General features: G+C 36.3%; 47 protein-coding genes and 1 other RNA gene (1 of these 48 running past the window's edge). 30 read left to right on the forward strand and 18 right to left on the reverse strand.

The features are described from left to right. Positions 1 to 239 precede the first annotated feature (239 nt). Positions 240 to 803 carry a dicarboxylate/amino acid:cation symporter gene (locus ES765_RS15165; protein WP_317131431.1) on the forward strand — a complete coding sequence of 188 codons (564 nt, stop codon included), beginning with the start codon at positions 240 to 242 and terminating at the stop codon, positions 801 to 803. Positions 804 to 993: 190 nt separating this feature from the next. Beyond that, a complete protein-coding gene (locus tag ES765_RS15170; RefSeq protein ID WP_138115159.1) occupies positions 994 to 1,833 on the forward strand; it encodes a sterol desaturase family protein in 840 nt (279 codons plus the stop codon). A 3-nt stretch (positions 1,834 to 1,836) separates the two neighbouring features. Here the strand turns inward: ES765_RS15170 and ES765_RS15175 are convergent, their stop codons facing one another. Further along, positions 1,837 to 3,072, reverse strand: a complete 1,236-nt coding sequence (locus ES765_RS15175; protein WP_138115207.1) for an exo-beta-N-acetylmuramidase NamZ domain-containing protein — start codon at positions 3,070 to 3,072, stop codon at positions 1,837 to 1,839. Between the two features lie 3 nt (positions 3,073 to 3,075). Here ES765_RS15175 and ES765_RS15180 point away from each other — a divergent pair, with 3 nt between their 5' ends. The 8 genes from ES765_RS15180 to ES765_RS15215 all read left to right on the forward strand — a co-directional run bounded on the left by ES765_RS15180 (position 3,076) and on the right by ES765_RS15215 (position 11,129). Beyond that, positions 3,076 to 4,317: an ABC transporter permease gene (locus tag ES765_RS15180; protein WP_138115160.1), complete on the forward strand. Its 1,242-nt coding sequence runs from the start codon at positions 3,076 to 3,078 to the stop codon at positions 4,315 to 4,317. Between the two features lie 76 nt (positions 4,318 to 4,393). Then, positions 4,394 to 5,689: a M20/M25/M40 family metallo-hydrolase gene (locus tag ES765_RS15185; RefSeq protein ID WP_138115161.1), complete on the forward strand. Its 1,296-nt coding sequence runs from the start codon at positions 4,394 to 4,396 to the stop codon at positions 5,687 to 5,689. Beyond that, positions 5,682 to 6,467, forward strand: a complete 786-nt coding sequence (locus ES765_RS15190) for an aldose 1-epimerase (protein ID WP_138115162.1) — start codon at positions 5,682 to 5,684, stop codon at positions 6,465 to 6,467. Before ES765_RS15185 ends, ES765_RS15190 begins: the two co-directional genes overlap by 8 nt. 29 nt (positions 6,468 to 6,496) lie before the next feature. Continuing rightward, positions 6,497 to 7,264 carry an SOS response-associated peptidase gene (locus ES765_RS15195; protein ID WP_138115163.1) on the forward strand — a complete coding sequence of 256 codons (768 nt, stop codon included), beginning with the start codon at positions 6,497 to 6,499 and terminating at the stop codon, positions 7,262 to 7,264. Then, positions 7,265 to 7,567, forward strand: coding sequence for a TfoX/Sxy family protein (locus ES765_RS15200; RefSeq protein ID WP_138115164.1), 303 nt, complete (start codon positions 7,265 to 7,267; stop codon positions 7,565 to 7,567). Between the two features lie 88 nt (positions 7,568 to 7,655). Further along, positions 7,656 to 9,392 carry a SulP family inorganic anion transporter gene (locus tag ES765_RS15205; RefSeq protein ID WP_138115165.1) on the forward strand — a complete coding sequence of 579 codons (1,737 nt, stop codon included), beginning with the start codon at positions 7,656 to 7,658 and terminating at the stop codon, positions 9,390 to 9,392. A gap of 63 nt (positions 9,393 to 9,455) precedes the next feature. After that, positions 9,456 to 10,865, forward strand: coding sequence for an MBL fold metallo-hydrolase (locus ES765_RS15210; protein WP_138115166.1), 1,410 nt, complete (start codon positions 9,456 to 9,458; stop codon positions 10,863 to 10,865). A gap of 81 nt (positions 10,866 to 10,946) precedes the next feature. Further along, positions 10,947 to 11,129 (forward strand): hypothetical protein, encoded by a 183-nt coding sequence (locus ES765_RS15215; protein WP_138115167.1) that lies wholly within the window; start codon positions 10,947 to 10,949, stop codon positions 11,127 to 11,129. 106 nt (positions 11,130 to 11,235) lie between these two features. Here the strand turns inward: ES765_RS15215 and ES765_RS15220 are convergent, their stop codons facing one another. Then, on the reverse strand, positions 11,236 to 12,600 hold the full coding sequence (locus tag ES765_RS15220; RefSeq protein ID WP_138115168.1) for an exonuclease domain-containing protein: 1,365 nt from the start codon (positions 12,598 to 12,600) through the stop codon (positions 11,236 to 11,238). A 420-nt stretch (positions 12,601 to 13,020) separates the two neighbouring features. After that, a complete protein-coding gene (locus tag ES765_RS15225) occupies positions 13,021 to 13,239 on the reverse strand; it encodes a hypothetical protein (RefSeq protein ID WP_138115169.1) in 219 nt (72 codons plus the stop codon). Between the two features lie 405 nt (positions 13,240 to 13,644). On the opposite strand from ES765_RS15225, the gene ES765_RS15230 reads away from it, so the two are divergent. After that, entirely contained in the window at positions 13,645 to 14,736 is a 1,092-nt protein-coding gene (locus tag ES765_RS15230; RefSeq protein ID WP_138115170.1) for an LTA synthase family protein, read from the forward strand. Between the two features lie 180 nt (positions 14,737 to 14,916). On the opposite strand, the gene ES765_RS15235 is transcribed toward ES765_RS15230, so the two are convergent. Then, the gene (locus tag ES765_RS15235; protein ID WP_138115171.1) at positions 14,917 to 15,147 is read right to left on the reverse strand and encodes a hypothetical protein; all 231 of its coding nucleotides are present in this window, start codon (positions 15,145 to 15,147) and stop codon (positions 14,917 to 14,919) included. Between the two features lie 247 nt (positions 15,148 to 15,394). Between ES765_RS15235 and ES765_RS15240 the strand changes: the two genes are divergently transcribed. The 4 genes from ES765_RS15240 to ES765_RS15255 all read left to right on the forward strand — a co-directional run bounded on the left by ES765_RS15240 (position 15,395) and on the right by ES765_RS15255 (position 23,393). Beyond that, positions 15,395 to 17,176: an alkaline phosphatase gene (locus ES765_RS15240; RefSeq protein WP_249356497.1), complete on the forward strand. Its 1,782-nt coding sequence runs from the start codon at positions 15,395 to 15,397 to the stop codon at positions 17,174 to 17,176. A gap of 300 nt (positions 17,177 to 17,476) precedes the next feature. Further along, on the forward strand, positions 17,477 to 20,467 hold the full coding sequence (locus ES765_RS15245; protein WP_138115172.1) for a SusC/RagA family TonB-linked outer membrane protein: 2,991 nt from the start codon (positions 17,477 to 17,479) through the stop codon (positions 20,465 to 20,467). Positions 20,468 to 20,511: 44 nt separating this feature from the next. Then, entirely contained in the window at positions 20,512 to 22,257 is a 1,746-nt protein-coding gene (locus ES765_RS15250) for a RagB/SusD family nutrient uptake outer membrane protein (RefSeq protein WP_138115173.1), read from the forward strand. 722 nt (positions 22,258 to 22,979) lie between these two features. Continuing rightward, positions 22,980 to 23,393: a two-component system response regulator gene (locus ES765_RS15255; RefSeq protein WP_138115174.1), complete on the forward strand. Its 414-nt coding sequence runs from the start codon at positions 22,980 to 22,982 to the stop codon at positions 23,391 to 23,393. A gap of 629 nt (positions 23,394 to 24,022) precedes the next feature. On the opposite strand, the gene ES765_RS15260 is transcribed toward ES765_RS15255, so the two are convergent. The 5 genes from ES765_RS15260 to ssrA form a co-directional block, all read right to left on the reverse strand. Next, entirely contained in the window at positions 24,023 to 24,967 is a 945-nt protein-coding gene (locus tag ES765_RS15260; RefSeq protein ID WP_138115175.1) for a HipA domain-containing protein, read from the reverse strand. Beyond that, on the reverse strand, positions 24,957 to 25,292 hold the full coding sequence (locus tag ES765_RS15265; RefSeq protein WP_138115176.1) for a HipA N-terminal domain-containing protein: 336 nt from the start codon (positions 25,290 to 25,292) through the stop codon (positions 24,957 to 24,959). The genes ES765_RS15260 and ES765_RS15265 overlap by 11 nt, the downstream gene beginning before the upstream one ends. Further along, a complete protein-coding gene (locus tag ES765_RS15270; RefSeq protein WP_138115177.1) occupies positions 25,289 to 25,516 on the reverse strand; it encodes a helix-turn-helix domain-containing protein in 228 nt (75 codons plus the stop codon). Before ES765_RS15270 ends, ES765_RS15265 begins: the two co-directional genes overlap by 4 nt. 1,136 nt (positions 25,517 to 26,652) lie before the next feature. After that, positions 26,653 to 27,894 carry a site-specific integrase gene (locus ES765_RS15275; RefSeq protein WP_138115178.1) on the reverse strand — a complete coding sequence of 414 codons (1,242 nt, stop codon included), beginning with the start codon at positions 27,892 to 27,894 and terminating at the stop codon, positions 26,653 to 26,655. Between the two features lie 238 nt (positions 27,895 to 28,132). Further along, positions 28,133 to 28,534, reverse strand: a transfer-messenger RNA (tmRNA) gene (gene ssrA / locus ES765_RS15280). A gap of 365 nt (positions 28,535 to 28,899) precedes the next feature. Here ssrA and ES765_RS15285 point away from each other — a divergent pair. Further along, positions 28,900 to 30,105, forward strand: a complete 1,206-nt coding sequence (locus ES765_RS15285) for an NAD(P)-dependent oxidoreductase (RefSeq protein WP_138115179.1) — start codon at positions 28,900 to 28,902, stop codon at positions 30,103 to 30,105. A 299-nt stretch (positions 30,106 to 30,404) separates the two neighbouring features. Here the strand turns inward: ES765_RS15285 and ES765_RS15290 are convergent, their stop codons facing one another. Then, the gene (locus tag ES765_RS15290; RefSeq protein WP_138115180.1) at positions 30,405 to 31,520 is read right to left on the reverse strand and encodes an Sb-PDE family phosphodiesterase; all 1,116 of its coding nucleotides are present in this window, start codon (positions 31,518 to 31,520) and stop codon (positions 30,405 to 30,407) included. A 79-nt stretch (positions 31,521 to 31,599) separates the two neighbouring features. Beyond that, positions 31,600 to 32,505: a phospholipase A gene (locus ES765_RS15295; RefSeq protein WP_138115181.1), complete on the reverse strand. Its 906-nt coding sequence runs from the start codon at positions 32,503 to 32,505 to the stop codon at positions 31,600 to 31,602. Between the two features lie 93 nt (positions 32,506 to 32,598). Here ES765_RS15295 and ES765_RS15300 point away from each other — a divergent pair, with 93 nt between their 5' ends. Then, complete coding sequence (locus tag ES765_RS15300) at positions 32,599 to 32,979, forward strand: DUF1801 domain-containing protein (RefSeq protein ID WP_138115182.1); 381 nt, start codon at positions 32,599 to 32,601, stop codon at positions 32,977 to 32,979. Here the strand turns inward: ES765_RS15300 and kdsA are convergent. Continuing rightward, positions 32,976 to 33,794 (reverse strand): 3-deoxy-8-phosphooctulonate synthase, encoded by an 819-nt coding sequence (gene kdsA / locus ES765_RS15305; protein WP_138115183.1) that lies wholly within the window; start codon positions 33,792 to 33,794, stop codon positions 32,976 to 32,978. The two genes, ES765_RS15300 and kdsA, sit on opposite strands and share 4 nt — an antisense overlap. A gap of 86 nt (positions 33,795 to 33,880) precedes the next feature. Between kdsA and ES765_RS15310 the strand changes: the two genes are divergently transcribed. The 6 genes from ES765_RS15310 (at position 33,881) to ES765_RS15335 (ending at position 39,786) form a co-directional block, all read left to right on the forward strand. Further along, positions 33,881 to 34,447, forward strand: coding sequence for a hypothetical protein (locus ES765_RS15310; protein ID WP_138115184.1), 567 nt, complete (start codon positions 33,881 to 33,883; stop codon positions 34,445 to 34,447). Between the two features lie 215 nt (positions 34,448 to 34,662). Further along, on the forward strand, positions 34,663 to 35,244 hold the full coding sequence (locus ES765_RS15315) for a hypothetical protein (protein ID WP_138115185.1): 582 nt from the start codon (positions 34,663 to 34,665) through the stop codon (positions 35,242 to 35,244). A 70-nt stretch (positions 35,245 to 35,314) separates the two neighbouring features. Continuing rightward, the gene (locus ES765_RS15320; RefSeq protein WP_138115186.1) at positions 35,315 to 35,842 is read left to right on the forward strand and encodes a hypothetical protein; all 528 of its coding nucleotides are present in this window, start codon (positions 35,315 to 35,317) and stop codon (positions 35,840 to 35,842) included. Between the two features lie 106 nt (positions 35,843 to 35,948). Then, the gene (gene typA, locus ES765_RS15325) at positions 35,949 to 37,748 is read left to right on the forward strand and encodes a translational GTPase TypA (RefSeq protein ID WP_138115187.1); all 1,800 of its coding nucleotides are present in this window, start codon (positions 35,949 to 35,951) and stop codon (positions 37,746 to 37,748) included. Between the two features lie 307 nt (positions 37,749 to 38,055). After that, entirely contained in the window at positions 38,056 to 38,844 is a 789-nt protein-coding gene (locus tag ES765_RS15330; protein ID WP_138115188.1) for an SDR family NAD(P)-dependent oxidoreductase, read from the forward strand. Between the two features lie 36 nt (positions 38,845 to 38,880). Then, complete coding sequence (locus tag ES765_RS15335) at positions 38,881 to 39,786, forward strand: hypothetical protein (protein ID WP_138115189.1); 906 nt, start codon at positions 38,881 to 38,883, stop codon at positions 39,784 to 39,786. Between the two features lie 75 nt (positions 39,787 to 39,861). On the opposite strand, the gene ppgK is transcribed toward ES765_RS15335, so the two are convergent. Together ppgK and ES765_RS15345 are read right to left on the reverse strand one after the other, a co-directional pair. Next, complete coding sequence (gene ppgK, locus ES765_RS15340; RefSeq protein ID WP_138115190.1) at positions 39,862 to 40,611, reverse strand: polyphosphate--glucose phosphotransferase; 750 nt, start codon at positions 40,609 to 40,611, stop codon at positions 39,862 to 39,864. Positions 40,612 to 40,747: 136 nt separating this feature from the next. Further along, positions 40,748 to 41,056, reverse strand: a complete 309-nt coding sequence (locus ES765_RS15345) for a hypothetical protein (RefSeq protein ID WP_138115191.1) — start codon at positions 41,054 to 41,056, stop codon at positions 40,748 to 40,750. 252 nt (positions 41,057 to 41,308) lie between these two features. On the opposite strand from ES765_RS15345, the gene ES765_RS15350 reads away from it, so the two are divergent. The 6 genes from ES765_RS15350 (at position 41,309) to ES765_RS15375 (ending at position 48,551) form a co-directional block, all read left to right on the forward strand. After that, the gene (locus tag ES765_RS15350) at positions 41,309 to 44,245 is read left to right on the forward strand and encodes a PEP/pyruvate-binding domain-containing protein (protein ID WP_138115192.1); all 2,937 of its coding nucleotides are present in this window, start codon (positions 41,309 to 41,311) and stop codon (positions 44,243 to 44,245) included. Next, positions 44,245 to 45,507 carry a serine hydrolase gene (locus ES765_RS15355; RefSeq protein WP_138115193.1) on the forward strand — a complete coding sequence of 421 codons (1,263 nt, stop codon included), beginning with the start codon at positions 44,245 to 44,247 and terminating at the stop codon, positions 45,505 to 45,507. The genes ES765_RS15350 and ES765_RS15355 overlap by 1 nt, the downstream gene beginning before the upstream one ends. A 357-nt stretch (positions 45,508 to 45,864) precedes the next feature. Beyond that, on the forward strand, positions 45,865 to 46,260 hold the full coding sequence (locus ES765_RS15360) for a hypothetical protein (protein WP_138115194.1): 396 nt from the start codon (positions 45,865 to 45,867) through the stop codon (positions 46,258 to 46,260). Between the two features lie 254 nt (positions 46,261 to 46,514). Then, positions 46,515 to 47,078 carry a TetR/AcrR family transcriptional regulator gene (locus ES765_RS15365; protein ID WP_138115195.1) on the forward strand — a complete coding sequence of 188 codons (564 nt, stop codon included), beginning with the start codon at positions 46,515 to 46,517 and terminating at the stop codon, positions 47,076 to 47,078. Positions 47,079 to 47,145: 67 nt separating this feature from the next. After that, on the forward strand, positions 47,146 to 47,712 hold the full coding sequence (locus ES765_RS15370) for a carboxymuconolactone decarboxylase family protein (protein ID WP_138115196.1): 567 nt from the start codon (positions 47,146 to 47,148) through the stop codon (positions 47,710 to 47,712). 86 nt (positions 47,713 to 47,798) lie between these two features. Beyond that, entirely contained in the window at positions 47,799 to 48,551 is a 753-nt protein-coding gene (locus ES765_RS15375) for a haloacid dehalogenase type II (RefSeq protein ID WP_138115197.1), read from the forward strand. Between the two features lie 93 nt (positions 48,552 to 48,644). On the opposite strand, the gene ES765_RS15380 is transcribed toward ES765_RS15375, so the two are convergent. Next, positions 48,645 to 49,991, reverse strand: coding sequence for a Gfo/Idh/MocA family protein (locus ES765_RS15380; protein WP_138115198.1), 1,347 nt, complete (start codon positions 49,989 to 49,991; stop codon positions 48,645 to 48,647). A 26-nt stretch (positions 49,992 to 50,017) separates the two neighbouring features. Beyond that, positions 50,018 to 50,992: a formylglycine-generating enzyme family protein gene (locus ES765_RS15385; protein ID WP_138115199.1), complete on the reverse strand. Its 975-nt coding sequence runs from the start codon at positions 50,990 to 50,992 to the stop codon at positions 50,018 to 50,020. Between the two features lie 407 nt (positions 50,993 to 51,399). Between ES765_RS15385 and ES765_RS15390 the strand changes: the two genes are divergently transcribed. After that, entirely contained in the window at positions 51,400 to 54,027 is a 2,628-nt protein-coding gene (locus ES765_RS15390; RefSeq protein WP_138115200.1) for an MGH1-like glycoside hydrolase domain-containing protein, read from the forward strand. Between the two features lie 188 nt (positions 54,028 to 54,215). Here ES765_RS15390 and ES765_RS15395 read toward each other — a convergent pair whose 3' ends face one another. Both ES765_RS15395 and ES765_RS15400 read right to left on the reverse strand, forming a co-directional pair. Then, on the reverse strand, positions 54,216 to 54,908 hold the full coding sequence (locus tag ES765_RS15395) for a hypothetical protein (RefSeq protein WP_138115201.1): 693 nt from the start codon (positions 54,906 to 54,908) through the stop codon (positions 54,216 to 54,218). Between the two features lie 112 nt (positions 54,909 to 55,020). After that, positions 55,021 to 57,671, reverse strand: partial view of an Npt1/Npt2 family nucleotide transporter gene (locus ES765_RS15400; RefSeq protein ID WP_138115202.1) — the 3' portion only. Its footprint extends 166 nt past the window's final position; only the last 2,651 of its 2,817 coding nucleotides appear in the window; its start codon lies off the right edge, out of view; it ends in the stop codon at positions 55,021 to 55,023.

The following is a 57,671-nucleotide window of genomic DNA, read 5'->3' on the forward strand; positions in this document are numbered from 1 at the left end:
ACTGAAAGCTATGGCAAAATACAAATGGTACTTATCAAATCTGGTCGCTTTTATAAGACTCAACCTTTTTGTTAAGGTAGACCTCCAAAAATGGCTCGACCACCCTTTTCAAGACCATCCGCCGCCTAAACAAAATATCGTACAGGGGGTTCTATTCTGAAAAAAACCAAAACGGTAGCTTTAGGTCAATGAAAACAGTAAAGTTATTCATTCTTGAAAACGTTTAGGACAGGATTGGCTTGCTTCTATTAATGATATTTTATTTGTCACTGGTATTCCTTGTTGTAAAGAAAAATCCACTAAACTTTTTACAAGCTATACGAGAACCTCAATTATTAGCATTTTCAACCGCCAGTTCAGCTGCTGTTATGCCTATTTCGATGAAAACAGCCGATGAAAAATTGGGAGTATCCTCTAATATTAGTGACTTTGTAATTCCTGTTGGAGCCACTATTAATATGGACGGAACTGCATTGTTTCAATGTGTAACCACTATTTTTATGGCACAAGCATACGGCATTGAATTGTCCCTTATTAATTTAGTATTAATCACTTTTACGGTGGTAGCTGCTTCCATAGGAACACCTGCCATTCCAGGCGGTGGCGTTATTATTCTTGCATCTGTATTACAGAGTGCAGGAATTCCTATTGATGGACTAATCGTTATTATAGGGATAGACCGTATTTTGGGAATGTTTAGAACAGCAGTTAATGTAACTGGAGATTTAACGGCCTGTATGATTTTCAATACGTTTTATGGTGATGTTTCAAACGTAAAAACCAAAGTCGAACGTACCCTATAATTAATTTCGGGCGTATTTTTCCTTCTAAAAATCTATGCTTATTTCGTTTTTGACTCTAAAATCTTGCGTATTTCCAGTGCCTCAACCTATCATAGTTTAAAAGTTATCTAAAAGCTTGACATAAAGAAGTGACTATTTCAGTAAAGCCCAAACAACCATCAACGAACAATGATTTTAGTATATTTAGAACATGGAACAACTCATAGCCTATTTTGAAACGATACCGGCTGCCCATCGGTCTTTAATTTTGGTAGGCGGAATCACTTTCTTTTGGATATTAGAAGGGATTGTTCCTTTGTTTAATGGGAGTTACAATAAATGGAAGCACTCCTTACCTAACTTCTTTTTTACACTAACCACAATCGTGATTAATTTTCCGTTAGCATTTTTATTGTTGAAAACATCCGATTGGGCTGTAGCGAATGATTTTGGTATTATCAATTGGTTGCCGGCAATGCCATTATGGGCGTATGTTTTTTTAGGGGTAGCCTTGTTAGATTTAATTGGTGCCTACTTGGCGCATTGGGTAGAGCATAAAGTAAAACCGCTGTGGATGGTGCATTTGGTGCATCATACAGATCATAATGTTGATACGACTACTGCAAACAGACATCATCCATTAGAAAGTTTGATTCGTTATGTTTTTACTTTAGTTGGTGTTTTTGTGGTCGGAGCACCCATCGGAATTATAATGTTGTATCAAAGTGTATCGGTGGTACTTTCTCAGTTTAATCATGCCAATATAAAATTACCAAAAGGGGTGGATAAAGCATTGAGTTATGTGTTGATATCACCAGATATGCATAAAGTGCACCATCATTATATGCTGCCGTATACCGATAGTAATTATGGGAATATATTCTCGTGGTGGGACCGGATATTCGGTACGCATATGCATTTAGATAGAGAAGCAATTGTCTATGGAGTAGATACGTTTCCTGATGCTATTGAAAATAGAAAAATCAGTTCATTGTTGAAATACCCTTTTGTGAACTATCGTAAGCCTACTGCAGCTGAGGTTGTTGAATAAAATTTAATATCGTACGTACTTCGCACGTATCTTTTTGAATTTCTCCAAATCTGCTTGCCAAGATTCTTTTATTTCGGCATTCGAAAGTCCCGCTTCAATTTGTTGTTGCAATTTTTTGGTTCCTGCATGTTTTGTAAAACCACTTGTGAGGAATACGTTGCTTTTATCTTTTGAATTATGATACCCATCAATGACATATTTCATAGTGACTTCGTTCCTCCGCTGGGTTTTAGAGAGGTCTTTCCCGTAACATAATTTACCTTCCTCTTTTGGATGTTTCGAACCAAAATTTGGTTCGGGCGTATAGGTGAACGTATACGCTGTACTGTCTAAAAATGAAGCGCCATAGCGCTGAAATTGAAATTCCGTTCCACGACCTGCATTAATATTGGTTCCTTCAAAAAGGCCAAGACTCGGATAAAGCGTAATGGAAACATCATTAGGCAGGTTAGGAGAGGGGCGAATGGGCAAGCTGTAAAAACTATCATGTGTCCATTTTTCTAATGGAATGACGGTCAAATCTGTTTTTTTACCATTTTCCATCCATCCTTCATCATTAATCATAGTTGCATATTCGCCAATGGTCATGCCATAGACTAAGGGAATTTTTGTCATCCCTAAGAAAGAAGTATGGTCTGCCTCCATGGTTGGTCCGTCTACATAATGTCCGTTTGGGTTTGGTCTATCTAACACTAGTACTGGAATGCCCTTTTCTGCACAGGCTTCCATGACCAACTGCAATGTGGCTATATACGTGTAAAAACGAACCCCTACATCTTGTATGTCAAAAAGTACCATATCTAAACCCTCCAATTGTTCTTGACTCGGTTTTCTGTTTTTGCCGTATAAAGAAATTAGAGGTAAACCAGTTTTCGTATCTGTACTATTTTTCACATGCTCCCCGGCATCGGCTTGGCCTCTAAATCCATGTTCAGGGGCAAAAACTTTTTTGATGTTAATTTCCAGCGAAAGCAATGAATCTACCAAATGCGTATGGCCTTCCGTTTTGAATACAACACTGGTCTGGTTGGCGACTACCCCTATACGCTTTCCTTGTAGAATGGGAATATACGCATCGGTTCTATTAGCGGCAACAACCACGTCTTTTACTGATTTTTCGGTTTGGTTGGCAACGCTTGAACTGGTCGTAGCAGCCTTTTTGTCTGTTTCGTTTCCGCAGGTGGCTAATACTAAAAACCATAATAAAACTGTACTTTTGAAATTGGATAAAAATAACATCATTTGAATCTAGAATATTTTATCGCCAAACGGCTTATAAAGGGTAAGGAGCATAAAATTAGTATATCTGCACCAATAATAAAAATAGCGATTGCTGCAATTGCTATTGGTGTAATAATGATGTTAATTGCCATAGCAACAGGGCTGGGGTTAAAGGAGAAAATTCGTGAAAAAGTGACCGCATTTAATGGTCATGTTCAAATCTACAATTACGATAATAATAATTCTGAAGTTTCTGTTGTGCCTGTAAGCACGGAACAGGAGTTTTATCCCGATTTTAAGACGGTAGATGGCATTGTCCATATTCAAGCAGTTGCCACAAAAGCGGGAATTATTAGAACGGAAGAAACCTTTGAGGGTATTATTGCCAAAGGTGTTGGTAAGGATTATAATTGGTCTGCATTAGAAGAATATTTAGTGGATGGAGTTTTACCTGAGTATAACGGTGATTTGAATTCTGATGTAATAATATCCCGAATCATGGCGAACCGTTTGAACCTTAATGTAGGGGATTCTTTCTTTACATTTTTTCTAAGGGATGATACAGTCGACAGAATACCTAACCAACGAAAATTTAATATCACCGGAATTTACGATAGCGGATTTGAAGAAATTGACGGACTTTATATTTTTATCGATATCCGCCATATTCAACATATGAATAAATGGACCGATACCGAGGTTGGTAACTTTGAGGTATTTCTGAACAGTTTTGATGATATCGATGAAAAAAGCAATGAGATATACGGACAAACAGTTTCTAGCTTAGATACCAGGACCATCAAAGATAAATACTATAAGATTTTTGAATGGATAGGCTTGTTCGATTTTAATATCGCCTTGATCATTGGGATTATGATAATAGTAGGGGGTATCAATATGATAACTGCCTTGTTGGTTTTAATTCTAGAACGAACACCAATGATTGGAATTCTAAAAGCGTTAGGCACTACGAACTGGAGCATTCGTAAAGTGTTTTTATACAATGCCGCCTACCTAATTGGAGTTGGGCTTTTTTGGGGGAACCTTATCGGACTCGGAATTATTTTTCTACAAGAGAAATTTAGGATATTAAAGTTTCCCAACCCGAAGGAGTACTATATTGAATATATTCCAGTAAGCATCGATGTGTCGACAATCGTACTTTTAAATGTAGGGGTGTTGCTACTTTGTCTTTTAATGTTATTGATACCTTCGTACATTATTACTAGAATAACTCCGGTGAAGGCAATTCGATTTGAATAGGAATAGTGTGAAAGCAAAATTTATTTTTATCTTTTTTTCTTTCTCTTTTTGGTAAATTTGATGTAAAACATACTACATGCGTCAAAAGATATTTCTTACCGTTATTACTGCTTTTTTCTTAGTTGGAGTAAATGCTCAAAAGCTATCAAAAACAGAAAAGAAGATAATTAAAAACATAGAACAGAATAATGCCGAGGCAATTTCCTTTTTAGAAAAGGTCGTTAATATCAATAGCGGCACATTGAATTTGAAAGGAGTAGAAAAAGTAGGTCAAGAATTCGCAAGTGCCTTTGAAGACATAGGATTTGAAAGTACGTGGATACCCATGCCGGAGGAAATGAATAGGGGCGGACATTTATTTGCGGAAATTAAAGGGTCTAAAGGAAAGAAGCTACTACTAATAGGACATTTAGATACGGTTTTTGAAGAGGATAGTCCGTTTCAAACTTTTGAAATGGTCAATGATTCTATAGCCCATGCCCCTGGCGGTAATGATATGAAAGGTGGTGATATAATTGTACTCTATGCATTAAAAGCTTTAAGAGAAAACGGGTTGTTGAACGATGCTCAGATTATTGTTGCCTTTACAGGCGATGAAGAAAGTGCTGGAGATCCACTTGAAGAGAGTCGAAAAGATTTGATTGAAGCAGCTAAAAGAAGTGATATAGCCTTAGGTTTTGAAACTTCTACAGGTTTTAACTACGCAACTGTAGCGCGTAGAGGTTCATCAGATTGGAAGGTCGAAGTAGAAGGTAAGCGAGCACATTCTTCAGGGATATTTAATGAAGATACCGGGGCAGGAGCCATTTTTGAAATGTCACGGATTTTAAATGGATTTTATACGGATGTAAAAGGTGAAGACTTATTGACCTTCAATCCGGGTACGTTACTTGGTGGTACATTTGTTGAGTTTGACGACATGACGAGTAAGGGAACTGTTTTTGGGAAAACCAATGTTGTTGCTCAGAAAGCCGAAGTTCGTGGCGGACTCCGTTTTATATCCGAAGAACAAAAAGAGCGTACACGAGATAAAATGCGAGAAATAGTGGCGAATAATCTACCACAGACTACCGCTAATATAAGTTTTAACGATAGTTACCCTGCCATGCAACCTACCCCAGGTAACGAAGCTTTATTAGTGAAATTGAACGAAGTAAGTTTAGATTTACAGCAAGGTGAGGTTTTAGCTTATGACCCAGGTAAGCGCGGCGCTGCAGATACATCGTTTGTTGCTAAATATGTTGATTGCTTAGATGGTTTAGGCACTATGGGAAATGCAGCCCATACACCCGAAGAAACGGTCAACCTAAATACGATTGAAGCACTTACAAAAAGAACGGCACTATTAATATATAGATTAATCCATGAGTAATACTACAGAACTTCAAGTTGGTAATCAAAAGGTTAAAATTGTAGCCGGGGAATTGGTAGGGTATCAAGTTTCTGGTCACGAATTTATGCATCAAAAGGGAAATCCTGGTTGGCGTAATGTTGATACGGAAATGTTTCCTGTTATTGGGCCAACGAACGAGGCAGATTTTAAGGTCACTACGGCGAAGGGTGATGCCATACAAGACCAGCATGGTCTACTTAGGGAGATGAGCTATTCTTTAACTGAAAAGTCTGACAATAAAGCAGTTTTCACAAAGAAGTATACCGCAAATAAGGAAGTGTTAAATTCAAAATATCCGAATAAATCTACTGAGGCAAAATTGAGTTGGCCGTACAATTTTGAATTTGAAAAGTCCTATGAATTGAAGGAGGACGAATTAGTACTCACCTTTACGATTACTGGGGAAGAAGGAATGCCTTTTATGTTGGGGTATCATCCTGCATTTATGCTACATTCAGAAAATGCAGTGATTTCTACCGATACGAATGATTTTTCTATAGCTGAGGTTATGGAAGTGGGTAGTAGGGCCTTGCACGTGCCAGATGCCAATGTGATACGATTGAAAGATGACCGCAAACTGCAAATTACAACTGAAGGCTTTAAACATTTTATGTTGTGGACAGAAGTGCCAAATATGGTTTGTATAGAACCCATTACTTTTTACCCATATGCAGTTGCACAGGAAAATATAGCAGACGGATTTATAGTTTTAAAAAATAAACCCATGCACTTTAAAGTAGCGATAAAGCCCATGTAGTTTTATAGTTTACACCTAAATTTGGTAGTATGTGTTACGATATAAAAACTAGTTTAGGGGCCCAATTAAAACGAGCGACAAGAAATCTGGATTTAAAAGCAATAGAGGAAATAAGTGAAAAGTTAGCTCCGCTAACCGATTTGCCGCTCTACCACGCTTCTGGATTTTCACATCCAAAGGTGCTAATTTATACAAATGAAGATTCTTTTTACCCAACTGTAGCTACTTGGGGTCTAATACCACATTGGGTTAAGAATCTCGAGCAACAACAGAAAATTTGGAACAGTACTTTAAATGCTAGGGTAGAAACCATTTTTGAAAAACCTGCATTTAGGGATGCTGCAAATGAAAAACGATGCATCGTATATGTTGATGGTTTTTACGAGCATTACCATTATAATAATGAGGTGTACCCATTCTTTATTAAACAGAAAAATAAAGAACCATTAGCACTTGCCGCACTTTGGTCTGAATGGATAAACCCGCAGCATGGAGGTGCAATTAAATCATTTTCAATCGTGACCACCATTGGGAACGAAATTATGGGAAAAATTCATAATAATCCAAAATTGAATGAACCACGAATGCCATTGATACTTGCAGAAGATATGGAATCGCAATGGTTGGCAGTAAATGATACTATTGAAAACGAGCTAAAATTACTAGTCAAAAATCACTCATCAGTAGTGTTAAAAGCACATACCGTAAGTAAATTACGAGGTAAAAGTTACTCCGGTAATGTTTCAGAAATATCCGATTACGTAAAATACAAGGAACTTGCATTAATAGTTGATTAGGTGGCGTACAGTGAACATTTGGCAAATCGTCTTCGGCAACGATTAAAGGGCAATGGGGCTATTGAGGAGAAAAAGATGATGGGCGGTCTCACATTTGTGGTCAGTGGTAAAATGTTTATAGGTATTCTAAAGGATAAAAAAAGGCAGGAAGATAGACTGATGGTTTGCGTACGTAAATTGAATTATAAAGAACTGCTTCAAAAATCAGAGAGTAAATCTATGGACTTTACAGGCAAGCCGCTTCGAGGTTTTTTATTTATAGAGCCTAATGGTTTTGAGAGTGAAGATGATTTGGATTATTAAAGCACTGGAGTTCAACAAACTTCTTACCCAATGAGGCTATAGTTTTAAATGGTTATTCTAAGCCCTATTAAATGATTAAATTTACCTTGTGAGGAATGTATTGCCTTTTTTGGATTGGGTGTCTACCTATAAAAAATCCTATTTTATTAAAGATTTGCTGGCAGGCTTAACCGTAGGCATTGTTTTGGTACCTCAGGGTATGGCCTACGCAATGATAGCAGGGTTACCTCCAGTACACGGACTTTATGCGTCTTTGTTTCCTGTTTTTACGTATGCGCTTTTAGGAACTTCAAGAAAAATAGCTGTTGGCCCGGTGGCTATGGACTCATTATTGGTCGCTGTAGGCTTGGGGACTTTAGCGATAACTGGCGTTGAAAATTATATAAAAATGGTCGTTGTTTTAGCACTAATGGTAGGTGCTATACAATTGGTGTTAGGGGTGCTCAGAATGGGTTTTTTGGTCAACTTCCTTTCCAAGCCAGTTATTAGTGGTTTTACTTCTGCTGCTGCAATTATCATTGTTTCGAGTCAGTTGAAACATCTATTAGGAATATCAGTAGAGGGTAGTACTAAAATCTATCAGACCGTGCCTAACATATTCTTTAAATTAGGTGAAATTAATTGGTTTGATTTTGGTATTGGTCTGGTAGGAATAGGGGTGTTGATAGGTTTTAAAAAATGGAATAAAAAAATCCCGGGTATTTTGATAATCGTAGTTGTGGGAATCTTGGCAGCATACCTTTTTCAAATGGAAAACTATGGAATTAAGTTGGTAGGTGACGTGCCTAAGGGTTTGCCAACCATGGTTATCCCTACTTTAAATTTAAATGATGTTCAGCAGTTATGGCCTATTGCAGTTGCTCTAGCGCTGGTAGGTTATTTGGAGGCGATTTCAATAGGGAAAGCTTTAGAAGATAAAAGTGGAGAGGAAACCATTAAGCCGAATCAAGAATTAATTGCCTTGGGGGCCTCGAATATAGTCGGTTCGCTTTTTCAAGGGTATCCGGTAACTGCTAGCTTTTCAAGATCGGCTATAAGTTATGATGCTGGAACAAAGACCAATTTGTCTGCTATATTTAGTGTTCTATTAGTGGTACTTACTTTGTTATTTTTAACGCCGCTGTTTCAATACCTGCCTATTACAGTTTTGGCCAGTATTATTATGGTTTCGGTAGTTAAACTTATAGATGTAGATTATTGCAAAAACCTATGGATCAACAGAAAAGATGAATTTGTTGTGCTATTAATTACCTTTTTTATAACGTTGTTTATTGGTATTACAGAAGGTATTTTAATCGGTGTTTTATGTTCATTATTACTCATGGTATACAGAACATCTAAACCACATTTTGTGGAGATAGGTAATATTGGTAATTCAGATTACTACAAGAATGTAATTCGATTTGCCGATGAGGTTGTTGTGCGTAATGAGTTGTTGATTGTACGGTTTGATTCACAATTATATTTTGGTAATTCTGGCTTTTTTAAAAAGGAGTTATTAAAACATATGAGGGCAAAAGGTCCTAATTTGAAGGGTATTATTTTAAATGCGGAATCTATAAATTATATTGATGCATCCGCTGCAGATATGTTAACTAAGCTAATTCATGATATTCGTGAAAGCGGCAAACAATTTTATATTGCTGGGGCTATTGGGCCAACGCGCGATATTATTTTTAATACAGGCATTATTAAAGAACTACAGCGCGAATTTCTGTTTGTAAAAACGAAGGAAGCGGTAGATTTTTTTGATAACCCTAATGAAGTATCGTTATTGGCAGCCAAAGTAGCGTATGAGAATAGTAGAATGGCAAAGTTAAAATGATGCATTAGTATTTGTGTTTTTAGGGCTATAAAAAGATTAGTTAATAGATTACAATAGTAAAAGATGAACATAGAACAGATATATACAGGTTGTTTGGCTCAAGGAGCTTACTATATAGAAAGTGAAGGAGAGGTAGCTATCATAGACCCCTTACGTGAAGTTGCACCCTATATGGAACGGGCAAAAAACGACAATGCTAAAATCAAGTATATTTTTGAAACACATTTTCATGCTGATTTTGTGAGTGGTCATGTTACGTTGTCCAAAGAAACGGGAGCACCAATTATTTACGGGCCTACTGCAAAGACCTCTTTTGAAGCTATTATTGCTGAGGACGGTCAAGAGTTTAAATTAGGGAAACTAACGTTTAAGGTTTTGCATACTCCAGGGCATACAATGGAAAGTACCACCTATTTGCTAAAGGATGAAAAAGGTAAAGACATAGCTATTTTTTCTGGGGATACTTTGTTTTTGGGAGATGTTGGGAGACCTGATTTAGCTCAAAAATCAGCTGATATGACACAAGAGCAATTGGCAGGAACTTTATTCGATAGCTTACGGATTAAAATCATGCCTTTGGCAGATGATGTAATCGTATATCCTGCACATGGTGCCGGATCTGCTTGTGGTAAGAATATGATGAAAGAAACGGTCGATACCTTAGGGAACCAAAAGAAAATGAACTACGCATTAAGGGCCGATATGACCAAGGCGGAATTTGTAAAAGAAGTTACCGATGGTTTATTGCCGCCTCCAAAATATTTCCCTCTAAATGTTAAGATGAACAAGGAAGGATATGAAGATATAGAAAAGGTACTGAATCGCGGTACACGTGAGCTTTCGCCGAATGAGTTTGAACGCGTAGCGAATGAGACAGAAGCTTTGGTGTTAGATGTAAGACACCAAGACGAATATGTAAAAGGGCATATACCTAGGTCTATATTTATCGGTCTAAATGGAGATTTTGCCCCTTGGGTCGGAGCCTTAATTGCCGATACAAAACAGCCTTTACTTTTGGTAAGTCCAGAAGGGATGGAACAAGAGGCGATTACAAGATTGTCTAGAGTAGGATTTGATGCCTCTATCGGATTTTTAAAGGGGGGTATTGATGCATGGAAATTAGCAGGAAAAGAAACGGATCATATTGTGTCGATTACGGCAAATGAGGCAAAAAATAAAATTGAGGAGAAAAATAGTAAGGTCTTTGATGTGCGTAAGATAGGTGAATTTCAAAGTGAACATGTTCTGAATGCGGAAAGCACACCTTTGAGCGAATTGAATATCCATTTAACGGAATTTCCTAAAAACAGAAATTTCTTAGTTCATTGTGCTGGAGGATATCGATCTGTAATTGCATCCTCTATTTTGAAGAGTCGTGGTATTCATAATCTAATAGATGTAAAAGGTGGATTTGGAGCGCTTAAAAAAGTAGGAGTAAAGACAACAGATTTTATTTGTCCGACAACATTATAAATGGGACGATAAATTTTGTCGTAATTTTTTAAAAAAAGTACATATTAATTGATATATTTAAGTGGGATTTGAATTAAAGCTATGTTTAAAAATTTTGTAGACCGTATTGGGGTAATGAATATCATTATGATATTGGTAGTAATATCTATAATTATAGTTTCGGAAATTCTTTTCTTATCAGGAAAAAAATTGGATGCTATATTCATCGCATTTTGGGCACCTACCATTCTTGGTTTTATGAATTACCTAAAGTATAAGAAATAGTGGAGTTTGTATTCATATATTCGACTTTTGTATCCATAGTTTTTATGGCGTGGTTGCTCTTTGTAATTAGAATGTATAAGAAAATGAAAGATTAACTTTTTGATACTTATAAGGAATAAATCGCATTTGGATTTTTCCTCAAATAACTTTCAACTATTCTTTGTGTTTCTAGTGTATTTTTCTGTGGAATTATAAACAATTCTAAATCTTCTATATGTTCAATAGCGGTTTCCTTTGGTGCGAAACCATATCCGGCATAACTATTCTCTCGTATAATAACAAAGGCATTTTCATCGGTATTTCGTCCTTTTGTTTTTATGACCAAATCTGATTGTATTTGTTTTAAACTATCAAGCGCCTCTTGTACACGTTGATTATAAGGTAGTGCAAGGTCAAGGTTAGAACATATGCCAATGCATGGTTTAATCTTATAGTGAGAGCAAACGGTAACATTCTCTTGCAAGTGGCAGTACTTCGGACAAAGCTCAAACATGCTACATAAAGCTTCTATATACTGTCGCGCTTCGGTAGGACTGTAGCATATAGCTAATGGATTAGGAGTCATTTTTATTTTATTAAAGGCCAAATGAATAACCCCATTACGGTCCTCGTAGCTAAAAATGCCATACTGTTGAATTGACCTTTTTTGTGCACTATTATATTTAGGATAATGGTGCTTGATTTCTGCAGATTCTTTTAATAAAGCAATTAGCTCATTTCCTGTTTCTTCAAAGTCTAAAGATGCAGTTTCTGAGCATAGCGTAATCTCTTTTGTCTTTTTGTTATAAAAATGACCTAACACCCTTTTTTTAATATTAAGGGCTTTTCCAACATAAATTATTTTCCCTTTTACATCTTTAAAGTAATAAATACCGGGGGTGATTGGAAGTTTTTCATATTCCTCCCTTGGTAGACCAGGAGGTAATGTAGCTTCCTGTGATTTTGAATTTAGGAATAATTTGAAAACATTTTCGGCATCTTTAGTCCTTAAAAGTTTATGGAATAATAACACCGTTGCATGGGCATCGCCCCTGGCTCTGTGCCTATCTGTTAATGGTATGTCTAAAGCTGCTGTTAATTTACCCAAACTATACGAATGGTACCCTGGCAGTAATTTTCTTGATAAACGAACTGTACAGAGTTTTTTTCTAGCGAAATCATGTCCGAGTAGCTTGAACTCATTTTTGATAACATTGTAATCGAAATTAACACTATGGGCTACAAAGATTGTGTCCTTGGTAATTGCTTCGATTTCTGGGATAATCTCCTCCAAAAGGGGTGCATTACGCACCATATTATTGTCTATTCCAGTGAGTCCGGTGATGAACGAGGATATTTCACATTGCGGATTTACCAATGAGGTGTATTCATCTACAACGTGATGACCATCATATTTGAAAATGGAAATCTCGGTTATCTTATTGCCTTTAACACCGTTTCCGGTAGTTTCTATGTCAATGATAGTGTACAAAAAATGAATCTAATTTAGATGCGTAAAGTTAGGGGATTTTTATAGATGTTATTTATTTGATACGCAGTTTGAGTAACTTGTACAGCGTAATTTACATGTTGAAACTGGCGGTGGTTTCATTTTCGTTCTTTGTATGTTTCTAACTAGGTGTCAATAGTAGAACACCGCCATCAGTTACAGGGTGAGTACCACTGGGTTTTTATCGTTTTTTGAAGATCCTAAAATTGTAGGAGGCCAAGAAAAACCGGTTACCGAATCTGTGCCCGTTATATATTGGTCATCGTATTTTTTTTAGAAATACGAACTACTTTAAAGCTTGAGCTGAAAAGTAATAGTGCAGGCTAGTTTTTTAATACTGGTTTAGAATTTTGGGTAGAATCGAGTTAGGTGATTCGTTCTTTGTCCTTACGTGGAAAAAGTTTATTGCTTTTTTTCTACCGTATCTGAAGTGATGTTATTTATCACAGCTACATCAACAGGGCTTTTAACAAGGTTGTTAGTTGAAAGTAATTTGGTAGTGGTATCACGAACAACATATTCTGAGACAAGGTCGTAATCCTTTCCGCAAGAGGTTAAACTTAAACTTGATACGATAACGACTAAAGGGACGAAAAAGGTTTTGGAAAAATGCAACTTCATGTAATGTTAATAAATTTTATTAAGCTTGGATATTAACCCATATCGAAAATATTTAAACTATCTCTAATAACGACGAAAAGTTCATTTTATTCGACGAAATGCATTAATAAAGTTATTATATTAAATTGTTGATAACATTATAAGATTTTCGTTTCGCATATTTGTTTTAGCAAAAAAGCCGGTGTACCACCTTTTTGAAATTAAATGAAGTACTTCGTTTTAATTGCATTACATATTAATTAGCCTACAAAAATTACGGTAAATAATTCCTTGGAACAGTCAAATGAAATTTAACTTCATAATCACACCTTCAGAAAGTGGTATCTCTTTTTCAAGTCCTATATTTATCAAAACCTTTTACGGATTGATTGTAAAAACCTGCACAGTCCTTTAAACAAACATGAAATGAAAAATAAATTAATCATTGTATTCCTTTTTATACAAATGGGTATGCTAGGTATCCAAGCCCAGAATGATAACACCAAAATAATTTTGATAACCTTAGATGGTTTACGTTGGCAAGAACTATTTACCGGTGCAGACCCGCTATTGGTAACTAACGAAAACTATGTGCATGATACAAAAGGGTTGAAGAAAAAGTTCTGGCGTGAAACTGAGAATGAGCGTCGAGAGGCGTTGCTACCATTTGTTTGGTCTCAAATTGTACAGCAAGGTCAAATTCATGGCAATAGAACATTAGGTAGTAAGGTAGACCTCACCAACAAAATGTGGTTTAGTTATCCTGGGTATAATGAGATATTAACGGGTAGGGCAGATGATACCCGTATCACTAGTAATGACAAAATTAATAATCCGAATACCACTGTTTTAGAAATTGCTAACCGTGATGAACGGTTTAAAGGGAGAGTTGCGGCTTTTGGTAGTTGGGATGTCTTTCCGTTTATTATTAATGAAGAGCGATCTGTAGTTCCTGTTAATGCAGGTTTTGAATTGGCAAAAGGCCATAATCTAACGGATCGTGAAAAATTTCTGAATAAGTTGCAACCCACCATTCCTAGTCCTTGGGGGTCTGTCCGTCTCGATGCATTTACACATCATTATGCTATTGAAGAGATGAAGAAAAATCATCCAGAGTTATTGTATATCGCCTATGGGGAAACCGATGATTTTGCACATGACGGCGATTATGAAGCCTATTTAAATTCTGCATACACAACCGACGGATTTATTGAAGATATGTGGAAATTTACACAGCAAGATTCTTTTTATAAAAATCAGACTTTGTTTATTATCACAACAGATCATGGTCGAGGAACAGATCCATTGGAGACTTGGAAAGGTCATGGCGAAGGAGTATCTGGAGCTGGCGGTGTGTGGATGATGTTATTTGGTAAAGGAGTTTCCATAAAAGGAGAAGTTGCAAAATCAGAGCAACTATATAGCAATCAGATTGCCCCAACTATTTTAAAAGAATTAGGTATAAAAATACCACCGAATGATATGCCAGGTAAAATATTGAATTTAAAGTTACCTTAATGTTTACTTAAACTTAAAACTAATAAATGTGCGCATCTTCGCAGCAAGTTTGAATTAGTTTGAGTAAGTTGAATAACCGGTGCATAGTTCTTGATGCGTCGGTTATTTTTTTTGGATATGATTTACGGAACAGGAAAAGGGAATAATCAATTAAAAGAAGGCGTCTTCTTTATTTTAAGCTTATAAATTAACTTTTATCTCATTAGTTTTATATATCTGTGTTCGTAGTAGATTTTGAAAAATACGAACAATCCGTTCTTGATGATTTTCAGGAATGCGGCCGCCGATAATCCAATTTTTCCGAATCTGCTTGGTGCTTTCCTGATTAAACTCTGTCAGTAAGCACTCTAGGGCTTCTTGGCGCGTTTCATCGTTCATTTTACTGAACATTTGTTTTATGTTTTCGGTCATGGTTGGTAATGGTCGTTATCAAAAGTAAATAAAAAAGCGGTTCTGTAAACGAACTTTCAAGGATAGATATCATCAAAATTTAAATAACTTAATCTTTCCTTAATCTTTCCTTAATCTTTCCTTGACCTTTACTTAAACCGAATGTGATTTTTAGATTTAAAATTTGCAATGCGTAAGATTACGCTTAGGTTTGAAAAATAGCAAACCTTTTATATGCCGTAAATGGCCTTTTAAACCCTTGTTTTTTATGAAATATAAAATACTACTTTCAATTTACGTGTTTGTGTTAGGTATGTATACTGGCATAGCCCAAGACTATAAGGTGCATTCTCATAACGATTATATGCAGAATATTCCTTTTTGGAAAGCTTTCGCTGCTGAGGTGGAATCAATCGAGGTAGATGTTTTTTTGCAGGATGGTAAATTGTTAGTGGCGCATGAGTTGAATGAAGCAGATGAGAATAGAACATTACAGCAGTTGTACTTAGAGCCATTAAAGCGGACTTTAGAGATAGGACAATTTGATGCTAAATCATTACAATTATTAATTGATGTTAAGTCTGATGCATACACTACACTCGATGCTATTGTTGTTAGTTTGAAAGAATACCCAATGATTATCGATAATCAAAACATCTCTATCGTGATTTCTGGTAATAGGCCAAACCCATCCGAATATGTAAATTATCCGCAGTTCATTTTATTTGACTATCAGAGTCTAGTTCCAATTACTGACGAGCATATTCTAGAGAAAATCGGGATGGTAAGTTTGAGTTTTACAAACTTTTCAGAATGGAACGGCAAAGGACGAATGACTGCGAAAGATTACAAAAAGGTGACCGAAGTAATCGCTAAGGCACATGAGTTGAAAAAACCATTTCGATTTTGGGCAACGCCAGATTCTAAATCGGCTTGGAAAGTTTTTGCAGCTATGGGTGTAGATTTCATTAATACAGATATGCCCTACGAATGTGTTTCGTATCTAAATACAATAGAAGAAAGGGTGGTTCAAAATACTGTTTTTTCAAAAGTGTATCATCCGACTTTTGAATCGGATAAGAAAAAACGGAAACCTAAAAATGTTATTTTATTAATTGGCGATGGTAATGGTCTTGCTCAGATTTCGTCTGCTACATTGGCAAATAACGGGGAGCTCTCTTTAACCCAATTAAAAAGTGTAGGCTTTCTAAAAACACAATCTGCAGATGATTTTACAACAGATTCAGCAGGTGCAGGTACAGCATTATCCACAGGAGAAATAACAAATAACAGAGCTATAGGTACAGATGTTAACGGTGAGACCATTCCAAATCTCGCAGAGATTCTTACAGAAAAAGGCTTTAATGCCGGGGTTATTTCTACAGATGAAATAACGGGCGCTACACCTTCTTCGTTTTATGCACATCGCGCAGATCGTGGTATGGTAGCGGGTATTGCCGCAGATTTCAATAAAAATCAGTTAAAATTGTTTATTGCTAAAAAAAGTACTGAGGTAGAAGGAATTGAAGATGCAGGCTTTACAATGATGACCGATATAGATGCAATCGGTAAGAGCTCTGATGATAAGGTAGGTTCGTGGCTAATTTATGATGAAGGAGAATCATTAGCAGTTCATGTTGAAAAATTAGCATCAGTTACTAAGAACGGAATAGCTTTTCTAAACAAAAAGAAGAAGCCTTTTTTCTTAATGGCCGAAGGTGCTAGAATTGATAGTTATGGGCATACTAATAATATAAGCGGAATCATTACTGAAAGTATTTCGTTTGATAAGGCAATAACCGAGGCCTTAAAATTTGCCGATGCCGATAAAAACACATTAGTTATTGTTACAGCAGATCATGAAACTGGCGGATTAACACTGCCACAAGGCAATTTAGCCAAACATGAGATTGAAGCCGATTTCACTACAGGCGACCATACCGGTATTATGGTGCCAATTTTCGCATACGGCCCAATGTCTCATGAGTTTCAAGGGGTTTATGAAAACAACAAAGTTTTTCATAAGATAATGAAGGTATTGGGGCTTTAGAAGCAATAGTCTTACAATCGAAATCTACAAAAATTCAAATGCTAACTAATAGGGGAAATGTATTCATTTCCCCTATTAGTTTATGGTTAAAAAAAGCCTAAGTTTTTTATTTAACAGTTTTATAATACAGGTAGTCTTAGCATATAATTTCCTAATGTAAGGGTGATTTTAAGTTAACAGTAAGTAGCATCTCTACATCTACTTTTGCAACTTGAAAATGAGACCTAAGAATTTAGGGAGCATTTAAACTAGTTGAATTTTCACCTAATTATTTTATCAATTTTTATTAAACCAAACTGTATGAAAAAACTAAAATTTTTAATGCATTTCTGTTTATTTGGCTTTGCTTCCATGGTATGGGCGCAAGACACTATTTCAGGAGTGGTAACAGATGAGTTCGGGCAACCCTTACCAGGTTCGACTGTTCAAATTAAAGGAACCCGTACTGGTTCCACAACAGATTTTGACGGTAATTATGTAGTTAGCGTCAGTGGCAACGATGTGTTGATTATATCTTATTTAGGGTATTCAACATTAGAAGTGCCTGTTAATGATCAAACTACCATTAACGTACAATTAAAAGAAGATGCCACTCAATTAGATGACGTGGTTGTTGTGGGGTATGGTACCCAAAGAAGATCCGATATTACGGGCTCAATTTCTTCTGTAAAAAGTGAAGATTTCAATCAGGGTGTAGTTACAAACCCAGGTGAGCTTTTACAGGGTAAAATGGCAGGTGTTAACATCACCTCAAATAGTGGGGAACCTGGTGCTTCACAAAATGTAATAATTAGAGGTATTGGTAGTTTGCGATCGGGTACACAACCGCTTTATGTTGTAGATGGTTTTTTATTGGATAATTCATCTACAGGTTTTGCTTCAAATCCACTTAACTTTCTTAACCCTAACGATATTGCAAGTATTGATGTGTTGAAAGATGCCAGTGCAACGGCGGTTTACGGATCCAGGGCATCTAACGGTGTTGTAGTTATAACGACCAAAAGAGGACGAGTGGGGAAAACAGAAATGAGCCTATCCCTTTCTACCGCAGCATCCTCTATGTCTAATACTATAGACGTTTTTAACGCCGATGAATTTCGTGCCCAAGTAGTTGCTAGTGGTGGTTCATTAGAAGATTATGGAGGTAATACCGATTGGCAAGATGAATTATCACAAACTGGCATCTCTAAGAACCTTAACTTTTCTATGAGTGGTGCTGAAAGTGATAAATCCGCATACTTCGCATCGGTGGGCTATCAAGATCAAGAAGGTATTTTAAAGAATAGTAACCTAACGCGTTATTCAGGTAAATTAAATATTAATCAAAAGGCGTTTAACGGTAAGGTAAATATTGATTACAACCTAACGGCTACGCATACCGAAAACTTACGCCCAGCTATTAATTCTATAATTAGCGATATGCTTGGTTTAAACCCTACAATACCAACGTATACGAATGGTGAGCCCACATTGTTGAATACAAATGCTTTAAATCCTATTACTAGGTATAATATTTATAGCGATGAGGCTGTAAACAACCGCATTTTAGCTAGTATTTCTCCTTCAATAGAAATTGTAAAAGGACTAACCTATAAGTTAAATTTTGGTGTTGATTATTCAAGTACAAATAGAGACCGACAGTACAAACCCTATACTTCGGTTATAAACGAGTCTGATATTTCTAATGGTGATGTCGTTACTACTTTGAGTACGAATACCAATCAACTTACGGAGAATACACTTACGTATAATTGGAATAGCCGTGTTCACAATCTTGTTTTATTGGCTGGACATTCTTACCAAAAGTTTTTGGATGAGACCAGACAATTTTCATACAGAGGTTTTGCAGATAACAATGTTGAGCCAAAGTATCAAGACCAGTCTAGTTCAGACAAATATCCTACTTCAGTTAGCTCGTCTGCATTTAAGAACGAATTACAATCTTATTTTGGGAGGGTAAATTATTCTTATGACAGTAAATATTTGTTAACAGCAACGCTTCGTGCAGATGGGTCTTCAAAGTTTGGGGATAACAGAAAATATGGTTATTTCCCTTCAGTTGCTTTAGGATGGAATATTAGCAACGAAAAATTCATGGAAAATTCAATTTTCAACAACTTAAAATTACGTTCAAGCTGGGGTCAAACGGGTAACCAAGAGATTCCCTCTAAGATTACACAGGCAAGTTATTCTGAGAATCGACTAATTACCGGTAGCCAAAGTTTAAACACATATCCTATAGATACTAATTCCACCTCGATAGATGGCTATCCTTATGGTATTGTGTATACACGTTTGGCAAATCCAGAGCTTCAATGGGAGGTTTCTACGCAAGTAAGTGTTGGTATTGATTTTGCACTTTTCGATTACCGATTATCGGGTACTTTAGACTATTTCAATAAGGAGTCTTCTAATATATTATTAGAGGTTGTTACTTCTGATCCTGTTGAACCAACTTCTACATACTGGGATAATATCGATGGTATGAAAATTAAAAATAGCGGTATTGAATTAGCGCTAGATTACAATAGCGACGCAACAAAAGAGTTCTCTTATAATATTGGTGGTAATATAACCTATATTCAAAATAAGGTTAAAGATTCTCCGTATTCAGTATTGACTACAGGTTCTGCTCAGGGTTCCGGTCAAACCGGTGCAACTATTAACGGTTATATTAATAATGAATCTATCGGTTCATTCTATATGTTTCAATTTGATGGTATAGGTGGCGATGGTCTTAATGTGTTTAGGGACATCAATGGAGATGGTGAAATTTTAGAGAATGACCGAAGTGTTGTTGGTAGTGCAATTCCTAAATTCATTTACGCGTATTATTTTAATGTCAAATACAAGGCTTTTGATTTAGGATTAAACTTTAATGGTGTAGCAGGTAATAAAGTATACAATCACACTAAAATGTCACTTTTCACTAAGGCACAAATATCAAGATCTGTAAACACAACAGATTTTGCAGTTCAGTACCCTAACGAGTCTACAAGTAATTCTAATACGATTTCTACACGTTATTTAGAAGATGGCTCATTCGTAAGATTGAATAATGCAACATTAGCCTACACCTTAAGTTCAGATAAAATAGGTTTAGCTGATGCGTTTCAAAATATTCGTTTTTCAGTAACAGGTCAAAATTTATTTACCATAACAGATTATTCAGGATTTGACCCAGAAGTTAATTCTGGTTCAACTTCTGGCGGAATTCAAACATTTGGAGTGGATTACTACACCTACCCAAAAGCAAGAACGTTTTTAGTAGGCCTTAACTTAACCTTTTAAGTAACAAGAGATTCTTTAAAAAATAAGCATCATAATAAAATAATATGAAAAATATAAAATTTAATGAAATACTTCCTTTGGTCGTATTCCTACTAACATTTTTAAGTTGTACAGATTTAGAGGAAGAAATACTTGATGAGTCTTTGACCGGTACTGGTGAGGCAGAAGTGGTTAGTGGGTCTTTGGCTCCGGTATATGGAAATCTACGTGCAGTATGGTATCATACTGTTAATTTCGGACTTCAAGAAGTTGCCTCGGATGAGGCCATACTTCCGTATCGTGGAGGTACCGATTGGTACGATGGCGGAAAGTTTATAGCTGTACATCAACATTTAATGACTCCAAGTAATGGTCTAGTAACAGATACTTGGAACAATGTTACCTTAACCTTATCAAGAGCAGTAGTTGCCATCGAAAGGTTAAATGCTGAAGCTGAAATGGGGAATGCAAATGCACAGAAGGCAATTTATGAAATGGTAGCTATGAAAGCCTACCTAAACTTAATGGCACTTGATAACTGGGGTGTTGTTTTCAAAAAGGAAAGTTCAGATCAGATTTCTGAAATTCTTAGGGGGCAAAAAGCTATAACTTATATTGAAAGTGAACTTCTATCTGTTGTAGATGGTATTTCAGAAGATAATAATCCTGGCCGTTTGAACAAAAATTCAGTAAGTGCTTTATTGGCTCGTTTATATTTGAATGCTGCTGTTTATCGTGATCCTTATGGCTCGCCTGCTTTTCAAAAAGAGGATATGGATAAGGTGATTCAATATACCAATAATATTATTTCTGGACCTTATTCTTTGTCTGAAGAGTATTTTGAATTATTTAATGACGATAATCATGATAACTCTGAGCTGATTTTTGCCTTAGACCAAAGAGGTGTATTGCAAACTGACCATAGCCGATGGGCATATTGGTCAATGTCTGGTGATCAAGTTCCACGACCAGAGGTGCCAAGTTCTAGGGGTACAGATGCTGTTTCGGCCACGCCTGATTTTTATCAGACTTGGGTTGATGCATATGGAGAAGTTGATCCAGCAGATGCCGATTCTCGCTTCTTTCAAGAGAACACGGTTATACCAGATGATTTGAAGGACCTTACAGGTGTAAATCCAACGAACGATTCAGAGCATTATTATTGTATAGAGGCCGAAGAGTTTGAAGTTGATAGAGGTGTTCTGCGTAATATTATATGGGGACCTAGAAAAGATGAAAGTGGTAATATCTTGGCTTGTGATGATGGTACGGTAAGAATATATCCTGTCATCAATAGAATAACTAGTGGTGCAGACATACGTTATGTTGATCACTCCCTTAAAGTTGATTTTTCAGCAGAGGGAAGCTTACATAATGCGGGACACCGATTTTCGAAATATCAGTTTAGTCATGCCGCTACCAATTGCTGCTCTTACAGCGATGTTGATTTAGTGTTGATTCGATTAGGTGAGATTTATTTAATGCGTGCTGAGGCTAAATTGAGAAATGGCGACATAGATGGTGCATTAGCAGATGTAAATGCATTAAGAGCTTCGAGAACGGCGCGCCCAGAACAAACTCCAGATGCATTGACTAGTATAGATCTTGATATCTTGTTCCGTGAAACTGGCTTTGAGTTGTATTGGGAAGGTTTTAGACGTAATTATCAAATACGATTTGGTAAATATGAAGATAGTTGGACAGAGAAAACGGATACCGATGTAAACCACAGATTATTCCCAATTCCACAAAGTGCAGTTGATGGGGCTTCTGATATAAATGGATTCTTAGTTCAGAACCCAGGATATTAAATAACGTTTTAGCATAGATGAATGCGGCAAGAAATTATATTTCTTGCCGTATTTTTTTGACGTAATTGTTAATATTAGTGGTATTGGTATAACCCATAATAGTTTATATCCGTTATGTATTTTGAATAGCTTCTCTAAAATGAGTATCAATCCGAGATATTTTTTTAAAATATGATGTAAAAAAAATGCCCCACTCGCCTACTGAACAGGCAGGTCTCAAGAACCGATTTAGTGATTGAAGGTTTTTGATATATTTTATTTCCAAAGAAAAATTGGAAATAAATCACTCCTTTAGACTTGTATTATTTAATCAAAATGTACAGCGGGTAGTTTGTAAACTCCACAGTTTAGTATTTAAAGATTTAGGTTGTAACTATATTAACTATAGCGTTCCGTTTATTGTCTTTGGATGTAAAGCAGAATAGTTGAAAGAGGAAATTAAAATTACCTTCATGGCAGATGTGTATAATGTAAATGTTAATACATGGATAAAAAAGTAAGCAGTAGGTCAAAACGATTAACTTGTCGTAACTTTTAGATGTGAATTAATAAATTTTTCAATTTATAGGTAATTGGGACTTTTTAATTGGATTCGTAATGTTTTTTAACAAAAAATATTTTTTTAATTGGGGAATTTTGATTTTATTTATTAAAAGTAAGAAATATACTACATTTCTATTTACTAATAGAGAAATAGAAGATAGTTGAAATTAGAAACTACTATGAAAATCAAAACTGTTTGCATAATTGATGATGATTCTATCTGTGTATATGGAACAAAGATTTTACTTAATCATAATAATTATTTTGGTTCCAATATCTTGGTGTACGAAGATGGTTATGAGGCATTGGTTAACCTTTCGGCGTTAGCAAAAACTGGAAAAAGTTTACCAGATATTATTTTATTAGATTTAAATATGCCGGTAATGAATGGATGGGAATTCTTAGATGAATTTGTTAAATTACCTTTAACCACTATGCCTCATATTTTTGTAGTCAGTTCTTGCTTTGGTTTAAAGGAAATCGACAAGGGAAAGAGTTACGGTATCGTCAATGATTTTATATCAAAACCATTGTTAGAGTCTAACCTTACCAATTTATTTGAAAGTATAATGACCGATACACAAACGCTATAGTTTAGATGAGATATGATTATTTGATATAATGAATATTTTAAAATCATACCCTTGGGCCACCAAATAAAGGAGTTTAATTAGAAATTTAATGTGTTGAAGAACTACACCAAGTGGCGTATTTTTCTTGTATTGTAGGACCTAAGAATTAAGTTTTTCTATGAAAGTTTAGTTTTGTAACTGCAAAAGTCTGACCATGTAAAATTCTCAGTTTTTTATATACTAAAGCGCAATCGAGTTGTGTTTATTCGTGGAGCCGGAGACGGCCAAATGAAAAAGAAAGGTCTTGTAGACCTTTTTAGTACAGAGGCGATTTGGTATGTTAGCTTTTATCGTGGAGCTGGAGGATTACCTTCGGTGTTCTTAAAAACTTCCATCCTGTAAATGCAAAGCCCCGCATTGCCCGAGGGTTTTGTGATTTTATTCTGAAATTTGATTAAGCTCCATTACTCCATAAAACAAAAAAGCCACACCGGTAGGTGTGGCTTTTGCACTTAATCGTGGAGCCGGAGGGTCTAGAACTCACCGATGTAATTGCCTATTTATAAAGGCTTGCAGAGGTTCTGAATTTTATGCGCACCGAATAGGTGACTTTATAGTTTGTAGGGTCAAAAATAGGTTGTCTTAGTACGTTAGATATTATAAATTCTATCATATCGATTAGTAACTAAATCAATATACTTCTGTTTCATTGTTTGGGATAAAAAGGAATTGTTAGTCCATTTTATAGCATTCCCTCTTTTCTTATAAAAACGATTGAATACACTTGAAATTTGTTTCTCGGTAAGCCCCAATCCTTTACCAAAATTTTCAAAATGTTCCCGATGAAGCTTACTTTTTTTCCCCGAGATGGTAAGTGCTAATTCTTCTTTGTCGTCAGGGTTGGCAATGGCTACGTTGAGTAGGTCATATGCAGGTGCTAAAAGCCATCCCGAAGTGGATTTGATCATAGAGAAGTTTTTAAGATGCATATCGTTGTTGCCTGTTAAAAAACTAAATAAGGTTAATTCAAAAAAGAATACCATATCCAATAGTGTATTTGCGGAATGGTCTCGTAACCCTTTCCCTACCTTTTCCATTGAACTTTTGTATTTGTCAAAGGCCTCTGTTATTTGAAACATATCCAACATGTGAATTTTTTGATCATCTTCCGTTCTGTCTATGCGTCTCGTAATATAAGATAGTTCGCCAGATTGTAATCGAATCAAACTAGAGGGTACGGTCTGTATTCCAAATGCTTCTGCAATGCGCATAGTTACATGTTCATTTTGTGGCATTTCGGGATACTCGGAGGAAGGTGGCTTAAAGATGTAATTACCTCCTAAGGCACCAACAACGGTTAATCTAAAATTATCTGCATCTATAACCTTATTTAGTAATGACATAGACAACTTGGCCTGTACGCCTGGTACAGATACACTTCGGTCAATGACATCCTTTGCCAATTCTGACATCTGATCTAAGGTGTATTCCAATTTTGGTGGTTCTTTACTTCCAAAAAAAGATAAACTACAGCTTTCGTGAAATTCTGCTTGCCTGTTTATATACTCGTAGCAGTATAGGCATTTATGCTTCATGATTTTCTTTTATGGGGTGTACACTTACAGCTCCTATACAATTTTGACAACAGGCAAGTAAAAGCCCCATTCGGTCATTTGGGTTTATCTTCCAGTTTTTGGTGGCTATGTTCAACAACCAACCTTCGGGAATTAATCCTTCAAAAAAAGGAAAAAGTCTTTTATCTATATAAGGTGCTGTTCGAACTGGCATAGAAAACGTAAGGAACTGTTCTGGATGGTTAATGATGTAATCTGTATCATATTGAAATATGTAGTCACCGTCATTGGTTTCTATAAGTTCACCGGCTTTATTATTGCCGTATAATATGGTAGCGCTCCTCATGGAGCATCATTTTTATCACGTTCTAATGTTACACTTGGAATAGCAGCAAGCGTATGCCCGAACATACTGAGTATGAGATTGACCTTATCCATATTCAAGTTTGTTTTTCCTTGTTCTATTTTTCGAACTACTGTAAGGGCTACACCTGTACGTTCCGCAAATTCCCGTTGTGTGAGATTTACCTCTTTCCGGCGTGCTTTTACAAATTCAGACAAAGTACTCATTATATGTTTTTAAATATAATTATAAGTAAATATACTAAATTATATGGTTTTACGTATAATATAGCTAAAAATAGTATAATTATATGCGTTTAAGTATAAAAACTACTATATCGTTACGTGCTATTAACTTGTTTTTGACATCCATTCAGAAAGATAAAACCATAATGTATAGAAAAATAAATTTTCTATACATAGCAGAAGAGATGTGCATAGATTCAAGTATTTTGTTTTCATTTAAGTAGAATTTGATTCTCAATTAGGTAACTGCGAATTAAATCAAATAAGTAAATTCCAACCATTGCCCTCCATTGCATTCTGGTCAAAGTGTATCGTTTGAAAAGGTATTGAACACCATCCATTTTAAGGCAACTAAAATGAATGAAGTTCGCTTTACAATCTGCTATTTATACCTGTATAGTTATTGGTTAATCTTTTTATTTTCAACAGCTATCAACTTAAGTACCCCAATATGTATCCCTCCCTTTTCCAATACCAAAGAAAACCGATTTATTCTTAGACGGATTGCATAACCAGGCTGCGCTCTTTTTATAAACCCTTACTAAGCCTAAATCAGTACAAGTAATAGCTATCGAAAAAGGGAGGCGTGAAGGCACTATGGGAAGTAAAAGGATTAATTGACCTACAAACCAAAAGGGGTTATTGTCAATTGTTTGTATCTGAGTTATCGAAAAAGGGATAACGCTCTGGATATAAAAAATAAAAGAGTTTTAAGGTCTATTGTTTGATTTTGATGTGAACCAAAGGTACAGCGTGTTTGTATTTTGAAGAGAGCTTTTGCGAAGGAGAAATGTATAGCAAGAGGGTAACACGCTAAAGCGATGTTACATTTTATAACCATTTGTTTTTTAGACTTTTACACTCTTATTTGAATTTAGAGTATTTCAATTTTGCGACAAATCGGCTGCGAGCTCCTATAAACAGGTAGAAATTTGCGACAAAACTCAATACAATGAAACAATCGTATGGCATTGAGTGCTTAAAAATCAGTAAATTGAAAAATGAGGAATTTACCGCTAAACTTTTTTAAAAAAACCCTGTGAAGCCCTTTTTTAGCGCAAATCTTTCAGGATAAAAGGAAATTGTAAATTTAAGCTATCAAAACAGAGCAATTTATTTTATTGCTTTTCGAAGGCTTTTGCTATATGTTGATTGGCGAGTTTGTCCTTAAGTATAGCCATATCTTCCTCCACCTTTGAGTCAATAATTTTCGCATAGTGCTGGGTAGTCCGTAAATTTTTATGACCTAACATTTTCCCCACCGTTTCAATAGGTACGCCATTGGTCAGGGTAACAGTGGTGGCAAAAGTATGACGGGCTAGGTGCGTGGTGAGGTTCTTTTTAATATCGCAGCGGTCGGCAATTTCTTTAAGGTAGGCGTTCGACTTCTGATTGCTCAATACAGGAATCGCACAATCTTTATTGACAACTTTAGGGTGGTTCTTATATTTTTCTATAACTGCTATGGCAGTAGGTAAAAGTGGAATGGTGAAACCTGTGTCTGTTTTGGTACGTTTAGATTTAATATAAAAACTACCATCCTCATTTTGGTAAATTTCTTCAGGCTTTAAACTTTGCACATCCACATAGGCCAAGCCTGTAAAACAACAGAGCACAAACATATCTCTGACAATGCCTAAACGCTCGCTCTCAATCTCTTTGTCTATAAGTCGTTGTAATTCTTCTTTGGAAAGAAATTCGCGCTCTACGGTCTTAAATTGTACTTTGTAATTGTAAAAGGGGTCTTTAGCAAGCCAATCATTGGCAACGGCAATACGGACTATCTTTTTAAAATTGTTGACGTACTTTAGAGCGGAATTATGATTGCAGGTCTTTGTTACTTTCAAAAAATACTCAAAGCCTTTGATGAATTTTAAATCAATGTCCTTTACAGGAATGTCAGTTCGCCTATATTCAGATTTAACATATTCTGCGACATGGCTCTTGGTCGTGAAATAGCGTTTCCATGTGCCAAGGGCAAATTCAATCCCCACCAATTTTTCCATTTGTTGGTTATGCTCGTCAAAGAGCTGAATCAGCATTTTATATTTTTTATCCTTTCCAAGATATTTTTCTTTAACATCATGGACCGTAAAAGGCTCGCCATCTTCAACAAGATGGTGTTGAATCTTATTTAGTTTATGACGAATGGTCGCCATAAATTTATTGAGTTCTTCCGCTTCGTTGTCTTTTCCCTTTAATTTATTCATCCGGGAATCCCATTTGGACGGGTCTATTTTTCGGTTCAGACTTATAGAGGTTCGCCTCCCATCTACCGTAATCCTTAGGTATAAGCCAGCTTTTCCGTTTTTGTCTCGGCGTTCGTCCTTTAAGTAAAAAAGTATCGAAAATGAATTCATCTAATTTTAGGTGTCGATTATGACTACTTAAAGGTAGATAAAACAAATTATATAAAATCATAATTATCTAAAAAAGAGTGAATTACAAGGAAATCGACACCACTTTTGTATTTTATAAATAGGTGTCGAATTGGTGACTTTTTATATGGTATTGTTTGGGTATATATGAAACCATATAAAATGAAAAACCCTGTTAATCAAATGATTACAGGGTTTTTGGTATAAAATGATACCATTCTAGTGGAGCCGGAGGGATTCGAACCCTCGTCCAAACAAGTAATTAAAATGCTTTCTACATGCGTAGTGTCTGATTAATTTTCGACATGTACCTGACCAGAAACCGCCCAATACACACTTATCTTCTTAAGGTTTTAGTGGTACCGCCAAAGTGAGCGGGTACCCTTGTGTTGACTTTTCTGGTGCCCCTATAAGAATCGCCGTCAACAAGGGCTGTTCAGGAACATCTCGCTTCCCTACCTGGTAGGGACGAGGCTAAATCCTACTGTAATTCGGATTAAGCGGCAAGAGCGTAATTATTTTCGCCAACTAAAAGTTTGAAAAATGATATTAACGAGCTGTTTCTCAGCGCTCGGCATGCTTACATTCCAACTAGTCTCGTTGTCAAAAACCGGTCGGCCCCTTCAATGAGTTAAATCGCTTTACCGATTGTAAACGAATTGAACCCTGAGCGTAGCCGATGGGCTAACACTCTTAATCCAATTCTCTCATGATTTTTTTCAAAGAACATTTTTTTTTGGGCGTTTCCTTTTTTACAAAAAGGTCGGGCTTGCAGCAGTATATGGTACTTACCTATATCCCTAACGCAAAAAAAAACTTGTTTCCATTTCAGGCATTTCATCTTCATTCAATATAAACTGAGTTGAGATGCCTGATTCGAGCAGCAAAGCTAACAAAAGTTTATGAACCCTTGTAATTTTTCTTCGCAACGAAGTCGATGTGCCTTTATTTATATAATTTAGTGCAATATTTATACCAAAAGACCCTATGAAGTTCGGAATCATTAGAGAACGTAAAAACCCGCCAGATCGCAGGGTAGTATTATCGCCAACGGCCTGTCAAAAAGTCTTTAAAACATATCCGAAAGCAGAAATAATAGTCGAACCGTCACCTATTCGAGCTTATGCAGATGATACCTATGAACAATTAGGTTTTAAAGTCGCAGATGATATGCTAAATTGTGATGTGCTACTGGGTGTAAAAGAAGTTCCGATCGAAGCACTAATTCCAAACAAGAAGTATTTTTTCTTTTCACATACGATAAAAAAGCAACCTTATAATAGAGATTTGCTATTGGCAGTTTTAGAGAAAAACATCGAACTCTATGACCATGAAGTGATTACAAATACGCAAGAACAACGAGTGGTCGCTTTTGGTAGGTACGCGGGTATTGTGGGTGCTTATAATGGATTTAGAGCATACGGACTCAAATATGGATTATTTAAATTGCCTAAAGCAAATGATTTACCCGATCAAGAGGCGCTTATAACTTTACTAAAAAATCTAAGATTACCAAATATAAAAGTTCTTTTAACTGGTAGGGGTAGAGTAGGTAATGGTTCTAGAGAAATGCTTGATGGTATGGGTATGAGAAGGGTGAATGTTACCGAATATCTTGAGGAAATTTTTGAGGAACCGGTCTATTGTCAAATAGATGCAATGGAATACAATAAGCGAGAGGATGGTATTCGAGGGAATAAAGCGAGTTTCTTTTCTAACCCAGCAGAATATAAATCCAATTTCTTCCGCTTTGCCAAGGTGACTGATTTTTATATTGCAGGCCATTTTTATGGACAAGGTTCACCCTATCTTTATACAAGGGAGGATGCAAAGCATCCTGATTTTAAAATTAAGGTAGTAGCAGATGTGAGTTGTGATATTGATGGTCCTGTGGCAACTACCATAAGGCCTTCAACTATTGCAGACCCTATTTATGGATATGATCCAAAATCAGCATCTGAAACCGATTTCAAAAATACAGATGCGATTGCTGTGATGGCGGTAGATAATCTCCCTTGCGAACTTCCTCGTGATGCCAGCGAAGGATTCGGTGAGGCGTTCATTAAAAATGTAATCCCTGCCTTTTTCAATGGTGATAAAGATGGTGTGCTGCATCGTGCGCGTATGACCCAAAATGGAATATTGACCGAGCGTTATGCCTATCTTCAAGATTATGTAGATGGTAAAGAATAAATGATTGAAGCAACATTAGCAGTTGAGACAAATTTATTTTCTTAATTAATTTACGCTCTTATAAAAGATTTGAATTGGATAACAGCGCCGGTAACGAATCAAGAGCTTAAAAGAAGCTATTTGAACATGGAATAGGCACTTTTACAATTGGAAAATAAAAAAATGAATAATCTTCATCTTTTTATTTCTTTTGGACATGATTACCAAAAAAACAGCATATCCAAAAAAGACAAGTACAATTTTACACTAAGATTTTACTTGATTTTGATAAGGAATTCTGCTATAATGGTTGTTGCACATTAATCTGTCTTAATATTCCATTGTATAATAGGCTGCACTTTCGGAGCTATAAAACAACCCAAAGCTTTTAATTTCAAGGTGATTTCATCTTTGTGTGCCAAGGTTTTTAATGACACTTTTTTTGTTTCTCCAGCGCCAATTTCAAAAACTGGAGAACTATCATAAAATGAATATTCAGATTCGTTTTGGAATAGTAAATCACTACTAGTTACATTTTCAAGTTCTAATTCAAGTACTTCGGTGTTTTTGATATAGCTTGCCTTTTTTACCACAATACTAACTTGTAAGAGTGGTGTTAGAAATTCTTCCTTACCTACCATTAAATCATTGTAAACGGCAACTGTTCTCCCTGCAAAAAGTGCTTCTTGCATACTTTCGATACTTTTTTCTTTTGCAAACACCAAGGTGATAGGTCGCTGATTTCCTTTAACAGTATAATCCCAATCGATAAGTCCGTGAATATCACTAGTGCCCATAATCGTCAAATTATGTTCCAAAGCTAAGGCCAGTGACTCTTGTGCGTAATCGACAGAATTAATCACTTCGATACCATGTAACTCCCTATTTTTTATGCGTTCTTTTTGAAAACCACTCAATATCGGGTTACCTTTAGGGGCTTGATTGTGCCAAGCTGGATGGTTCCAAAATACAAATGCTCCTTGCTTTTTGGCTTCTGAGAATGCCGCTTCAGCTTTATCTTGAAGAATCGGGTTTGCATCTTTGATAAAAACAGCATTGTTGTGCCCTATTGGAGCACTTCTAGTAATCTCAGAGCCATGAATAATTAAAAGGTCATGTTCCTTGGCTTCTGCCATTGCTATTTCGTAAGACCTATTTCTATCTGGGTGGGGAATATCTGCTAGATGGGGTTGATACTCTAAATGCTCCGTTAGTGAGATGGCATCCAGATTGTCACGTAGTGCTTCCATCACTCGAATGTTGGGCCATACATATCCATCAGAAAAAACTGTGTGAATATGTAAATCGGTCTTTAAACTTTTATATCCTGGAATATCTGGAAAAGAAAGGGTTCGAGAACTTTGATGTTCATGTTCTTGCGCAGTAACAAACACAGAGATTAAAAGAAAACAAATAAGGTATAGTTGGTTTTTCATACTAAGGTTGTTTACCCAAATATATGGAAATCAACTTGTTTTAATGGTTAGGCTTTGTGAATCTAAGATTAAAAAACAGTTAATTGATCAAAGACACCCCAATACCAAAAGTGGTTTGTCTATGGTTATAATCAATAAGCGTTTCTCCATACCCATCAAAGAATTGTAAATGGCCATTGAAATTTTCGAAAATGGGGAACGACCAGTTCAATTGTAGACTTCCCCTATTTTGATCACCGATGTTTAATGAATGCCTGACAATTACTTTGAATCGTTGTCTTCTCCAATCATAGGTAACATTGGCTTCTCCTCTTCCTATAAAGTCTGAAATATTTTCATTATCGTCTATCTTACTACCTATCCGCACCCATGGTTTTAGCATTACCTGCCAATTACCACGGTCAAACCCTGCATGAAAGGCAATACGGTTCCAGCTTCTTGATATTGGGTCAGATTGACCGTTGGATTCATGAATTAACGCAACACCGATCATTTTGATTTGAAACCCAAGAAACGGGAATTTGATCGGGAAATTGGCTATTATTTCTGGCTGGTAGTTTAATTCCCTAAAAGGTCTTGAGCGCTCTGTGTTATAAATTTGCCAATAGGCCGTTTGGGAATAGCCCACCCATAAATCCATATGTCCATCTAACATATTGTGAAATATTTTTGTTTTAAGACTGAGCTGAAATTTTGCTTCTACATCATTTAGGCTTACTGGGGTATCCAAAGTTTTATTTGAATTTTCAGCTTTTGGAAATTCGTTAGGATTTGTTGAATATTTTGCGACGTTCAGATAAATGGGCTTGTACGAGGTAATTAAAAAGGTGCCCCTATGATATTCATCTCCTAATTCCCATAATTCAGACAAGCTTTTACTATTCTTAACCATCCAATCCTCTTCTTCAATATCTTGTGCTAAACTTTGGAGGTTGAAAAATAAAAATAGAGTAAAACTAAATGTACACAGTATTTTTTTGAACATTAAAGTGTTTTAAAAATGTAAAATTATATATTTGAAATCGTTCGAAGTACCCCATTAGGGACTAATGGTAATGTATTCAATCCTCTTTTATTTATGAACCCGGCAGAAAATTATATTTTAAATCAATCTGAACCGTATAGGAGTATCGTGTTGCATTTGCAAATGATGATTGAGCTTACGCTGCCAGAGGTAGAGCTAAAGTATAAATGGGGCCTACCTTGTTTTTACATTGGTAAATCGCCAATTTGTTACTTGAACGTCTCCCGAAAAAACCAATATGTCGATATCGCTTTTTGGAATTCAGTACATCTTACGAAACATTTGAAGGTACTCATTTCTGAAAATCGAAAAGTAGTATGTTCATTACGTTATTCCACCTTGGAGGAGGTTGATAATCAAATTTTAACCGACGTATTGCAAGATGCATATTCCGTTCGTAAAAATGGATTTTACAAACGGAAAGACCTAGATTAAAATTGATTGACCACAGTTCTAAGTGCCACCAAGTCGGTCAATAGTTTTTTCAATAAGACTAAGTCAAGCATATTGGCGCCATCACTTTTTGCATTTGCACAATCGAAATGGGTTTCAATAAACAAACCGTCAACACCTGCAGCGATTCCGGCGCGAGCCATAGTACCAATTAATGCAGGTCTGCCTCCTGTTACACCAGAAGACTGATTGGGTTGTTGTAAAGAATGGGTTACATCTAAAACTACCGGAGCATATTGTTTCATGGTGGGGACACCTCTAAAATCAACAATCATATCTTGATAACCGAACATGGTACCACGATCAGTAATCATTGCTTGTTCATTTCCAGTTTCTGTAACTTTATTGACCGCATGTTTCATGCTTTCGGGACTCATAAATTGTCCTTTTTTAATATTGACGGTTTTCCCGGTTTCTGCAGCAGCAACTATCAAATCAGTTTGGCGAGCCAAGAACGCCGGAATTTGAAGTACATCAACATATTCAGCGGCCATTACAGCATCTTGTTCCGTGTGAATATCCGTAACTGTAGGGATATTAAAAGTCTCGGATACCTTCCGGAGAATTTTCAATGCTTTTTCATCTCCAATACCAGTGAAAGAATCTAACCGACTGCGGTTGGCTTTTTTGAAACTCCCCTTAAAAACATAAGGTATTTTAAGATCATCTGTTATGGTAACAATATGCTCTGCAATTCGTAGGGCCATATCTTCTCCTTCAATGGCGCATGGGCCTGAGAGTAGAAAGAAATTGTTGCTGTCTGTATGCTTTATTTGAGGTATTAGAGATAAGTTCATGCGGTGAATATTTTTGGTTCAAAGATACTATTTTCAGCAACTTTCTGTTGTATAAGGATACGATTGTCCAAAACCCAAATCAAAGAATGTACTTAAATCTCAACTTACCGTTGTTACTCCTATTGTTGATTGTTTCCCAGGGTAATGCTCAATTTGGTAAAAATTGTGAATTGAGACAGGTGAAAATCAACTTAATAAATCCTGGGTTTGAATATGAAATGGCCTTAGGAACGAACACCACGTTTGATATCAAAGCCGGTTTGCAAGTAGCCTTAGATCCAGTATTGCCTGATGTGTATGAGGAAGTTGGTTTTTTCCCTGCAATTGCCGGCCAATACCGCTATTACTACAATTTTGAAAACCGTCAACGAAATAGAAGACAGATTTATGGCAATTCGGCTAATTATATAGCTCCTGCAGCTGCAGTTTTTTTTCCAGGCACGCGTACAATCGCTAATGAAATAGTTAAAGGCGTCTTTGGGTATGCAGGTTTGGTTACGGGACTTCAGCGTAGTTACGATTCTGGATTTAATTTTTCTGTTGATGTAGGTGCCGCCTATTATTTAGGTCAATTTGAAGAAGCAATATACCCTGTTGCAAACTTAAGCATTGGTTGGATTATCAATGAAAAACGATGGTGCGTCGGGCGATAATTTGATTCAAAGCGAATACGGTCGAATTTAGATATACTTAATAGAGCAAAGTTAATCAAGGGTTTGAGATTTGTAGCCTATCACATAAAATAAGTATCTATTCTGGTAACGTCAAATGGTTAAAGCTCATTATTTTAACATCATAAAGTTTCATTAAATCAAGCGGTTTGTTTTATTAAAACTATTAGTTTTAAATTCAGCTACAATCTGACCAAATGAAAAAAAGCATCTTGATACTTCTATTTTTTATGGTACAGTTCGTTCAATCTCAAATTAGGGGTGTGACCGAGAAAGGTTTTGGTATCGTAAACCTAGAAAAGCATCAATTCAAATTTGATTTGTTTAGTCCGGGCATTAGTTATGAATTCGGATTGTTTAGAAATCAAAGTGTATCTACTGCACTTGGTCTTGGGATGGCGACTTACGAACCTGGTTATGTTTTTGGTTTGGCGTTGAACAATCGCTATCGGTATTATCATAATTTTCAAAGAAGGATTGACAGGGATAAAAATGTAAGTGGTAATTCTGGTAATTATATTGCAGCAGCCCAAGCTATATTCTTTTCGCAAGCTAGATTGACCACTAATGTTTTGGGTCCAGATGACTTTAATGTAGGCTTTTATGGAATGGTCTATGGAATTCAAAGAACGTATCCGCAAGGTTTTAATTTTAATGCGGAACTAGGCGCCGGATATTACAAAGGTGATGGCATACCAGACGGGTATGGACCCCTTATCGGTTTTACCTTTGGTTGGGTTGGTACAAAACGAAAACCTAGAAAGCCTGTTTTTGATTGATGTGGTCTAATTTTTTATATCTGTATACCTTATATAAAACCAATCTATTAAATGAGAAAAACTATATTCTTTGCCACTATCCTATTTTTCTTCTTTTTACATTACTGCACAGTCAACTAATCAAGTAGAAGACAGACTTTTTAAAATTAATGCCTTAGCTCCAGGTGTGTCCTACGAATTGGGAGTTGGTTCTAAAACTTCCTTAAATTTTGAAGGATTTTTAATCTTTGCCCTTAATGGAGGCTCAGATAGGGAAACTGATTTTGGGCTTTATCCTGGTGTTGGCGCAGAATTTAGATACTTTACTAATATGAATAGGCGTTTAGGAAAAGGTAAAAATATTTCTGGAAACTCCGGAAATTATCTTGGTCTTTTAAATCAATTTCAATTCGGTCAACCTATTATCGGGGATTTGGAATACATATCAGAGTACTTTTACAGTCTAGCTGTTATTTATGGTATTCAACGTACCAGACCCAAAGGTTTTTATTGGGGTATTTCTTTTGGTCCAGGTGTTTTTGTCAATGAATTTGATACAAATCCTGGCATTTTAATAGATGCCAGACTTGGCTGGGTGATTGGTAGTATAAAAAAGTAGTTTTCAGTTGTGTAAACTGTCTCAAAATCAATAAGATAAAAATATCTTAAGTTTAGGCGTAGCTATTGAAAATTCAAGTATCTTTGCACGCCTAAAATAGACCTAGATGTCCACTACAAAAAATATTGCGATCATTGCGCACGTTGACCACGGTAAAACCACCTTGGTAGACAAAATAATGTACCACTGTAGCTTATTTCGTGAGAACGAGAATGCCGGTGATTTAATTTTGGATAATAACGATTTGGAAAGAGAACGTGGTATTACCATTACTTCCAAAAACGTTTCCGTTATATATAAGGACACTAAGATAAATATTATCGATACCCCTGGTCACGCCGATTTCGGTGGTGAGGTTGAGCGTGTATTGAATATGGCAGACGGTGTTTTGTTGTTGGTAGATGCTTTTGAAGGGCCAATGCCACAAACGCGTTTTGTATTACAGAAAGCAATTGATTTAGGGTTGAAGCCTTGTTTGGTTATCAATAAAGTTGATAAGGAAAACTGTACTCCAGAAGAAGTACATGAAAAAGTATTTGATTTAATGTTTGAATTGGGTGCCGAAGAATGGCAGTTAGATTTCCCTACAGTTTACGGTTCAGCAAAGAACAATTGGATGAGTGATGACTGGAGAAATGAGACTGACAACATAGAGCCTCTTTTAGATATGGTTATTGAGCATATACCTACGTTCGTGCCAAAAGATGGTAATACTCAAATGTTGATTACTTCCTTAGATTTCTCTTCATTTACGGGTAGAATTGCTATAGGAAGACTGCAAAGAGGGTCCTTAAAAGAAGGACAACAGATTTCTTTGGTAAAACGTGATGGTTCTATTGTAAAATCTAGAATTAAAGAGGTCTATCTTTTTGAAGGCCTTGGGCGTAAGAAAGTAGAAGAAGTTGAAACCGGTGATATTTGTGCTTTAGTAGGTGTAGAAGGATTTGAAATTGGTGATACTGTTGCTGATTTGGAAAACCCAGAAGCATTAAAGACTATTGCTATTGATGAACCTACCATGAGTATGTTGTTTACCATTAATGATAGTCCGTTTTTTGGACAAGATGGTAAATTTGTAACCTCAAGACATATTAAGGATCGTTTGGCTAGGGAATTAGAAAAAAACCTTGCTTTACGTGTGAATCCAACTGATAGTGCTGATAAGTTTTTAGTATTCGGCCGTGGTGTATTGCACCTTTCGGTACTCATTGAAACGATGAGACGTGAAGGTTATGAATTACAGATTGGTCAACCACAAGTAATCATCAAGGAAATTGATGGTGTGAAATGTGAGCCAATTGAGCATTTAACGATTGATTTACCGGATGAAGTATCTGGTAAAGCTGTAGAAATGGTATCTATTCGTAAGGGTGAAATGACCAAGATGGAAGCAAAAGGGAATCGTATGTTATGCGAGTTCCAAATTCCATCACGTGGTATTATCGGACTTCGTAATCAATTATTAACCGCAACGGCTGGTGAGGCTATTATGGCCCACCGTTTTTTAGAGTATCAACCTATGAAAGGGGATATTCCGCAACGTCAGAATGGTTCCTTAGTTTCGATGGAAAGAGGAAAAGCAATTCCTTATTCTATTGATAAATTACAGGATCGTGGTAAGTTTTTTGTTGATCCAGGTGAAGATATTTACGAAGGTCAGGTTATTGGTGAGAATTCTCGTGGTGATGATATGACGGTGAATATTACTAAAACTAAAAAGATGTCTAACGTACGTTCTTCAGGAGCAGATGACAAGGCGAAAATTGTACCTGCAATCAAGTTTTCTTTAGAAGAAGCTTTAGAATATATTCAGAAAGATGAGTATGTTGAGGTTACTCCAAAACATTTACGTCTACGTAAAATTTACTTAACGGAAAATGACCGTAAGCGAAATAAAATAGCATAAGTATATAAGCCCCTTTTAAAGGGGCTTTTTTTTGCTCTTTCAGTATATAATATTAGCCATCTTTTTAAGGTGGCTTTTTTTATACTTTAAATTTATAGTTTTTATGTTTTCATACGTGGGCCGTAAAAATCTTAGATTAGTTGCCATTGAGCCTTCCTAAATCAAGAAATTACTAAAATTTTAGAGTATAAATTACTACTTTCTTAATAATTTGAACGAACCCCATTTTTCTTCGCTTCGGATGTAAATTTTAGCTAATTTAAAGTTGAATTTCAACATAATGCAGCCCAACTCAAACTAATAAAATATGCAACTAGAAGGAAAAAATGTGCTCATCACTGGCGGTACTAGAGGAATTGGAAAATGCATGATACAAGAACTTGTCAAAGGTGGTGTTAGCAAAATAGCTGTTATCGTACGCGATCAACAAAATTTAAAACAGTTATCCCAAGAATTTGAAGGTGTAAAATTTCTAAAGATTGTAGGAGATGTCGCTAATATTGAGGTTCTACGTAAAGCTGCGGCACGAATAGAAGATAAATGGGGGCATTTAGACATCTTGATAAATAATGCTGGTATCGTTTCCGCAGGTCCTTTAGAGGAAATTCAAGATGAAGACGTTTATGGTCAAGTAGCCATTAATCTTACCGCAGTTCTTTTGTTGACTAAATATTGTATTCCACTTTTAAAATCGTCCAAAGAAGCTGCAGTTTTAAATATCTCATCTGGATTGGGACTTATCGGTATGCCTTTCTATTCGGTGTATGGTAGTACAAAAGCAGCGGTGCGTCAATTTTCAGATTCTATGCGTAGAGAACTTGCTCCATTTAATATAAGTGTTACCTGCTCATTTCCTACAGCAACAGATACCGATATGATGCATAAATTTAAAGGAAGGGAAATGGATTCACCAGAATTTGTGGCCGAACGCTCATTAAAAAGTTTACTGAATAAAGAAAGTCAGGTAATTTTTGGTGGTAAGGAACGACTTAATGAAAATCGCTTGAATTTTGAAGCACCGGAAGAATTTGATAAAAAGGTGGCTCAGAATTACGAGGAACGGAAAAAGGCTAGTTTAGACCATAAGGCCGTTTAATTTTAAGTTAGTTATAAAAACGCAACAGATGCAATTATGAGAATATACTACAAGTTTTCACTTCTATTACTTTTTGCATGTATCCTATCCTGTAAAGAAAATCCCAAATCTGAACAGGTTTCTGAAAAGAAGTATGTATCTGAAAAGGAATCTGCAGAGGTTCCGAAGACTTGGGTAGATGGCCGAGTAAATAAAGCTAAGGATAGATTAGGTAAATCTGAAGCAGGCAGAATTGTTTGGAATGCTATGGAAGCCCATGGTGGTTTATCGCAATGGTATTCTAATGGACCCCTTTCATTTCGATTCGATTATCAGCCTTTAAATGGAAAAACGGCTCGAGACAGTTATCAGACCCTGGATACATGGAGCAATAAAGCTGTGCATTCGAGTATTGCTGATAGTACGGCACAATTTGGTTGGACAGGGGAGAAAGCTTGGGTAAAGGTAAAAGATAGTACAGCTTTTGGGTATGATACTAAATTTTGGGCCTTAACGCCTTTTTACTTTTTAGGTCAACCTTTTGTATTGAATGGGGAGGGAGTGAATTTAGAAATGCTTCCTGAGGTAACGTATAAAGAACAAAAGCAAGATGTAGTTAAGGTGACTTTTGAAGCAGGTACAGGGGACGCTCCAGATGATTATTATGTTTTATACTTCGGTAAAGAGTCACATAAGCTTGGTGCTATAAGATATATAGTTTCTTACCCTGAGTATTTTAAGGACGGCGGACACGCACCTGAAAAATTCATGGAAGTTTTAGGAGAAAATAATGTTGAAGGTATTTTGTTTCCGACTAATTATAAAACTCATTGGTTAACAAAAGATGAAAAACCTGGGGAGTATATCACAAAGATTCAAGTTTCAAACGTAGCTTTTGAAGACGATTTACCAAAATATTTTTTTGATGTACCGAAGGATGCTAAAATTTTAAATGACTACTAGTCGTTAGCATACTAAACATAAAAATCCCAAAGGTGGCTATGGGATTTTTATACTTTATATCTGGTGAATGCTGATTTATACTTTGGGAGCCTTATGTTGAGAAGCTACAGCTGCACCAATAATTCCAGCATGGTTCTGTAATTCAGCAGGGATGACTTTAGTTTCTATTTTAATTTGAGATTTGAACTGTTCGAAATCTTTTGAAGCTCCACCGCCCAAAATAATAAGGTCTGGTGATACAATTAATTCAACAAATTCTAAAAAGGTATTGAATCTCTTTCCCCATTTTTTATAGGAAAGTCCTTCATTATCCTTTGCAGATCCTGCTGCCCATAATTCTATTTTACTATATTTTTTATAGGGTAGTTGTCCTAATTCAAAATTAGGTATCAATCTACCATCTAGAAAGGCACCGCTTCCCAAACCTGTTCCTATTGTTATCATTACAACCAACCCTTTCTTACCTTTTCCTATGCCAAAATTCATGGTAGCGTAACCCGCTGCATCTGCATCATTGAGTACTGTAAAATCAAGTCCGGTTTTCTTTTCCAACAAAGCTTCTACATTAACGCCTAACCAACTAGGGTCAAGGTTGCCGGTTGCTTTACAAACACCGTTTTTAATGATGGTTGGGAAACCACAACCCACCTTACCTTTATAATCGAAGTGAGCGACAATTTCTGCAATAACGTCGGTCATTGCTTCAGGTGTTCTAGGGACTGGAGTTTTAATTCGAAAGCGTTCAGAGGTCATCTCTCCTGTTTCGCTATTTACTAATGCGCCTTTTATTCCTGAGCCACCTACATCAATACCGAGTAAAGTCATTTTATTTTTCTTATAGAATACAAAGAAACGAAAAAGAATCGGCTCTTTGAACTTGGTTTTTTAAGGTGGTAGTATTACGGTAATTACGGATAAAAATAAGGCATAAAAAAAAGGACCTAAGGTCCTTTTTAGTTGTTTATTCGGGCATTACAAGCCCTACAATAGTACTCACCTGAATATCTTCATCATCTTCATCCATTTCTGTATCAACAGTAAAACTGATAATGAACTGTTTGCCGATATACTTGGTATCAGTTAAATTATATTCTTGGCTTACATCATTGGTTATATTAGTGAATTCTGCTTTGTATCCATCATTATCGGTAAATACATATACGCCATCTTCATACCCTACATAAGTTCCATCCATCTTTTCAACATCTTGGCTATAAACGCTTCCGAATGAAGTAAATGTTACGAATAATACTACTAAAATTGATTTCATTTTTTTTAATTATTAGTTAAGTTATTGATTTTTTTTCGTTTGTTTTTCATATCCTTAAAATAGGTTGAAATGTTGATACAAATGAAATCTAAATACTTGAATAATGATTTTTTTTATCATTTTATTATGATTTTTTTTAATTCATAATTATCTGTAAGCCAGTGTAGTATTTTTACTTTATTGGTGTAAAATATTTTATAATTACATTCAATTATAGTTTAATTTGATCGTACCTTTGAACTATAAATCAACATGATTCAATTGAAAAAAAGTAACATATATTCCTTTTATAGTGTGCTAGTCATAGCACTTTTTGCTACGATTAATGTAGCCTATTCACAGGCTCCATTAACTACAAATGAAATTAAGTTATTAATTGAAAAACACCAGGGAGATATTCGCGGTCCCTATAAGGATATTCGTTGGTTTTGCGCTGATGGAAGTGTGCGTCAACCTAAAGACCCGTGTCCTGAAAATATAGGTCCTGGTGTACAGCATGCAAGATATAAAGACGATGTTGTTGCCTTGGGGAAAAGTAATCATATTTATGTAGGTCAAATTTTAGCCTATACAAGTACTGATGAATTTTGGGATATTGGGCACAATCATTCACGCTTAAAACAATACCAGCTAGATAAATACCTGCGTTTGGTAGATGATGGTTGGGTCAATCAAAAGGGGCAGTATTATAGGGGTTCTGTACAGGTAGAAGATGAGGAGGCATGGGGTATTGAATTCTATACATGGGTATTGGCAAAAGATGCAGTTGTCGCTGATAATTTCTATCTCATACGGCAATCCTTAAAAGATATTCCTCATAATGGTGATGATAATCTTGCCCAGTTAATGCGAAGCGAATCGAAAGTGATTTCTGATATATACGTACCCTTTATGGATTTACGAACCAAAATTCATAGCCAACCAGAACCCGCAGATGTTCAAAGGGTGGTTGATTTTAAGTTGAAGAATCAAAAATCGTTAACTGCTGATTTAAATAAAAAATTAGATGCCTTAGTGGTAACTATGCAAACCTTTTTTAGACCAGTTGATATTCAAGTTTTATTGAATAAATCGAAGTTGCTTAAGGGAACAATGTTAGGGGATAAAATACAGGCATTTATACAGGGTATAGCTACTAATGAGACTCCTTCATATGTTGTTAATGAAACGGCTCAATTGCTTTTTGATATTCGAGAAGGATTAATACAAGAAAAACGACCGATTGCTCGTATGCAATTGTTGGATATTTCTTTAAAACTTGAAGAGTTGTTGTTTCAAAATGCTCCAAATTGGGAAGCTACGACCATAAGTGGCCAGTTAGAGAAAATTTGTGCGTTGACAACAGCATCGGCAGGGGCTGGCTATTTAGAACTATGGGAATGGGAGCAGATTGCAGGTTCGTTGAGCAAATTCGAACAAGAAAAATTGAGTTTGGCAGAGTTGACCCAAGTATTAGAAACGGCTAGGTCTGCGGTTGAATGGAGTGCGGCGATGGTAAAAGCAAATTATCAAGAGGTAGTCGATACCTATACGACATTCGAGCCAAAATCATATGCGTTTATAGATGACCGAATTAGAGGGTCAATTGCATTGCATTTAGGTAAAAGCGTTGGGGAATTGGGTGATTTTATCGCTAAGGAGTCAGCGTTGACTAATAGGGTTCTAGATATTTCAAATCAAAGTACGTTTAGAGGATTGAATCCTGGGTATGCCTTTGGCGAATTGGTAGTTGTAGATGGATCTTCTGAAGAAATCCAAGTATCCTCTGATAAGATTTATATTTTTCAACGTTCACCATCCGATTTAAAACCTGTTGCGGGTATTGCGACAGTTGCAGAAGGAAATTTGGTGTCGCATGTGCAATTATTAGCACGTAATCTCGGGATTCCGAATGCAGCCTTATCTGATGCTAACCTTCAAAGTTTGAAGAAGTACGATGGTGAGCGAGTGTTTTATGCCGTGTCGAATAAAGGTAATGTAATACTTAAGCTTGAAGCTCAAATGACAGCGCAGGAGCGCGCGCTTTTCGTAAAGAAAGAACGCAATACCGATAAAATCGAAGTACCGATTGAGAAAATACAGTTAAAAAACACAGATGTCTTAAATATGCGCAATGTTGATGCCAGTGATTCTGGAGCATTATGTGGGCCAAAAGCAGCGAATTTAGGACAGTTGAAAAAAATGTTCCCAGAACAGGTCGTTGAAGGGTTGGTGATTCCGTTTGGTATTTTTAGGGACCATATGGATCAACAAATGCCAGGTCAGAATAGTTCATATTGGGCGTACTTAAATACGATGTTTGCTGAAGCAGAGCGTATGCGAAATGCTGCTGTGCCAGAGCCTGAAGTTGAGAATTATCAATTGCGACAATTAGCAACTTTAAGGGATGCCATTAAAAAGATGGTGTTGAAACCTGACTTCATGAACCAGTTAGAAACGAAGTTTAAAACTGTTCTAGGTTCTGATTTTGGTAATGTTCCTGTGTTCTTGCGTAGTGATACCAACATGGAGGACCTAAAGGATTTTACGGGTGCTGGTTTAAACCTAACCTTATTCAATGTTTTGGATAAGGAGAAGATTTTAAATGGTATAAAAGAAGTATGGGCATCGCCCTATACCGAACGTAGTTTTAAATGGCGTCAAAAGTATTTGTTGAATCCAGAGAATGTATTCCCTTCCATTTTGGTAATACCTAGTGTAGATGTAGATTATTCTGGAGTATTGATTACCAAGGGTATCAATTCAGGCAATGAAAAAGATTTAACCATTGCCTTTAGTAGGGGAGCAGGTGGTGCCGTTGATGGTCAATCCGCCGAGACCTATACTATTTATGATGCCGGTGGGTATCGCTTATTGGCACCTGCTCGTGAATCGATGTTCAATAGGTTGCCAGTTTCTGGTGGTACTGGAAAGAATGTGGCAACGTTTCAAAGTAGAGTGGTCAATGAGCAAAACCTAAATGAAATTAGGCAGCTGGCGAAAACAATTCGCGAGACTTTACCTAATGCTACTGATTCAGATTATGAAGGGGCCTATGATGTAGAGCTTGGTTTTAAAGATGATAAGCTATGGCTTTTTCAAATACGGCCTTTTGTAGAGAATAAAAAAGCAGTAAGTTCTGGATATTTGGAATCTATTACCCCTAAAATTAACACGGAGAAAGAAATTTATTTAAGCACAAAATTATAATGAAGAAAATCTTATTAGTACTGATTGTCATGTTTTGTGCATCAGCATTTACAACCTACACCTATTATCCTATTGACGGGTACGAGCGTACAGGTATCAAACGTTTAAAGCGTTTGGAACGAATTAAAAGCGGCGAAATAAAGGATGCTACTGTGTTGCCGGTTGGAGCGTTGAAATCATACAGCGATATTCAATTGAACCTCTTAGACAGAAGGCAAGACAGCGCTATGGTCTTGATGCATGTTGATGAAGCTTTTCAAAAGGAAATTAATATACTGTTCCGTGGTTTGGATAAAAGTTATTCATTGACCGTGTTAGATATTTCCGACCCGAAAAATGTTCGTTACGCAGGGAGAAATGAAACTGCAGGCTATCAACCAGGTAGTGTAGGTAAATTGGCGGTTTTACACGGATTGTTCACGCAATTGGCAAAAATTTATCCGGATTCCTTTGAGAAAAGAACGGAGCTGTTAAAAAACAAGTCCGTTAAGGCCGGGGTTTGGGGTTTGACCGATGAACATACGATTCCTATTTATAATATTGAAAAGAATACATTGGTAAAACGTCAAGTAATTTCGAGCGATGTATTTACGCTTTATGAATGGACGGATCATATGCTTTCTGTTAGTAATAACGGCGCCGCAAGTATTGTGTGGAGAGAAGTGCTGTTGATGGCTGCATTTGGAGATAAGTATCCAGAATTGACTCAAGAAGAAACAGACACCTATTTTAAGGAAACTCCAAAAAAAGAATTGACTGATTTAGGAAACGACGTAGTCAACTTGCCATTACGTGATTTAGGAATTACAGCCGATGAGTGGCGTTTGGGAAGTTTCTTTACGCGAGGCGCCAATACCTATGTTGGAGATAAAGGCGGTAGTATTGGTTCACCACAAGGATTAATGAAATTTTTGGTTCAGTTAGAGCAAGGTGCCGTTGTTGATGAAGCTTCTAGTCTAGAAATGAAACGGTTAATGTATATGACGGACCGAAGAATACGGTATGCACAATCACCTGCATTAAAAGAAGCTGCCGTATATTTTAAGTCGGGTTCTTTATATAAATGTGACCGAAGCAAAGGTGAAGCCTGTGGAAAGTACATGGGTAATGTAACCAATTTCATGAATTCAGTAATCATTGTTGAGCATCCAAATAATTGTCGGTATATGGTGGTTTTAATGACGAATGTACTTCGTAAAAATTCTGCAAGTGATCATATGTACTTAGCGGGGAATATTGATAAAATAATACAAAAGGGTTAGGTTAATATTAATTTATTAATACGTGAAAAAACTTTTAGTTCTGGTGTTTTTGCTGACATTTTAACGGGTTGTGAGGAAGAACCACTACCGTCTGGTATTGAAACAAGAGTTTTTGGTCATATTTACGATACCATAAATCAAGTACCGATTCCAAATATTGAAGTTAAAATTTCTGAATTTGTACGGCAAGGAACTTTTGCAGGAACGAACTATATTTTAAAAGGCTCTGTAGATTCGACCTCTACCAATGCTAATGGGAAGTATGACTTAACTTTTGAAATATCTGGGAAAGTAACGGTCTATGATATTGAAATTTCTTTGAGGGAGGGTTTTTATTTTAGTAGTATACGCAACTTTGTGAATGAGGAAAATATTGGTGGTTCAGAGGAAAGTAATTTTTATGCTACACAGGTATATCCCGTAAACCTGAAAATTAGTACAAACGAAGAATTTGAGGAAAGCATTATAATCTATACTCAGTTTTCAGGAGCTGTAACCGAACACTCGTCACATCAAACCAGTTCTGAACGAATAATTTTGCTTGATAAGAATCAGGCTAATCCAATAATTTTTAACGTTAATACTAGCAATCCACTTTTATCATTTGAAAAATTATTACCACCAACCAATTCAGAAATGAGTACTATGGTAGAAGTTGAATTATTTCAAGTAGATTATTTTGACAAACGCTATTATAAATTAGCATTGTCAAACGATACAAATGACCTCCTCCCGTTAAATTGGATAGTTTAACGGGAGGAGGTCAGTACAGATTTGGAAAGTGGTTCAAATCGTTGGTGAATTCTTCATTCGAAATAATCACCAACGATTGTTACACAAGTTTTTTTAACACCCTTTTCTGAAATCTAACCCAAAACATCCGTTACGCCATGTGTAGTCAAATAGTATGAACCATCTGGTTCTAAAACACTAGAATCCTTAAGCAAAAGTTAAATAGTTTTTAATTTCTAAACGATTGTTTAGCTTTGTGCTATGTTAAAATAGTAATGGCTAGAAGGAAAGAATATATAGAAGAAGAAGTTATCGAAAAGGCTATGAATTTATTCTGGAAAAATGGTTATGAAACTACCTCTATGCAAATGCTCGAAAAAGAGATGGGCATAAACAAGTTCTCTATTTACTCAAGTTTCGGCAATAAAAATGGTGTTTTTCTTGAAAGCATAAAATGCTATACGAAGAAGTTGAATAGACTATTGAGTAAGCTGAAAGCATCTGCAAATGGGATAGTAGGAATAAAGGAATATTTTTATGAGTTTATTGAATTCACTAAAGAGACAGAATTCGGTAAAGGTTGTTTGGTAACCAATACGGCAAATGAAATAGGAGAAGGTGCTGATGAACGAATAAAAAAAGTTTTAACTGAGTTTACAGAAGAGGTAAAACAGGTTTTCGCAAATTGCTTAAGACAAGATGCTAGTACAAATGAGGAAACTATTGAACAACAAGCAGATTTTCTATTGATATCAATGTTTGGACTATCATCTGCAACAAGAATTTTTACTAAAAAACAGCTTGATAATTATATAGAAAACATATTTAAGAACAGCTAACATTTTTTTTGACTTTAAACTAAACGATAGTTTAGTTATTTATTAATATGGATAATAATTAAAAATTATGAGTACAGTAAAACAACGAGAAGCATTGACAATTCACACTATTGATTCAGCTCCTGAAAAAAGTAAAGCATTACTTGAAAATTCTAAAAAGGCCTATGGGTATGTTCCCAATTTACATGGAACTTTAGCAGAAGTACCAGGATTGTTAGAAGCGTATCAATCTATACACGAGTTATTTGTGAACTCTTCCTTTAACAATGATGAACTTACGGTGGTTTGGCAGACTATTAATGTAGAACACGAATGCCACTACTGTGTGCCGGCACATTCTGCTATTGCAAAAGCAATGAAAGTAGATGATTTAATTACCGATGCATTGAGAAATAAAACTACAATGCCTTCTGCAAAGCTTCAAGCTTTGCACGAAATGACGTTGTCTGTTACTAGAAATCGCGGTAATGTATCACAAGAAGAAATAGATGATTTTTACACGGCAGGTTATACTCAAAGACATGTATTGGAAATCATTCTTGGCTTGTCGCAAAAGGTAATCAGTAATTATACCAATCATATTGCGGAAACACCATTGGACGAAGGTTTTCAAAATTTTGTTTGGAAAAAATAAGCGTATTGTTTTAACTATTAAGTGACAGAATTGAATGGCTTACTGCTAGTTTAGGAAAATAAAAACAGAAATAGCATATATTGAATATGGCGATAACAGAATCAAATGTTCCTAATGACGTGGAGAGTAAGGTAAACCTTACTATAAGTAGTAAAAAAAAAGTAAGACCTAAAGTCCTGTTTTTTGATGTTAATGAAACGCTGCTTGACCTTACCCAAATGAAAAAGAAGGTGGGTAATGCTTTAGGAGGAAGGGAAGACTTACTGTCCTTATGGTTTACGACCATGTTGCATTATTCTTTAGTTACCTCTGCAAGCGGACAGTATAAACCCTTTGGACATATAGGAGCTGCGGCTTTACAAATGGTAGCAGCAAATAATAATATTTCAATTACAGAAGATGACGCACGTAAAATTAGTATTGAGGCGATGCAAAATTTACCTGTACATATTGAAGTAAAAGGGGCTCTAACCAAATTGAAAAAGGAAGATTACAAATTAGTTGCATTTACCAATTCATCAAATGATGGTCTGAAAACCCAGTTTGAGAATGCAGGTTTAACAACATACTTTGACGAAAGACTAAGCGTTGAAGAGGTAGGTAAATTTAAACCCTTCACAGACACCTATGCTTGGGGTGCACAAAAGATGGATGTAAAACCATCAGAATGTATGCTCATTGCCGCTCACGGCTGGGATGTTGCAGGAGCACTTTGGGCAGGGTGGCGTGCTGCATTTATCAGGAGACCCGGACAACAATTATTCCCTTTGGCACCTATGCCTGAAATCGTAGCATCTGACTTAGAAAAAGTTGCAGATATCCTGATAGATTATAAATAAATATATCAGGATAAACTTTCTAAAATAGAGTAGTTCTCTAAAAGAACTACGTTCTGCAACGCATATTAATAGAAGCAATTTTATTTCTAATTTTTAACTCAAAACATCCGTTACTCCGGGTGAAGGAATAGGGTAGGCACCATCTGGTCCTGGAACACTTGGTGGTGTTGAATCCCATGTGAGCTCGCTAGGCATTAATAATTTTTCAGAAGCCATAGCATCCTCCCAGGTAATCACTTTTCCGGAGTAGGTTGCCATACGGCCCATAATTGCGGTCATTGTACTTTTTGCACCATTTTCAGTATTACTAATCACTTCCTTATTTCGTATAGAAGCAAATAATCGATCGTGCTCTACTTGGTACGGATTCGGGTCATTTCGATTACGGTAGTCGAATATTTTTTCTCCGTCCAATCCAATAATGCTTGCCGCACCGGCGTCATTCATGTCGATACTCCCTTTTGTTCCTTGAAAGTTTTCGCCAACTTTGGACCATGTTCCTGGTTGGTGACGACATTGACTAGCGATTACTGCACCACTGGGATACTTGAATTCCACAAAATGATGGTCAAAAATCTCACCATGGTCTTTTCCGGTACGCACCAATCTTCCGCCCATTCCTTGTGCAGATATAGGATACTCCCCAATAAACCAGTTGGCGACATCTATATTGTGAATATGTTGTTCTAAAATGTGATCTCCACAAAGCCAGTTAAAGTAATACCAATTACGCATTTGATACTCCAATTCTGTCTGGCCCTCTTGGCGTGGTCGTACCCAAACCCCACCGCTGTTCCAATACACTTGTCCCGATACTATTTTACCAACGTCACCTTGTTTTATTTTATCGGCAATGGCTAAATAATTATTTTGATAGTGGCGTTGCAGACCTACCACAACATTTAATTTTTTCTCTTTCGCAATTTTTGCCATTTCCAATACTTTTCGAATACCAGGTGCATCAGTAGCGACAGGTTTTTCCATGAATACATGCTTGCCAGCATTTATGGCATATTCAAAATGATAAGGCCTAAAACCCGGTGGCGTTGCTAGAATAATTACATCGGCTTGATCTATTGCTTTTTTATACGCATCTAATCCAACATATTTATGGACATCTTTTACATTCACTTTTTTAGTGCCTTCAAATTCTTTTTGCAGGTTGACCAGACTCTTGTCCAATTGATCTTGGAAAGCATCGGCCATGGCCACTAATTCTATGTTTGCATCTGCCTTTAAGGCCTGATTTGCGGCACCGCTACCACGACCACCACAACCGATTACAGCCAATTTTAATTTCTTATCATTTAAAACGTTGGCCATTGCGCTCATTTCCAATCCTGGTAATAGCATTCCTGCACCAACAAGTGCTGTGTTTTTACAAAATCCCCGTCTTGAATTCTCGGGCTTTAGGATAGTTTTGTTTTTAGAACTGTTCATACTACTTGGTTTTAAATGTTAGGAGACTATTCGCCCCAATATTTTTTAATCTCGATTTCATTCGGCACTTTAGGATCTCTAACTATTCGGAAGCCAACAAATGGGGCATCTGTATTCCACCATTTGCTTTTTGGAAATTGTGGATCTCTCATTATCCAATTTTCTGTAGAACCCAAACGGGCAGCGCTTCTTAAATATTCGGCATCGTCATAATAAGATCCGCCTCGTACAGAGCGTGGATAGGTCTCATTGCCAATTTCTAATGGTGATGCTGTAATTGCATCCCTTGTTTTATAAACTTCTGGGCAGTATTGGTCTAACGTCCATTCTGCAACATTACCATGCATATCATATAATCCCCAAGCATTAGGTTGTTTTTCGCCAACTTGGTGGTAGGTGTCATTACTATTTTCATAATGCCACCCATACTTGTCGAGTTCTTTTAGGTTATTGCCAAAATGGTAGGCGGTTTCGGTACCGGCACGTGCGCTATATTCCCATTCAGCTTCTGTAGGTAACCTATAAAAATGGCCTGTTTTTGCGGAAAGCCATTTGCAAAATTGAGAAGCGGCATAGTGTGTAACATTACCAACAGGCAAACCTGCGCTAGTACCCATTCCTAAACTCATATCAACATAGGGTAGGGTAGCACCTGAAATAGCATCTATGGCTATATCTAAGTCAGTAGCTTTAGAACGTGTCTCTAAACTATCAATGGACCTATTTACGAAAAGATTATAGAGCTCCCAGGTAATTTCATACGTCGCCATCCAAAACTTATCTAGTTTTACATTATGTATGGGGCCTTCGTCGGTATTCCTATTTTCTTCAGATGCTGGACTTCCCATCGAAAAACTCCCTGAAGGAATGGCAGTCATTTCGATCACCAAGTTCGAACCGCCAATAGTTTGAATGAAATTTTGTGATTTTTCCGCTTGTGAAAAAGATTGGTTGAAGAAGACAATAAATAGTAGGGTTAGGAGGTGGTTTGTAATTTTCATTACTTAAATATATGATTTTTTTACGATAAATAATTAGGCACATGCTCTAGGTGCTATTAAGGTAAAACCCTATAAATTCTTATCAGGACTACTTATAAGTTATTTGAATGTCTAAATTTTTACGAATAAGATAACTGATAAAAATGTACAAGCACTCTTTTAAACCTGTTTATGAAAGGAAAATAATTGGTTATAAGTCGATTATAGAACCTACGCACTAGTATTGATTAGGTAATACAGCTCATTTACCTGTACAGTTTGACAATCAAATGTGGTTACTTGTAGTATTTTTGCAGATATTTTGAAAAGGATATAATAAATTGCTCAACTTTTTGAAGTCCTAACGTGTAACTGTTAACGGGAATTGAGATTGAAATTTTTTAATAGAAATAATTCATTTAGACTGTATGGTCAATAAAAATGCTGAGGAAGAACGATTAGCCGTTGAGGATAATTATAAAAATTGGAAACGATGGGGACCTTATCTAGCAGAAAGACAATGGGGAACGGTACGGGAAGATTATAGTGCCAATGGACACGCATGGGATTTTGTGGGTCATGATAAGGCACGAAGTAATGCGTATAGATGGGGCGAAGAAGGTATTGGTGGATTTTGCGATTCTAGAGAAATTCTTTGTTTGGCACCTGCTTTTTGGAATGGGAAAGATCCAATTTTAAAAGAACGGTTATTTGGTCTCACCAATGACGAGGGTAATCATGGCGAAGATGTTAAAGAACTCTATTTTCATCAAGTATCTACACCAACACATTCTTATGCCAAGTATTTATATAAGTATCCGCATAAGAAATTTCCATATGCGGAACTCCTCAAGAATAATAAAGATAGGGGTAGAGAAGACTCTGAGTTTGAACTTTTGGATACTAAAGCTTTTGCCAATAACACCTATTTCGATTGCTTTATAGAATATGCCAAAGAAGATATTGGTGATATTTTAATGAAAGTAACGGTAGTCAATAGAGGGCCGAGAGCAGCTACTATTCACGTATTGCCACATCTTTGGTTTCGTAATTTTTGGAAGCACAACGATCGTTTTGAGCGTCCAGAGATGAAATCGATATCAAATAATGCTGTACAATCTAGAAGTACAAGAAACGGTAGGTACTATTTTTATCATGAACATGGGGAGCAGCTATTTTGCGAAAACGAGACCAATAATGAGCGTATTTATGATGTTCCCAATGAAGTCGATTATGTAAAAGACGGTATTAATGATCACGTAGTGAATGGTTTAGATTCGGTAAACCCAGATAAGAAAGGTTCGAAATTTGCGGTTTGGCATGAATTAAGGCTGAAATCTGGCGAAGAAAAAACGATAAAAGTACGCTTAAGTAAGAAAAAGAATAAAGATCCATTTAGTGATTACGATGCCATTTTTGATAAAAGAATTGCGGAGTGTGAGGAGTTTTATAGTACTATCTTAAAGAAAGAGTTGCCGCAGGAACAGCAGGAAATAGCTAGAAAAGCATTTTCTGGCCTTTTATGGACCAAACAGTTTTATTATTATGATGTCTATAAATGGTTGTTTGGTGGTGATGGAGAAGCCAAACCTTATCGTGCCGATTCACGTAACGCTCATTGGGAACATCTTACCAATCGCCATATAATTTCAATGCCAGATAAATGGGAGTATCCATGGTATGCCGCTTGGGATTTAGCTTTTCATATGGTATCTTTTGTAGAAATAGACCCTTATTTTGCCAAAGAGCAATTGCTTTTAGTATTGCGAGAAGGCTATATGCACCCTAACGGTCAGATACCTGCATACGAATGGAATTTTAGCGATGTGAATCCGCCTGTGCATTCATGGGCAGTTTGGAGTGTGTATGAAAAAGATAAAAAACGCACGGGAGTTGGTGATACAAAATTCCTAGAAAAAGCGTATCAAAAGTTACTTGTCAATTTTACGTGGTGGGTAAACCAAAAAGATAAAAATGGGATCAACCTTTTTGAAGGTGGGTTTTTAGGGCTGGATAATATTGGGGTCTTTGACCGTAACCATATGCCAGAGGGTATCACGCGTATGCAACAGGCAGATGCTACAAGTTGGATGGCCATGTTTACGTTGAATATGCTACGCATGACCTTAGAGCTAGCAAACACTAATTCTATTTATGAAGATAGTGTTGCAAAATTTTTTAAGCATTTCTTGAACATCGCTTGGGCCATGCATCATATAGGGAAAAAGGAAATTTCTTTGTGGGATGATGAAGATGATTTTTATTATGATGTAGTAGAAATGTCAAATGGTACAACAAATCGTTTAAAAGTACGGTCGTTGGTAGGTATTATACCCTTGTTTGCAGTAGAAATTATTCATAAAGATTTATTTGAAGAATTAAAGCATTTTAAAGTAAGAGCAGCTGAAATTGTACGAACACGCCCTGATTTAGCTTCGTTGGTTTCCAATATTGAAGAGTTCAATGCCGATGGAAATTATTTGTTTTCCATTATGCGAGGATTTAGGTTGGAGAAATTACTTCAAAGATTATTAGATGAGAATGAGTTCCTTTCTGAATTCGGAATCCGTTCTCTTTCAAAATACCATGAAGAGCATCCGTTTGTATTTCAACATAATGGGCACCACCAGATACAATATGAATCTGGTGAAAGTCGTTCAAATATGTTCGGGGGCAATTCTAACTGGCGAGGTCCGATTTGGATGCCACTGAACTATATGATTATTCAATCGCTTAGAAAGTATTACCTGTTTTATGGAAAGCAATATGTGTATGAATTCCCTACAGGATCTGGTAATAAATTAAACTTAAATGAGATAGCAAACGAGCTTTCAAAACGGTTGATAAAACTCTTTCAACCCAATGCAGAAGGTAAATTCCAATACCACTCTGATGATGCAAATAAGGTATTCACCAAAGATGAGCAGTTTAAGAATCAGCACTTCTTTTATGAGTTTTTTGATGGGGATTCAGGTAAAGGTCTTGGAGCTTCTCACCAAACAGGCTGGACCGCTTTAATTGCCAACTTAATTGTGGAATTGGAAGAAAATAGTTAACCTAAAGAACCAAGTTTTTTTGAAATAACCCATTGAGTATTTTTAGATTAGTTAATAAAAATGTCAGTTCGAGTGCTCATTTTCTAATTTTTTATTAGAAAATGAGTGTATCGATAACTTTTTAGGGTCTAAAAAGATTTTGGACATCTGACCGTCCGGCAGGCGAGTATGTTTTTTGCTTTTAATATTTATTCAGGTGGATCATCGGCATGGGTTTCTGCTTCAAAAGAATCCACATATTTCAAATCTTTGAACCAATAGTGGGAAGAAATTACATCGGCCATCAATTCTCCCAATTCATTTTTTACCAGTTTTAGTTGCCAAAGTATATCCTTAGCTTCAGGAAATGTATCACTGTCAATTTTATCATCAAAAAGCCTATGGATGACATTGTTATCGGGTAAACCGCCAACCAATAAGCGTACTAAGGTTGCTTCTGGATAACTGTCAAAAATTGCCAAACTGTTCTTTGCTGTTTCTTTTATACATACTTGAAATGATACAGCTTCTGGATGAGGGAACTTGCTTTCAAATGCAGCATATAACAGTTGATGTACTGCAAAAAAATCTTCATGTAGCGATAGGTCTGCGTATTCTTCCCATAACTTTTCTTCCAATATTTCATTTGAAATATTTTCGATTTGACCCTTGTTGAGTTTGTTACCAAAAACATAAGTGAGTACAATTTTTGCAGCCTCATCTGGGGCATTATCCGTAAGGGACATCAAGCACATATCTTTAATTTCTGCTTTATCTAAACCTGAAGGATTGTCAAAATCCATTAGCTCTAATAAATCAAGATACTTGGCTTCCGTCCAATAACCAGGCAATTCGGTTATAGTTTTAAATTGAAGGCGAGTAACAATAAATGATTTTTTCATCGGGGTAGGTAATACAGGGTTAAAAGCATTTTCTTTTTTTTAAATAAACTTTAATTGCGTGCATATAAGTTACATGAGATTTAAAAGTATAGGAAATTATACGCATTCAGCGTTACGGTTTACTTAGTGCCGTATACGCATCCTTTGCAAAACTTTTTACTTTTGGGTCGGCATCATTGAGGTGATTTTCGACAAGGGTTAAATACCGAGGCTCTTTTTGCTGTGCAATAAGATATAGTACCGCCAATTTAATTTTCAAATCATTACCCTGCAATAGCAAGTTAAAACATTCGAATTCTGAAGGTATCTTATGTTTTATTTTTTGAAGTTCTTCTTCAGAAGACACATCAAGGGCAGACTCTTCGATTATAGGTAACAGTTTACGTTTAAGCTCACCTGTAAGAAGATTGTCTAGAAATTCTATGGCATTGTGTTGTGCTTCTTGTTTATGACTTAAGAGGCCTTCATAAGCTATAGCTACATCTTTCTGTTGGTATCGCAAGCCAAGTAACTTGAAAATACGTTCCAAGCCAGAATCTAACCTGCGTTCCAACAACTCTAAAAGGCTAGTACGCGCATCGCGTTCTGCATCTCCAATTTCTTTTTTGGACTTGTTCCTGTTTCGATAGGAAATTATAATTTGGGTATGCATCGAAGATAAAGTTTGATGATGCAGCTTACATTCATCAAAAATAACAGATACGACTTTGTAGCGATTGAATTTTAAGTGTGGATGCGTTGAACGAATTACGCTTAATGCGCGTACTACTTCTAAACGTACCGTTAGGTCATTATCGGTTAATACTAATAATAGTTGATTAATAGCTTCCTTTGAGTTAAAAGATTGCATGGCCATAGGTATCAAACGTATGATGGGTAAGGGTTGTAGCCTTTCCTCAACGTTTTTACGCAACAAGGGTATAATTGGAGGGCCATATTGTTTAAACGCTGACAATACAACCGGTCTAAATTTCTTTTGTTCCAAATATGGAATAATATGTTGGCCTAATGTAAAGTCCATTGTATTGCCAATAGCTCTAATAGTGGTCATTACAATCTCATCATTCGGATGCGTTAAAAAGTTGATGAGAGCTGAATTGAATAGTGGCATATTTGCAACGCCCAATAGTTCTATGATAGCTGTTAGATATGTTTTACTATCCTGATTTATTTCAATATGGTCGAGCGATTTTGAAATACGTTCAAGTAATGAATAGCGTTGTTTCAAGGAGTAATTATTTTTTGCTTCTCGTGCTAAACAAAACAATGCGGCCAAAGCAATTCGTTCATTTGCATGATCTAAGTAAGAATCGAATACAAAAGATTTATCCTTATAGGCAAAACTCAAAATGTAGGCCAAGGTGGCAATGGTCAATTCCCTATCATCAATTTTTAAAAGTTCAGAAACTTCGGCCGTCATACTTTGTCCGTTGAGAAAGTATAAATTTTGAATGGCCGATATTTTCACTTTGTTACTTGGGTGCTCCAATAATAATTCTACGTCATCTGCAAAACGTTTATCATTGATTTCCATCAATTTGTCTAGCATAAAAAGAATTTGTTCATCGCTTCCGTTTTTAAAAACTGTACGCATTCCTGCTACTACAGATGTTTTAGACGTGGTAATTTTTTTGGTCTTTTTGAAAGAATCAGTTAATACTTCTAGGTTGGTTCTAAAGGTTTTGTAGTATTCGATACGGACTTTATAAATGAAGTAGAGCCATAGGCAAACAAGTACTATGATTAGAACACCAATGTAAAATGATGGGAGGTTAAGGCCTCGAACCACAAAAATTAAAAGACAACCAGCAATACCGGTCGCCAAGCTATCGACAACGACATCGATAAAAGATTTTGTTTTATTCTTTAATTCGAAAGGCAACGGTAGCGTCAATAGTTCAGAAGCACTTTTGTGAATCGACTGTTTTAGAACTCCATCCATAGCTTTAATTACTACTACCGCAGAAAGCTCTGGTAACAGTAGAAATAGAATGCTACCACCAAATATGCCTATAGGTAAGAGTAATAGGGAAAAGCCTACGCCCCAAATACCAACGATTCTATGGGTAAAGAATAACTGAATTACTAGCGACAATAAGTTAAATGTCGAAAACCAAAAGGCGAAGAAGGAGGTAAGCTCATCAGCATCGGGTATCGCTGAAGATGCAAAATCACTAAATAGATAATCGACCAATTTGGCCACCACAACACTAACGGCTACAATGCTAGCAATATAGGTGAGGTGTTTCGACTGTAATATAAGCTTCAGAGGAGGCTCTGTCATGTTGACCGGACTCTTTTGTTTTATGAAAGTCCCATTCTTTTTTACACGAACATGCCATATTTTTCGCAGTAATGGAATACAGAAGAATAGGAGGAGAGCAGCAACGAACATGAGGTTTTCATTACCGATTAATGGCGCAAGGATAGAGGTGAGGTATCCACCAATAATTCCACCTAAAATAGCACCAGAGCCTATAAAGCCAAATAACCTTTTGGCTTCTCGTATGCTAAACACCAAATTGGCCAAAACCCAAAATTGAGATGCGGATAATACAGCATATATTGCCACCCAGATATAGAAAAAATAAAGTAAAACTCCGCTGACTACCTGCAAGGATAAAAGAATTCCTAAGCCAATAAGAATGATAATAGAGCTAATGATAGTGACCTCAATAACCTTTTTAAGGGAAAATCTAGAAACGGCTTTCGAATAAAAATAGGAGCTGGTAATTGCTGTAACGGCAACTAATAAAAAAGCAA

The sequence above is a fragment of the Maribacter sp. ACAM166 genome (assembly GCF_005771495.1).
Taxonomy (GTDB): Bacteria; Bacteroidota; Bacteroidia; order Flavobacteriales; family Flavobacteriaceae; genus Maribacter.

Coding starts and splice junctions, on each gene's coding strand:
- ES765_RS15170 (WP_138115159.1), top strand. CDS start 994: ATGGAACAACTCATAGCCTATTTTGAAACGATACCGGCTGCCCATCGG.
- ES765_RS15175 (WP_138115207.1), bottom strand. CDS start 3,072: ATGTTATTTTTATCCAATTTCAAAAGTACAGTTTTATTATGGTTTTTA.
- ES765_RS15185 (WP_138115161.1), top strand. CDS start 4,394: ATGCGTCAAAAGATATTTCTTACCGTTATTACTGCTTTTTTCTTAGTT.
- ES765_RS15190 (WP_138115162.1), top strand. CDS start 5,682: ATGAGTAATACTACAGAACTTCAAGTTGGTAATCAAAAGGTTAAAATT.
- ES765_RS15195 (WP_138115163.1), top strand. CDS start 6,497: ATGTGTTACGATATAAAAACTAGTTTAGGGGCCCAATTAAAACGAGCG.
- ES765_RS15210 (WP_138115166.1), top strand. CDS start 9,456: ATGAACATAGAACAGATATATACAGGTTGTTTGGCTCAAGGAGCTTAC.
- ES765_RS15215 (WP_138115167.1), top strand. CDS start 10,947: ATGTTTAAAAATTTTGTAGACCGTATTGGGGTAATGAATATCATTATG.
- ES765_RS15225 (WP_138115169.1), bottom strand. CDS start 13,239: ATGAAGTTGCATTTTTCCAAAACCTTTTTCGTCCCTTTAGTCGTTATC.
- ES765_RS15230 (WP_138115170.1), top strand. CDS start 13,645: ATGAAAAATAAATTAATCATTGTATTCCTTTTTATACAAATGGGTATG.
- ES765_RS15235 (WP_138115171.1), bottom strand. CDS start 15,147: ATGACCGAAAACATAAAACAAATGTTCAGTAAAATGAACGATGAAACG.
- ES765_RS15240 (WP_249356497.1), top strand. CDS start 15,395: ATGAAATATAAAATACTACTTTCAATTTACGTGTTTGTGTTAGGTATG.
- ES765_RS15245 (WP_138115172.1), top strand. CDS start 17,477: ATGAAAAAACTAAAATTTTTAATGCATTTCTGTTTATTTGGCTTTGCT.
- ES765_RS15250 (WP_138115173.1), top strand. CDS start 20,512: ATGAAAAATATAAAATTTAATGAAATACTTCCTTTGGTCGTATTCCTA.
- ES765_RS15255 (WP_138115174.1), top strand. CDS start 22,980: ATGAAAATCAAAACTGTTTGCATAATTGATGATGATTCTATCTGTGTA.
- ES765_RS15260 (WP_138115175.1), bottom strand. CDS start 24,967: ATGAAGCATAAATGCCTATACTGCTACGAGTATATAAACAGGCAAGCA.
- ES765_RS15265 (WP_138115176.1), bottom strand. CDS start 25,292: ATGAGGAGCGCTACCATATTATACGGCAATAATAAAGCCGGTGAACTT.
- ES765_RS15270 (WP_138115177.1), bottom strand. CDS start 25,516: ATGAGTACTTTGTCTGAATTTGTAAAAGCACGCCGGAAAGAGGTAAAT.
- ES765_RS15275 (WP_138115178.1), bottom strand. CDS start 27,894: ATGAATTCATTTTCGATACTTTTTTACTTAAAGGACGAACGCCGAGAC.
- ES765_RS15285 (WP_138115179.1), top strand. CDS start 28,900: ATGAAGTTCGGAATCATTAGAGAACGTAAAAACCCGCCAGATCGCAGG.
- ES765_RS15290 (WP_138115180.1), bottom strand. CDS start 31,520: ATGAAAAACCAACTATACCTTATTTGTTTTCTTTTAATCTCTGTGTTT.
- ES765_RS15295 (WP_138115181.1), bottom strand. CDS start 32,505: ATGTTCAAAAAAATACTGTGTACATTTAGTTTTACTCTATTTTTATTT.
- ES765_RS15300 (WP_138115182.1), top strand. CDS start 32,599: ATGAACCCGGCAGAAAATTATATTTTAAATCAATCTGAACCGTATAGG.
- kdsA (WP_138115183.1), bottom strand. CDS start 33,794: ATGAACTTATCTCTAATACCTCAAATAAAGCATACAGACAGCAACAAT.
- ES765_RS15310 (WP_138115184.1), top strand. CDS start 33,881: ATGTACTTAAATCTCAACTTACCGTTGTTACTCCTATTGTTGATTGTT.
- ES765_RS15315 (WP_138115185.1), top strand. CDS start 34,663: ATGAAAAAAAGCATCTTGATACTTCTATTTTTTATGGTACAGTTCGTT.
- typA (WP_138115187.1), top strand. CDS start 35,949: ATGTCCACTACAAAAAATATTGCGATCATTGCGCACGTTGACCACGGT.
- ES765_RS15330 (WP_138115188.1), top strand. CDS start 38,056: ATGCAACTAGAAGGAAAAAATGTGCTCATCACTGGCGGTACTAGAGGA.
- ES765_RS15335 (WP_138115189.1), top strand. CDS start 38,881: ATGAGAATATACTACAAGTTTTCACTTCTATTACTTTTTGCATGTATC.
- ppgK (WP_138115190.1), bottom strand. CDS start 40,611: ATGACTTTACTCGGTATTGATGTAGGTGGCTCAGGAATAAAAGGCGCA.
- ES765_RS15345 (WP_138115191.1), bottom strand. CDS start 41,056: ATGAAATCAATTTTAGTAGTATTATTCGTAACATTTACTTCATTCGGA.
- ES765_RS15350 (WP_138115192.1), top strand. CDS start 41,309: ATGATTCAATTGAAAAAAAGTAACATATATTCCTTTTATAGTGTGCTA.
- ES765_RS15355 (WP_138115193.1), top strand. CDS start 44,245: ATGAAGAAAATCTTATTAGTACTGATTGTCATGTTTTGTGCATCAGCA.
- ES765_RS15365 (WP_138115195.1), top strand. CDS start 46,515: ATGGCTAGAAGGAAAGAATATATAGAAGAAGAAGTTATCGAAAAGGCT.
- ES765_RS15370 (WP_138115196.1), top strand. CDS start 47,146: ATGAGTACAGTAAAACAACGAGAAGCATTGACAATTCACACTATTGAT.
- ES765_RS15375 (WP_138115197.1), top strand. CDS start 47,799: ATGGCGATAACAGAATCAAATGTTCCTAATGACGTGGAGAGTAAGGTA.
- ES765_RS15380 (WP_138115198.1), bottom strand. CDS start 49,991: ATGAACAGTTCTAAAAACAAAACTATCCTAAAGCCCGAGAATTCAAGA.
- ES765_RS15385 (WP_138115199.1), bottom strand. CDS start 50,992: ATGAAAATTACAAACCACCTCCTAACCCTACTATTTATTGTCTTCTTC.
- ES765_RS15390 (WP_138115200.1), top strand. CDS start 51,400: ATGGTCAATAAAAATGCTGAGGAAGAACGATTAGCCGTTGAGGATAAT.
- ES765_RS15395 (WP_138115201.1), bottom strand. CDS start 54,908: ATGAAAAAATCATTTATTGTTACTCGCCTTCAATTTAAAACTATAACC.